Genomic DNA, 57,671 nt, shown 5'->3' on the forward strand with positions numbered 1-57,671 from the left:
GCCTGGCGTCTGGCGGCGTCACCCGGCTCTTCGGGCACGACGTATGGACGATCACGCGGGCGGCCGAGGACGACTGGACCGTGCACGCCCTCACCGACGAGGACGACTCCAACTGCCCTACGGAGCAAGGGCTGCGCCCCGTCACCGTGCGGGCCCGCGCGATCCTCCTCGCCACCGGCTCGTACGAACGTCACCTCCCCTTCCCCGGCTGGACCCTGCCCGGCGTGGTGGGCGCGGGCGGCGCCCAGGCCATGCTCAAGTCGGGTCTCGTGCTGCCCGGAAGGCGTGTGGTCGTCGCGGGCAGCGGCCCTCTGCTGCTCGCCGTGGCCGCCTCCCTGACCTCGGCCGGGGCTGAGGTACCCGAACTGATCGAGGCTTCTGGCTATCTCGGTTACGCCCGCCGACCGGACGTACTCGCGGCGCAGCCACGGAAGTTGACGGAGGCTGTCCGGCACGGAGCGACCCTGCTCCGCCACCGGGTACGGCTGCGCACCCGGCACGCGGTGACCGAGGCGCACGGCACGGACCGGGTGGAGGCGGTGACGGTGACACGTCTCGACCGTGACTGGCGGCCGGTGCCGGGCACGGGCCGCCGCATCGCCTGCGACGCGCTCGCCGTCGGCCACGGCCTGATCCCGCAGATCGACCTGGCGACGGGCCTCGGCTGCGCGACCCGGCGCACCGCCGACGGCACCCACGCGCTGAAGCTCGGCCCGCTACAGGAGACGTCACTGCGCGGGATGTGGTCGGCGGGCGAGACGTCGGGGGTCGGAGGGGCGCAACTGGCCGTCGCGGAGGGCACATTGGCGGGACTCGCCATCGCCGCCCGGCTGACGGGGCGCCGCCCCGCGACGGCCTCGTACTCACGCGTCCGGCCTGATGTGCGCGCCTTGCGTGCCCTGCGCCGGAGCCGCGACCGCATGCGTGCCTTCGCCGACGTCATGGCCGCGGCGCACGCTCCGGGTCCCGGCTGGCCGGGGTGGCTCTCCGACGACACGGACGTCTGCCGCTGCGAGGAGGTCTCCGCGGGGCGCGTGCGCGAGGCCGTCAGGGAGTACGGAGCTCGTGACGCCCGCACGGTGAAGCTCCTGACCCGGGCGGGCATGGGCTGGTGCCAGGGACGGATGTGCGGGTCGGCCGTGGCGTGCCTCGTCGCATCCGCGACCTCACGGACCGGGGCGTTCCCCTCTACTCCGTCCTCCGACCGCGCACTGCCCGCCGAAGCGGGAGCGGAAGCCGAAGCCGAGGCCGAGGCCGAGGCCGACAACACGCTCGCGCCCGCGCCGCCCCCGGACCGCCGCCTCCTGGCCACACCCGTCCCGCTGGCCACCCTCGCCGCCCTGCCCGAGCCCCCGGGTGCCGCACCCCACGAAGCGCCGTACACAGCGCCGCACGACACCGCCACCCCCGCCTCATCCATCACTACCGCCCCACCCCTCACTGCCGACCCACCCATCAGGCCCGCCTCGCCGCCCCACCCGACAGAAGGGCAGCCGTCATGACCTCCGCCACCTGGACCCCCGACCGCCCCTGGCGCGGCCTCATGGTCGCCACCGCGCTCCCCCTGCGCACGGACCTCTCCGTCGACTACGACGCCTACGCCGCGCACGTCCGCCACCTCATCGACAACGGCTGCGACGGTGTCGTCCCCAACGGCTCCCTCGGCGAGTACCAGACGCTCACCGACGACGAGCGCGCCCGCGTCGTCCGTACCGCCGTCGAGGCCGCGGGCGACGGAGCCCGCGTCATGCCCGGAGCCTCCGCCTACGGCAGCGCCGAGTCGCGCCGCTGGGCCGAGCAGGCAGCGGAGGCGGGCTGCGGCTCGGTGCTCCTGCTGCCGCCCAACACCTACCGCGCCGACGCACGGGCCGTACGCGACCACTACGCCGAGGCCGCCAAGGCCGGCCTTCCCGTGGTCGCCTACAACAACCCCCTGGACACCAGGGTCGACCTGACCCCCGACCTGCTGGCCGACCTGCACGGGGACGGCACCGTCGTCGCCGTGAAGGAGTTCAGCGGTGACGTCCGCAGGGCGTACGAGATCGCCGAACTCGCCCCGGACCTCGACCTGTTGATCGGCGCGGACGACGTGCTGCTCGAACTCGCCGTCGCGGGCGCGGTCGGCTGGATCGCCGGCTACCCGAACGCGTTCCCCGCCACCTGCGCCGAGCTCTACGCCGCCGCCTGCGCCCGCGACCTGGACACGGCACTCCCTCTCTACCGTTCGCTCCACCCGCTCCTGCGCCAGGACTCCAAGACGGAGTTCGTGCAGGCCATCAAGCTCTCGATGGACATCGTGGGCCGGGTCGGCGGCCCCACCAGGCCGCCGCGCTCACCGCTGTCCGGCGCCACGGAGGCCCTGGTCCGTTCGGCCACCGAGAAGGCGATGGCGGCCGGCCACCACTGAGTCCCACCTCAACACCGCCCGGCAGCAGCGAACCGGAAGGGATCCATGCGCACCCGTCACGTCTTCCACGCCGTCGACTCGCACACCGAGGGCATGCCCACGCGTGTGATCACCGGCGGCGTCGGGGTGATCCCCGGCGCCACCATGGCCGAGCGCAGACTCCACTTCATCGAGCACCTGGACCAGCTGCGCACCCTGCTGATGTACGAGCCGCGCGGCCACTCCGCGATGAGTGGCGCGATCCTGCAGCCCCCGACCCGCCCGGACGCCGACTACGGAGTGCTCTACGTCGAGGTGTCCGGGCTCCTGCCCATGTGCGGCCACGGCACCCTCGGCGTGGCCACCGTCCTCGTCGAGACCGGCATGGTGCGGGTGACCGAGCCGGTGACCACGGTCCGCCTGGACACCCCGGCCGGCCTGGTCTCCGTCGATGTGCGGGTGACCGACGGCGCGGCCATCTCGGCGACCCTCACCAACGTCCCCGCGTTCTGTGTCGCCCTGGACCGCAAGGTCGAGGTGCCGGGCCACGGCACGGTCACGTACGACATGGCGTACGGCGGCAACTTCTACGCCTTCGTACAACTCGACGCGCTGGGGTTGCCGTTCGACCGGGCGCGCAAGGACGATCTGCTCGCCGCGGGCCTCGCCGTCATGGACGCCATCAACGCCTCACCGGACCGGCCGACCCACCCCGAACAGCCGGACATCACCGGGGTCAAGCACGTGTACCTGGCCGCGCCGGGCTCCGACGCCCACCGCTCGCGGCACGCCATGGCGATCCACCCCGGCTGGTTCGACCGCTCACCGTGCGGCACGGGCACCTCGGCGCGGATGGCGCAGCTGCACGCCCGCGGCGAACTCCCGCTGGACCGCGACTTCGTCAACGAGTCCTTCATCGGCACAGAGTTCACCGGCCGCCTGGTGGCGCGCACGGAGGTGGCGGGCCTGGAGGCGGTCATCCCCCGCATCACCGGCCGCGCCTGGATCACGGGCACGGCCCAGTACTTCCTCGACCCCACCGACCCGTTCCCGGCGGGCTTCCTCCTCTGACCGATCGGTTCCCGGCCCGGTCCCCAACTGGCAACGTGACATTGTACTTTGGTGATCCGCGCGGGCGCGGGGACCACCGGAGGGGACACCATGGGCCACCTGAAGCAGAAGAATCTCATCACCACCAGGGAGCGACTGCGCGACCAGGTCGGCCACGCCCTGCGGGCCGCCCTGATCTCCGGCGAGCTGCGCCCCGGCGAGATCTACTCCGCGCCCGGCCTAGCCGAGGACTTCGGCATCTCCGCGACACCGGTCCGCGAGGCGATGCTCGACCTGGCCAGGGAGGGCCTGGTCGAGCCCGTCCGCAACAAGGGCTTTCGCGTCACCGAGGTCGACGAGCGCGATCTCGACCAGTACACGGAGATCCGCAGCCTGATCGAGGTCCCCATGATCGGCCGGATCACCCGCACCGCGGCCCGCGCGGACCTGGAGGTCCTGCGCCCGGTGGCCGAGGAGATCGTACGGGCGGCCCGCGATCACGACCTCATCGGCTACCTGGAGGCCGACCGCCGCTTCCACCTCTCGCTCCTCGCCCTCTCGGGCAACGACCGCCTGGTCGAGACGGTCGGCGACCTCCGCAAGCGCTCCCGCCTCTACGGCCTGACGGCCCTGGACGAGCGCGACCAGCTGACCCCGTCGGCGGAGGAGCACATCGAACTCCTCGACCTGATGCTGGCCGGCGACGCGAAGGGCGCGGAGCGCTGCATGGCCCGGCACCTGGGGCACGTCCGGTCCCTCTGGGCCGAGAGCGACAGCACGGCCCCGGCTCCCGGCCGGTAGCGCCGCGCCCGCAACGCAAAAGAACCCCAGGTGAACTGGGGTTCTTGCTGGTGTCCGAGGGGGGACTTGAACCCCCACGCCCGATAAAGGGCACTAGCACCTCAAGCTAGCGCGTCTGCCATTCCGCCACCCGGACAAGGTGTCTGCCGCGCGAGGTGTTCCCCGCGGCGACATGGACAACAATACCAAGGTTTCGGAGCGCCTTTCACCTGCGTATCCGTCCGTCGATCACCGGTTGCGCGGCGGCTCGGGACGGCCGCTCTAGAGTCTGACCATGAGTGACGGGTTGATTACCGAGACGGCTGAGGCGCTCGGCGGGATGACGGCGCGGCGGCCCCGGATGCTGTCGCCGCTGCGCGAGCACCTGCGGGACACCATGTGGTTCGCGCCGACGGCCGGGCTCGTGGGAGCCATGCTGCTGTGGTGGGTCTCGGCGGAGCTGGACACGCAGATCGTCTCGTCCCTGCGCGACGACGGCGACCAGGACGCGATCAAGGACCTGATGGGCATCGCCGACGACGCCAAGGCGGTGATCAGCACCATCGGCAGCGCGATGATGACCTTCATCGGTGTCGTCTTCAGCATCTCGCTCGTGGCCGTGCAGATGGCGAGCGGGCAGTTCAGCCCGCGGGTGGTCCGGCTCTACGTCCGGTCCCGGATCACCAAGATCACACTCACCGTGTTCATGGCCACGTTCCTCTTCTCCCTGATGACGCTCACGTCGTTCGACAGCGAGGAGGACCCCCGGCTCCTGACGAGCGTGCCGCTGATCGAGTCGGTGCTGTCGATGCTGATGGTGCTGCTGAGCCTGCTGCTGTTCGTGGCGTACGTGAACGGGACGGTGCGGATGATGCGGATCGGTTTCGTGATCGACCGGATCGCGCGCGAATCGTTCCGGGTCGCCGTGAAGCAGCCCACGGAGCTCCCGGTGGACACGGCACAGCTCGGCCCGGAGACCGCCCAGGTCACCCATCAGGGCAGGGCCGGGGTGCTGCGGGACGTGAACATCGCGCGCGCCGTGCGGGCGGCCCGGCGCCAGGGGGTCGTGCTGCGGCTGATCCCGCGGATCGGCGACTTCGTGGTGCCGGGCACCCCGGTGTTCACGGTGCACGGCGGGGCGGCGCCCGCGCGCCGGTCGCTGGCGTACACGGTGTCCGTGGGGGTGGAGCGCACCTTCCACCAGGACCTCGGATTCGGGTTGCGGCAACTGTCCGACATCGCACTGCGGGCGCTCTCCCCCGCGGTGAACGATCCGACCACCGCGGTGCAGGCCCTGGACCGCATCGTGCAGTTCCTGGCGTCGATCGTCCCGTATCCGCTGGGCGCCCTCGGCCACCGCGACCGGCGCGGGGCGCTGCGGCTCGTGCAGTCCGTGCCGGACTGGACCGCTCTGGTCGATCTGGGGTTCGCCGAGATCAGGGGGTGCGCGGTCGGCAACCCCCAGGTGACCCGGCGCATGCTGGCCGGCCTCGACGACCTGCTGTCACTGGCCCCCGAGGAGCGCCGCGAGCCGCTCCTGCGGCACCGGGAGCTCCTCGTGCAGGCCGTGGAGCGCTCGGTGCCGGAGGCGGCGGACCGCGTCTTCGCCCTGCTGCCGGACCGGCAGGGCATCGGCTGACCCCGGCCCGCGGCCTCGGGGGTCGCGCGTTGCTGCCCATCCCCCCGAGGGTCGCGTGACATGGGTCGCTCAACACGGGTCGCCCAACGCGGGGCGCCCCTCGCGTCACACCATGCGGTGGTCGCTCGGGAAGTTGCCCGGTGGGTGCTCCCCGGCCGGCCCGCGCGTGACGGCGCGCACCAGCAGCTCGCCGCCCACGAACGCGCCGCGCCAGGACCCGCCGAACCCGCCGAAGTGCTCGTCGCGGTCGCCGCGGGACCGTGGTTTGCCCCGGCCGGTCTTGAAGGCCCGGATCTGCGGCGCGAGGCGCTCGTACGTCGCCGGGTCGTCGGTGGAGAGCGTGGCGACGAGCGCGCCGTTCGACGCGTTCATGGCGGCCAGCAGCTCCGCCTCGGTGTCGACGAGGACGATCGTGTCGACGGGCCCGAACGGTTCCGCGTGGTGCAGGGGTGAGGAGGGCGGCGGGTTGAGGAGGGTGACGGGGTGCAGATACGCGCTCATGTCCTGGCTGCGCAGGAAGCGTCCGGCGTCCGGCGTGCCGCGGTGGAGGGGGACGGCGCCCCGGTCGACGGCCTCGGTGATCTGGTCGTCGAGCTCCTTGGCCTTGGCCGCGTTGATGAGCGGCCCGAAGTCGAGGTCGGGGAAGGGGTCTTCGGGCTGCCTGACGGCAAGCGGGTGTCCTACGCGTACGGTCCGAACCGCCGGCAGGTAGGCGGCCAGGAACGCGTCGAACAGGGCGCGCTGGACGACGAAGCGCGGGTACGCCGTGCAGCGCTGCTTGCCGTAGTCGAAGAGCTTGGGGATGTGCGCGGCCAGCGCGTCCCAGTCGCTGTAGTTCCAGATGCCCCAGGTGTTCAGTCCTTCCTGTTCGAGGATGTGTGGCTTGCCGAGGTCGGCCACCGCCGTGGCGACCGCGGCGCCGGTGTCCCGGCCGCCGACGAAGGAGACGCAGCCGATCTCGGGCGCCCGCACGAGCGATGCGGAGAGCTCACCCCCGCTACCGCTGACGAGGGTGACGGGCAGCCCCTCGCGGACGGCGAGCGCGCAGGCCAGGGTGAGGCAGGCGACGCCGCCGTCGGTCGGGGTCTTGGCGATGACCGCGTTCCCTGCCAGTGTCTGGACCAGCATGGTGTGAACGAGCACGCTCATCGGGTAGTTCCAGCTCGCGATGTTGGAAACGGGACCGTCCAGCGGAACCCTGCCGTCGACCATCGGTTCGATCCCGTCGACGTACCAACGCACGCCGTCGATGGCCCGGTCGACATCGGCCTGTGCCAGCCGCCAGGGCTTGCCGATCTCCCAGACCAGGAGCAGCGCGAGCAGTTCGCGGTGGCGGGCGAGGGAATCGAGCGTCGCGGCGACGCGGGCGCTCCGCTCGGCGAGGGGGATGTGCCGCCAGGCGCGGTGCTGGTCGAGCGCGGCGCGCACGGCCTGCCGGGCGGTGGTGGCGTCGAGCCGGGGCGGTCCGGTGATGGGCCTGCCGTCGACGGGGCTCGTCGCGGGCAGGGTCCGGCCGTCGGCCTGCCAGGCGCCGTTCCACAGATTGAGGACGTGATCTTCGCGGAAGGCCTCGGGGGCAACGGCGAGGCAGCGCTGCCAGGCGTCGGTCCACTCGGCGCCGGCCTTGAGGACGAGTGTGTCGCGGACGTGTTCTTCGCGGACGTGTTCTTCGCGTTCACGTTCTTCGCGGACGAGGCCGTCGCGGGAGGTGCTCGGGGCTGTCATCTGGTGTCTCCGCTCACGGTGCACGGTCGGGGCGGGGAGGAACATCGGGAACGTGCGGCCGGGACGGGTCGCCTGGCCGGCAAAGGCACGGCGAGGGCGGGCCGCCCGGCCGGTCTGGAAAGCGCGGCCAGGACGCGTTGCCCGGCCGGCCAGGAACGCACGGCCGAGGCGCACGACCAAGGCCGTCAAAGGAGGTCGAGCACCAGCCGGGCCGTCTCGGTGGGCGTGCTGCCCACCCGTACGCCGACCGCCTCCAGCGCCGCCTTCTTCGCCTGCGCGGTGCCCGAGGAACCGGAGACGATCGCGCCGGCGTGCCCCATCGTCTTGCCCTCGGGCGCCGTGAATCCGGCGATGTAGGCCACGACGGGTTTGCTGACGGACGCCTCGATGTAGGCGGCGGCGCGCTCCTCGGCGTCGCCGCCGATCTCACCGATCAGGACGATGAGTTCGGTGTCGGGGTCGGCCTCGAAGGCGGCCAGACAGTCGATGTGGGTGGTGCCGACGACGGGGTCTCCCCCGATGCCCACACAGGTGGAGAAGCCGACGTCGCGGAGCTCGTACATGAGCTGGTAGGTGAGTGTGCCGGACTTCGAGACCAGGCCGATGCGGCCGGACTTGGTGATGTCGGCGGGGATGATGCCCGCGTTGGACTGCCCGGGGGTGATCAGGCCGGGGCAGTTGGGCCCGATGACGCGGGTGCCGCGCTCCTTCGCGTACGAGAGGAAGGCGACGGAGTCGTGGACGGGGACGCCCTCGGTGATGACGACGGCGAGTGCGATGCCGGCGTCCGCGGCGTCCAGGACGGCGGCCTTGGTGAAGGCGGGCGGCACGAAGACGACGGTGGTGTCGGCGCCCGTGGCCGCCATGCCGTCGGCCACGGAGCCGAAGACCGGCACGGCGCGGTCGTCGAAGTCGACGGTCCGGCCCGCCTTGCGGGGGTTGACGCCGCCGACGATGTCCGTGCCCGCGGCGAGCATGCGCCGGGTGTGCTGCATCCCGACGGCACCCGTCATGCCCTGGACGAGGACCTTGCTCTCCTTGGTGAGATGGATCGCCATGTCCCGGCTCCTTAGCGCGCGTTGGCGAGGTCTGCGGCGCGGCGGGCCGCGCCGTCCATGGTGGTGGCCTGCTGGACCAGCGGGTGGGCGCGGCCGTCGAGGATGGCACGGCCGCGGGCGGCGTTGTTGCCGTCGAGCCGGACCACCAGGGGTTTGGTCAGCGTGACGGACTCCAGGGCGCTGACGATGCCGTCGGCCACGGCGTCGCAGGCGGTGATGCCGCCGAAGACGTTCACGAAGACGGACCTCACCGAGGGGTCGGAGAGGATGACGGTGAGGCCGTCGGCCATGACCTCGGCGGAGGCGCCGCCTCCGATGTCGAGGAAATTGGCGGGGCGTGCGCCGCAGCCGGCGACCACGTCGAGGGTCGACATGACGAGTCCGGCGCCGTTGCCGATGACGCCGACCTCGCCGTCCAGCTTCACGTAGTTGAGGCCCTTGGCCGCGGCAGCCGCCTCGAGTTCCTGTGTGTGGGCCTCTTGGTCGGCGCCCCACCGCTCCTGCCGGAAGCGGGCGTTGTCGTCGAGGGTGACCTTGCCGTCGAGGGCGAGGATCTCGTCCTGTGCGGTGCGCACGAGCGGGTTGACCTCGACGAGGAGTGCGTCCTCCCTGGTCAGCACGTGCCAGAGCCTGACCAGGGTGTCGGCCGTCTCGGCGGGGAGGCCGGCGGCGGCCGCGATGTCGAGTGCCGTGGCCCGGGTCACCCCTTGCTCGGGGGTGATGGGGATGCGCGCCACCGCTTCGGGGCGGCTCGCCGCGACCTCCTCGATGTCCATGCCGCCCTCGGCGGACGCGATCGCGAGGAAGCGCCCGGTCGCGCGGTCCAGTACGTAGGAGACGTAGAACTCGGCGTCGATGTCGACGGGTTGGGCCACCATCACCGCGCGCGTGGTGTGGCCCTTGATGTCCATGCCTAGGATCTGGCGGGCCGTGATCTCGGCCGCGGCGGGGTCGGCGGCGAGCTTCACGCCGCCCGCCTTGCCGCGTCCCCCTGTCTTGACCTGGGCCTTGATGACGACGCGGCCGCCCAGTCGCTCCGCGCACTTACGGGCCTCCTTGGCCGTGCGGGCGACCTCGGCGCGGGGCACCAAGATGCCGTGCTCTTCGAAGAGTTGCCTTGCCTGGTGCTCGAAAAGATCCATTTCGGCTCCTGACCGCTGTGTCTGATCGCCTGACCGCCGTGTCTGATCGGGTGTGCCGTTCGGGGTGAGATCCCCGGGCTCCCGAAAAGTGCCGCACGCCCCCTGGACACCACTCACCGGATGCGGGATAACAAGCTTCATACAGTATTCGTCGACTGTATGCAATCTACCGCGAGGGCGCCCCCAGAGCGTGCGAGCGCACTCCGACTCCCCTACGAAGGGACAGGACTTCGCCATGCCCGACGACAACAGCCAGCAGGACATATCCGGTGGACATCTGGTCGCCAAGGCGCTCAAAGCGGAGGGCGTCGAGGTCATCTACACCCTCTGCGGCGGCCACATCATCGACATCTATGACGGCTGCGTCGACGAGGGCATCGACGTCGTCGACGTACGCCACGAACAGGTCGCCGCCCACGCCGCCGACGGTTACGCACGCATCACCGGCAAGCCGGGCTGCGCGGTGGTGACCGCAGGCCCCGGCACGACGGACGCCGTCACCGGGGTCGCCAACGCCTTCCGCGCGGAGTCCCCCATGCTGCTGATCGGCGGCCAAGGGGCCCACAGCCAGCACAAGATGGGCTCGCTCCAGGACCTGCCGCACGTCGACATGATGACGCCGATCACCAAGTTCGCGGCGACCGTGCCCGACACCGCGCGCGCCGCCGACATGGTCTCCATGGCGTTCCGCGAGTGCTACCACGGCGCCCCTGGCCCGTCCTTCCTGGAGATACCGCGCGACGTGCTCGACGCCAAGGTGCCGGCCGCCGCGGCGCGCGTCCCCAAGGCCGGGCACTACCGGGCCTCGACGCGGTCGGCCGGTGACCCCGAGGCCGTCGAGAAACTCGCCGACCTTCTCGTGCACGCCGAGAAGCCCGCCATCCTGCTCGGCAGCCAGGTGTGGACGACCCGGGGCACCGAGGCGGCCATCGACCTCGTGCGCACCCTCAACGTGCCCGCCTACATGAACGGCGCGGGCCGCGGCACCCTGCCGCCCGGCGACCCGCACCACTTCCAGCTCTCGCGGCGCTACGCGTTCTCCAATGCCGACCTCATCGTCATCGTGGGCACCCCCTTCGACTTCCGCATGGGGTACGGAAAGCGGCTCTCGCCGCAGGCCACCGTCGTCCAGATCGACCTCGACTACCGCACTGTGGGCAAGAACCGCGACATCGACCTGGGCATCGTCGGAGACGCGGGCCTCATCCTCAAGTCGGTCACCGAGGCCGCTTCAGGCCGGCTCAACGGCGGCGCGTCCCGTCGCAAGGAGTGGCTCGACGAGCTGCGCGCCGCCGAGCAGACCGCCGTGGAGAAGCGTCTGCCGCACCTTCGGTCCGACGCGTCCCCGATCCACCCGTACCGCCTGGTGAGCGAGATCAACGACTTCCTCACCGAGGACTCCGTCTACATCGGCGACGGCGGCGACATCGTCACCTTCTCCGGCCAGGTCGTCCAGCCCAGGTCGCCCGGCCACTGGATGGACCCGGGGCCGCTCGGCACGCTCGGCGTCGGCATCCCCTTCGTCCTCGCCGCCAAGCAGGCCCGGCCCGACAAGGAGGTGGTGGCCCTCTTCGGAGACGGCGCCTTCAGCCTCACCGGCTGGGACTTCGAGACCCTCGTCCGCTACGACCTCCCCTTCGTCGGAATCGTCGGCAACAACTCGTCGATGAACCAGATCCGTTACGGCCAGAAGGCCAAGTACGGGCAGGAGCGCGAACGCGTCGGCAACACCCTGGGCGACGTCCCCTACGACAAGTTCGCCCAGATGCTCGGCGGCCACGGCGAAGAGGTCCGCGACCCGGCCGACATCGGCCCCGCCCTGCGCCGCGCGCGCGAGTCCGGCAAGCCCTCGTTGATCAACGTCTGGGTCGACCCGGACGCGTACGCCCCCGGAACCATGAACCAGACCATGTACAAGTGAGGAGCCCGACGGCCATGACCAAGGCTCTTGAAGGCATTCGCGTCCTCGACATGACGCACGTCCAGTCCGGCCCCTCGGCGACCCAGCTGCTCGCCTGGCTCGGCGCGGACGTGGTGAAGCTGGAGGCGCCCACCGGAGACATCACCCGCACACAGCTGCGCGACCTCCCCGACGTCGACTCGCTGTACTTCACGATGCTCAACTGCAACAAGCGGAGCATCACCCTCAACACCAAGACCGAGCGCGGCAAGGAGCTCCTCACGGAGCTGATCCGGCGATCCGACGTGATGGTGGAGAACTTCGGTCCGGGCGCCGTGGACCGGATGGGCTTCACCTGGGACCGCATCCGGGAGATCAACCCGCGCATCGTCTACGCCTCGATCAAGGGCTTCGGAGAGGGCCCCTACACCAACTTCAAGGCGTACGAAGTGGTGGCCCAGGCCATGGGCGGCTCCATGTCCACCACCGGCTTCGAGGACGGCCCGCCGCTCGCCACGGGCGCCCAGATCGGCGACTCCGGAACGGGCATCCACGCCGTCGCCGGCATCCTGGCCGCCCTCTTCCAGCGGGAGAGCACCGGCCGGGGCCAGCGCGTGAACGTGGCGATGCAGCACGCCGTGCTGAACCTGTGCCGCGTCAAACTCCGCGACCAGCAGCGGCTCGCCCACGGGCCGCTGGCGGAGTACCCCAACGAGGACTTCGGGGACGAGGTCCCCCGCTCCGGGAACGCGTCCGGCGGCGGGCAGCCCGGGTGGGCCGTCAAGTGCGCGCCAGGCGGACCGAACGACTACGTGTACGTCATCGTGCAGCCCGTCGGCTGGCGGCCGATCACCGAGCTCATCGGGCGCCCGGAGCTGGCCGACGACCCCGACTGGGCGACTCCGCAGGCGCGGCTGCCCAAGCTGGGCAAGATGTTCCAGCTGATCGAGGAGTGGTCCTCGACGCTGCCCAAGTGGGACGTCCTGGAGCGGCTCAACGCCCACAACATTCCCTGCGGCCCGATCCTCTCCACCCGGGAGATCATCGAGGACGCCTCCCTGGTCGCCAACGAGATGGTCGTCGAGGTCCCACATCCCGAGCGCGGCAGCTTCACCACGGTCGGCTCCCCGCTGAAGCTCTCCGACTCGCCCGTGGAGATGGTCAGTTCGCCGCTGCTCGGCGAGCACAACGAAGAGGTGTTCGTCGGCGAGCTCGGCCTCGGCGACGAGGAACTGCGCCTGCTCAAGTCGAACGGGGTGATCTGAGTGGACACCGATGACCGCCGGCGGACGGTGCGCGCGCTCCTGGACGCGGTGCGCGCCCAGGACCGTACGTCGCTGACCGCCCCCGAGGGCAAGGTCGTCGCGGACGCCTACGGCATCGCCGTACCCGGCGAGGCACTGGCCACCGACGTCGACGAGGCCGTGGCGCACGCCGCCCGCCTCGGCGGACCCGTCGTCCTGAAGATCGTGTCGCCGGACATCCTGCACAAGACCGACGCGGGCGGCGTGGTGGTCGGTGTGGAGGGCGCCGCGGACGTCCGGGCCGCCTTCCACCGGATCGTGGAGAACGCCCGCGCATACGCCCCTCAGGCCCGTGTCGAGGGCGTCCAGGTGCAGGAGCTGGTGCCGGGCGGTCCTTCGGTCCAGGAGGTCATCGTGGGGGCGGTCACGGACCCCACGTTCGGGAAGGTCGTCGCCTTCGGCCTCGGCGGGGTGCTCGTGGAGGTCCTCAAGGACGTCACCTTCCGGCTGGCGCCCGTGGACACCGACGAGGCCGCCTCCATGCTCGACTCCATCAGGGCGGCGGAGATCCTGCACGGGGTGCGCGGCGCGCAGCCGGTGGACCGGCGGGCCCTCGCGGAGCAGATCCGCCTGATCTCCGAACTGGTCACCGACTTCCCGGAGATCGCCGAGGTGGACCTCAACCCGGTCGTCGCCACACCGCAGGGCGCGGTCGCGGCCGACATCCGGATCATCCTCTCCGAAGGGACCCCCAAGCCGCGGCGCACCTACACGCGCGAGGAGATGCTCGCCTCGATGCGCCGGCTCATGCGGCCCCGTTCGGTGGCCGTGATCGGCGCCTCGAACGAGGCGGGGAAGATCGGCAACTCGGTGATGCGCAACCTCGTCGACGGCGGCTTCTCCGGAGAGATCCATCCGGTGAACCCCAAGGCCGATGACATCGTCGGCCGCAAGGCGTACAAGAGTGTCACGGACGTTCCCGGCGAGGTGGATGTGGCGGTCTTCGCGATCCCCGCCGCGTTCGTGGCCGCGGCCCTGGAGGAGGTGGGCCGTAAGGGCATACCGAACGCGGTACTGATCCCCTCCGGGTTCGCGGAAACCGGCGAACACGCCCTCCAGGACGAGATCGTCGCGATCGGCGAGCGGTACGGAGTGCGGATCCTCGGGCCCAACATCTACGGCTACTACTCGACCTGGCAGGACCTCTGCGCCACGTTCTGCACGCCGTACGACGTGAAGGGCCCCGTCGCCCTGACGAGCCAGTCGGGCGGCATCGGCATGGCCATCCTCGGCTTCGCCCGCACGACCAGGACGGGTGTGTCGGCGATCGTCGGGCTCGGCAACAAGTCGGACCTGGACGAGGACGACCTCCTGACGTGGTTCGGCGAGGATCCGCACACCCAGTGCATCGCCATGCACCTGGAGGACCTCAAGGACGGGCGGGCCTTCGTGGAGGCCGCGCGGGCGACGGTTCCCAAGAAGCCTGTCGTCGTCCTGAAGGCCGGGCGCACCGCGGCGGGCGCGAAGGCCGCCGGTTCGCACACGGGCGCGCTCGCGGGCGACGACGCCGTGTACGACGACATCCTGCGCCAGGCGGGCGTGATCCGGGCGCCCGGCCTCAACGAAATGCTGGAGTACGCGCGCGCGTTGCCGGTGCTGCCCACTCCGAAGGGCGACGACATCGTCATCATCACGGGCGCCGGCGGCTCGGGGGTGCTGCTCTCCGATGCCGTGACCGACAATGGTCTGCGGCTGATGGACATCCCCGAAGACCTCGACGCGTCCTTCAGGGCGTTCATTCCGCCCTTCGGGGCCGCGGGCAACCCGGTGGACATCACGGGTGGTGAACCGCCCGCCACGTACGAGGCGACCATCAGGCTCGGCCTGGAGGACCCCCGTATCCACGCGCTCGTCCTCGGCTACTGGCACACCATCGTCACGCCTCCCATGGTCTTCGCCGAACTCACGGCCCGCGTGGTGGCCGAGTTCCGCGCACGGGGCGTGGAGAAGCCCGTGGTGGCCTCGCTGGCGGGCGACGTCGAGGTGGAGGAGGCCTGCCAGTACCTCTTCGAGCGCGGCGTCGTGGCGTACCCGTACACGACCGAGAAGCCGGTCGCCGTGCTCGGCGCGAAGTACCGCTGGGCTCGGGCGGCCGGGCTGTTGGGGGGCGGTCGATGAGGTGACCGTTTCGGGGCCGGCCGGCGGTGCGCGCCGTCGGCCCCGGGTCCCGCGCGCACACGGAAGGGATGGGACAGGGGGCGCTGGCCAGGGTCTTTCCGACGCAAGGGGTGCTGTGCGACATGACGACAACTGACATACCGACGACCGTCCCCTACCGGGAGGTGAGGGACGCCAACGGCCGGGTGTACCGGGTCGGTGAGACCGACATCGACATCCTGGGCCGCAAACGCAAGTGGATGGTCATCCTGCCGTGGGTGGGCATGATGGGCATCAGCTCGGCCGAATACGCTTTCGCCTCCGCCGAGGACACCCTGCACACCGCGCACCACTGGAGCAGCCTGCACATCTTCTGGATGCTGGGCGTCTGGGTGTTCTTCCAGGCAGCGGTCGCCTTCCCGGCGGGCAAGCTCCGGGAGACCGGCAGGCTGCCGGCGCGCCACGCGATGATGCTCGGCGCGCTCGGCACGCTCCTGGGCTATCTGTCCCTGGCGTTCGCGCCGCACGTGGTCGTGGCCTACATCGGTTTCGGCATGTTCAGCGGCATGGGCGCCGGCATGGTCTACGCGACCTGCGTGAACATGGTCGGCAAGTGGTATCCGGAGCGGAAGGGCGGCAAGACCGGCTTCGTCAACGGCGGTTTCGCCTACGGTTCGGTGCCGTTCGTCTTCCTCTTCACCGGCTACATGGACCTGACGAACTTCCGCTGGGTCCTGGTGGCCGCCGGGCTGCTGCTCGCGTCGATGGTCGCCGCGGCGGGCTACTTCTTCCGGGACCCGCCGAAGAACTGGTGGCCCGCGGACGTCGACCCGCTGCGCCCGCCGGACGACCCGCGGGCCCGCCGCGCCATGCGGATGAATCCGCCCGCCGTGCGCCAGTACACCCCCAAGGAGGCGTGGCAGACGGGCCGGGTGGCGCTGATGTGGTTCTGCCTGCTGTGCACCTCGGGCGTGAACATCTTCGGCATCGCCTTCCAGGTGGACATCGGTGAGGAGGCCGGGTTCGCCGGCGGCATCGTCGCCACGGCGATGTCCCTGAAGGCCATCGTCAACGGCACCGGCCGCGGCGTGATCGGCTGGCTGTCGGACCGCTACGGACGCAAGCGCTGCCTGATCTTCGTCTGCATCGTTCTGGGTCTCGCGCAGTACGGCATCCTCTGGTCGGCCAACCTCGGGAACCTTCCGCTGTTCCTGATCTTCTCCAGCATCTCCGGCTTCGGCGGCGGGGCCATCTTCCCGATGTTCGCGGCCCTGACGGCGGACTACTTCGGCGAGAACAACAACGCCTCCAACTACGGCCTGGTCTACAGCTCCAAGCTCGTGTCCGGGCTCCTCGGCTCCGGCATGGGATCCGTCGTGGTCAGCCACTGGGGCCACACCGGGGCGTTCACCCTGGCCGGTTCGATCTCCCTGTTCGCCGGATTCATCGCGCTCTTCCTGTCGCAGCCCGGCAGGCCCAACTCCAAGGACATAAGCCCCAATCCGCAGCCCCTCGGTGAGGAGATGGCTTGACATGACGGCGGAGCCCATCACCGGTCGCCACGCATCGGCCGACCGCGACGCAGACGCACCGGACAGAGAGCTTCCCTACAGAGAGCTCACCGACGCGCGTGGCCGCGTCTACCGCATCGGCGAGAGCGACCGGGAGATCCTCGGCAGACCTCGCTGGACGATGGTGGCGCTGCCCTGGGTGGCCATGCTCGCCATCAGCGTCTTCGAGTACGCCTACGGAGCGGCGGAGGACACCCTGTCCGCCGCGCACCACTGGACGTCGTCGAACACGTTCTGGGTGCTCAGCGTCTGGATCTTCTTCCAGGCCGGGGTCTCCTTCCCTGCGGGCAAGCTGCGCGAGAAGGGCATCCTGACGAGCAGGGCGGCGATGCTGACGGGCTCGGTCCTGTCGCTGCTCGGCTTCGTGAGCCTCAGCCACGCGCCGAACGTGGCGGTGGCGATGGTCGGCTTCGGTCTGCTCGGCGGCGTCGGGTCGGGACTGATCTACTCGACGTGCGTGAACATGGTCGGCAAGTGGTATCCGGAGCGGCGCGGCGGCAAGACCGGCTTCGTCAACGGCGGATTCGCCTACGGAGCGGTCCCGTTCATCTTCCTGTTCTCGTACGGCTTCGACACGTCCAACTACCGCTCCGTGCTCGACCTCGTCGGCTTCTACGTCCTGGCCGTCACTCTGGTGGCGGGTCTGTTCTTCAAGGATCCGCCGAAGAACTGGTGGCCGGCGTCGGTCGACCCGCTGCGGCTCGACGGCGACCCGCGGACGGCGGTGGCGCTCGCCAAGAACCCGCCCGCTGACCGTCAGTTCACCCCTGGCGAGGCGCTGCGGACCGGGGTGATCCCGCTGATGTGGGTGGGCATGCTGTGCTGCGCGGGGGTGTCGATCTTCGGGATCTCCTTCCAGGTGCCGTTCGCCAAGGAGATGGGGTTCGGCCCGCTCATCGCGGCGTCGTCGATGGGCGTCATGTCGGTGATCAACGGCACCGGGCGGGGCGTGGTGGGCTGGCTCTCGGACCGCATGGGCCGACAGCGGACCCTCACGTACGTGTGTCTGGCGCTCGCGGTTGCGCAGTTCGGGGTGTTGTGGGCGGGCGAGATCCGCAACCAGCCGCTGTTCCTCGTCTTCGCCTTCGTGTCCGGCTTCGCGGGCGGCGCCTTCTACCCGCTGTTCGCGGCGCTGGTACCGGACTACTTCGGAGAGAACAACAACGCCTCCAACTACGGCATGGTGTACAGCGCGAAGCTGGTGTCCGGACTGTTCGGCGGCGGTATGGGCGCCATAGTCGTGGACTCCTGGGGTTACGTCGGCGCCTACACGACGGCCGGGGTGGTGTCGCTGGTCGCGGCGGGCCTCTCCCTGCTGCTGCGCCGGCCGGGGGCGCCACGCGCGCGTGCGGCCCTGGCCTAGCGGACGTCCGGCTCACCTGCGGATGGGGCCCTCCCGCCGGTCGGCGGAAGGGCCCCATCCGTGCTGTCGTACGGTCAGTCGCCGCAGCGGCCGGACCGCAGCGAGTGCAGATGCTCGCTGGACTTGCGGGCGAACGCGTAGGACTCGGACGGGTTGTCGTGCTCGGTCTGCCAGTGGTGGTAGCGCCGGCCCTGGTGGGTACGGGCGGTCACCTTGGTCAGGAATTTCTTGTAGTCGATGTCGCCGTCGCCGACATCCGTCATGCGGTAGCCGTCGTGGGCGGTCTCGTCGCGGATGCCGTCCTTGACGTGGAACAGCGGGTAGCGGTGCGGCTGCTTGAGCACGTAGTCGAGGGGTTCGAAGGGGGCGGGGGTGCCGTCGGCCCGCCTGCCGAAGCGGAACTGGGCGCTGAACGCCCAGTAGATGTCCATCTCCAGGTACACGGAGTCCGGATCGGTCTCGGCGAGCAGCACGTCGTAGAGCCGGACCTTCGGCTTGTCGGTGGCGAAGGAGAACTCCTCGGCGTGGTTGTGCTGGTAGAACTTCATGCCACGCTTGCGCGCCGCTTCGCCGTACGTGTTGAAGTCCTCCGCCGCCCGTTTCCAGGCGTCGACGGTGTTGCCGTAGCGGAAGGGACCCGAGGCGGTGCCTATGTGCTTGAGGCCGAGGGCCTCGGCGTCGTCGAGGACCTTGGTGAGGTTCTGCGCGAACGTGTACGCGCTCGGGTTGCTGTCGTCGTAGTAGCCGACGTGCGAGCCGATGGGGTGCAGTCCGTGATCGCGGGCGAGCGCCTTGAGCTGGGCGAGGGTGATGGGCCCTGCCGAGCCCTGGGTGTACCCGGCGAACTCGATCTCGTCGTATCCGTACTTCTCCAACTCGGCGAACACCGGGGCGAATCCGACGGTGGAGACCTTGTCACGGAGGCTGTAGAGCTGTATGCCGAGGCGGCCCGGGGGCAGGACGGGGTGGCCGTGGCCGTGCTTTGGGCCGGTGGCGGGTGCGGCCGCGGCGGTGGGGGCGGCGGCCCCCACGAGGGCCGCGGCGGTGGCCCCGGCCGCCACGCCGAGCATGCCGCGCCGGCTGAGTCTGCGGGCGATCTCGGGATCGGTGGAAGAGGGCTTCGGGCTCATGCGGTTCTCCTCGGCTGGATCGAATCAGGGGCGCATCAGGGATGGGTTCGAAAAACGGATCAGGGATCACTGAGGGCCGGACCCTGATGGCAGGGCCCGATCCCTCTGGTTCAGTGGAGATCAAGCAGATTCGGCGCCGCGGGCCGCGGCCGGCATCAGGTCAGGCCCGCGAGGTCGAGCAGAAGCGACTTCACATCGGTGGCCGCGACGCGGTCACGGACGACACGGGGGGTGGAGCACAGAATGAGCGGACTTTCGTCCTCACTCGTGGGGAGGCGGCCATGGCTGCCGCGAATAGGTGACGGGTCCAGCGGCACGACCGCCATGCGATAGCGCATGCCGAGCTTCTTCCTGGCCAGCGCGCCCGCGGCCTTGACGCGGACGTAGGGGTCCTGGGGGTCCATGAAGAGCTCGACGGGGTCGTAGCCGGGTTTGCGGTGGATCTCGACGAGCTGCGCGAAGTCGGGCGCGCGGTCGTCGTCGAGCCAGTAGTAGTACGTGAACCAGGCGTCCGGCTCCGCGACGGCGACGAGCTCACCGGCGCGCGGGTGGTCCAGGTGGTGGGCCTTCTTGCCCTCGTCGTCGAGGAGTTGCTCGATGCCGGGGACGTCCTTGAGGGCGGCGCGGGTGGCCGCGAGGTCCTCCGGGCGGCGGACGTAGACGTGGGCGATCTGGTGGTCGGCGACGGCGAAGGCGCGCGACGCCATCGGATCGAGGTACTCCATGCCGTCCTGGGTGTGTACCTCCAACAGGCCGGCGCGGCGCAGCACGCGGTTGATGTCGACGGACCGGTTCACCCGGGTGATGCCGTACTCGGAGAGCGCGACGACGGTCCGGCCCTCCGCCTTCGCGTCGGCGAGGAGCGGGGCGATGGTCGCGTCCAGGTCGGCGGCCGCGCGGAAGGAGCGCGGGTCGTCGGGGCCGAAGCGCTGCAGGTCGTAGTCGAGGTGAGGGAGGTAGCACAGGGCGAGGTCGGGGCGGCGGGTGTCGATGACGTGACGGGTGGCGTCGACGATCCAGCGGCTGGACACGAGATCGGCGCCGGGGCCCCAGAAGTGGAAGAGGGGGAAGGTGCCGAGCTTCTCGGTGAGTTCGTCGTGGAGCTCGGGGGGCCGGGTGTAGCAGTCGGGTTCTTTGCGGCCGTCGGCGTAGTAGACGGGGCGGGGGGTGATGGTGAAGTCGGTGTCGGCGCCCATGGCGTACCACCAGCAGATGTTGGCCACGGTGTAGCCGGGGTGGGCGCGGCGGGCCGCGTCCCACAGTTTGTCGCCGGAGACGAGGCCGTTGTGCTGGCGCCACAGCAGGACGTCGCCGAGCTCACGGAAGTACCAGCCGTTGCCGACGATGCCGTGCTCGGCGGGGGTGGTGCCGGTGAGGAAGGTGGACTGGGCGGCGCAGGTGACGGCGGGCAGAACGGTGCCGAGCGGCGCCCTGGAGCCGGACTGGCCGAGCGACTTGAGGTGCGGCATGTGGTCGAGGAGGCGCGGGGTGAGGCCGACGACGTCGAGGACCAGCAAGGGGGTGGGAGTCATGGCAGTTCCTTGAGGCCGAGGTCGGTGAGGAGGTCGCGGGCGAGGGCGAGTTCGGCGGCGATGCCCTCGGCGAGCTGGGTTCGACCGCGCGGGCGCAGTGCGGGTGGGAGGGCCTGCCAGGTGTAGGTCTCGACCTCGAGGTGGTGGGTGCGGGGCTCGGATCCGCCGACGAGCCGGCTCAGGACGTCCTTCAGCACGGGGAGCGTGGAGGTGAGGGGCGCGGCGGGGGCCGCGTGCAGGGGGACGTGGAAGTGGGCCCGCCAGGGCGCCGTGTCCGGCAGGGCGCCGGCGGTGAGCGCTTCGCCGAGGTCGTCGGTGCCCTGGAGGAGGCCGGCGCCGGTAAGGGTGCGGGTCTGGTGGAGGAAGCGGGGTTCGTCGAAGGCCGCGAGGACTTCGCGTACCTCGGGGAGGTGGGGGTGTTCGGCATGGAGGGCGGCGGACAGCTGCGATTTGACGACAGGGATGCCCGCGGCGGCGAGAGCGTCGAGGGCGGTCGCCGGGTCTTCGAAGGAGGTGGCGAGGTGGCAGGTGTCCACACAGAGGCCGATGCGGTCATGGCCGACGGCGGAGAGGGGGGCGATGGCGTCGGCGGTCGTCTCGACGGTGCAACCAGGTTCCGGTTCGAGGCCGACGCGGATGGAGCGGCCGGTGAGTTCGGTGAGGGCGTCCAGGCGCTGGGCGAGCACGGTGAGGGCCGAGCGGGCGGCCGCCGCGCGCGGGGCGTCGAAAGGGGTGCGCCAGGCGAGCGGCAGGGTGGAGATGGTGCCTTCGGTGACGTCGTCGGGGAGCAGGGCGGCGAGGAGCCGGGCCAGGTCGGTGGTGTGGCTCAGGCGGTCCGGGTCGGTCCAGTCCGGTTTGTACACGCGGTACTTGACCTGTTCGGCTCCGAAGCCCTCATAGGGGAAGCCGTTGAGGGTGACGACTTCGAGGCCACGCCGGTCGAGTTCGGTGCGCAGGCCGCGCAGCGCGGCGGGGTCGGTGACGAGGGCGTGAGCGGCGTCCTTGGCGAGCCAGAGGCCGATACCGAGGCGGTCCCTGCCGAGTCTCCTGCGCACAGGCTCGCAGTGGTCGCGGAGCTGGGCGAGGACGCCGTCGAGGGTCTCGGCCGGATGGACGTTGGTGCAGTATGCGAGGTGGACGGTCGACCCGTCGGGGTGACGGAAGCGCATGGTTCACGACCCTCCGCGCAGGATGGAGTTGCCCTCATGGGTGGCGGTGTCCGGTTCCCGCACGTCGAGCTGGAGCCGGCCGCTGAGCCCGTAGAACGCCACGGGGTTGCGCCACAGCACGAGGTCGACGTCGTCCTCGTCATACCCGACGGCGAGCATGGCGTCGGCGACCTTGCGGGTCTTGAGGGGGTCGCTCTTCCCCCAGTCAGCGGCGGAGTTGACGAGCACCCGGTCGGGCCCGACGTCGCGCAGGATGGCGATCATGCGGTCCTCGTCCATCTTGGTGTCGGGATAGACGGAGAAGCCCAGCCAGCAGCCGCTGTCCTTGGCCTCCTTGACGGTGGTCTCGTTGAGGTGGTCGATCAGGACGCGGTCCAGGGGCAGGGCGGACTCCCGGATGACGTCGACGGTGCGGCGCAGGCCCGCGAGTTTGTCGCGGTGCGGGGTGTGCACGAGGGCGGGCAGCTGGTGGTCGGCGGCGAGCTGCAGCTGGGTGGCGAGAGCGGTGTCCTCGGCCGGTGTCATGGAGTCGTAGCCGATCTCCCCGACGGCGACGACGTTGTCCTTGACGAGGTAGCGGGGCAGTTCGTCCAGGACGGGCGTGCAGCGGGGGTCGTTCGCCTCTTTGGGGTTGAGGGCGATCGTGCAGTGGTGGGCGATGCCGTACTGCGCGGCGCGGAAGGGTTCCCAGCCGAGGAGGGAATCGAAGTAGTCGACGAAGGAGGCGGGCGAGGTGCGGGGCTGCCCGAGCCAGAACGCGGGTTCCACGACCGCGCGGATCCCGGCGGCGTACATCGCCTGATAGTCGTCGGTGGTGCGGGAGGTCATGTGGATGTGGGGATCGAAGATGCGCATCAGGACTCCTGCTCCTCGCCGGTCGGGGGGCCCGCGGGGGCCGGGGGTGCCGCCGGGGACGGGGACGGACCGGGGGCGGTAAAAGACAGCACTCGGTGCAGGTCGCCCGGTACGGGGCGGCCGGCGGCGATCCGCTCGCTCGCGTAGTCGCCGAGCATCCGGGCGAGTTCGGCGTCGCCGTCGGCCCGCGTCGACAGCTCGGCGACGGCGTCCACGGGGACACCGGTGAACAGGCACTTGAGGACGGCGTGCCGCCAGTCGTGCGGGGCGAGGTGCCGCGCGGCGTACGGGCCGACGGCCGCGGCGACGAGCCGGATGTCGTTGGTGCGCAGGGCGTCCTCGACGAGGGGCACGGCCTCGGGGCCGGGCACCAGGTGCGGCAGGGCCTGCAGCACGGCACGCCGCTCGGCTGCGGCGCCCTGGGCGTAGATCCGGGCGAGGGTGGCCGGCGTGGCGTGCGCCGCGTGCAGAACCAGGAGGCGGGCGGCGTCGGCGTGGTCGGCTCCACAGCGGCGACCGGCCTCGGCGAACCGCAACTCCCAGAGAGGAAGGGGGCGTTGTGCCTCCCCCGCCGACCGCTCGCGCTGGGTGGTGGCCTGGGCGGCGGCGTCGGAGGCAGCCTCGGCGGTGGCCTGATCCAGCCAGGCCCGGGCGGCTCCGCCGAGCTCGGCTTCGAGCCGAGCACGGAGTGCGGCGACCTCGGAGGCGTCGTCGGTCATGGGGTGCCTCCTACGGCGGGAGGAGCGGACGGCACGGCGGCGGCCTCGGCTGCTCGGCTCAGGAAGTCGAGGGAGCGGGCGGCGAGATCGGGGCCGGCGTGGGAGTGGCGGGGCAGCTCGACGACGGTCAGCCCCCGGTAGCCGACGGCGGCCAGCGCGTCGAGGACGGGCGGGAAGTCGATCTCACCGTCTCCGAAGGGCAGGTGCTCGTGGACGCCGCGGCGCATGTCCTCGATCTGGACGTGGTGCAGCCAGGGGGCGGCGGCACGTACGCAGTCCACGGGAGGGAGTGGTTCCAGGCACTGACAGTGGCCGATGTCGAGGGTGAGGCCGAGGAGATCGGGTTCGGGGTCGCCGAGCTCGTGGCGCAGCCGGTGGAAGTCGGCGAGGCAGGAGAGGAGGTGCCCCGGCTCGGGCTCGACGGCCAAGGGGACGCCGGCGCCCGACGCTGCGTCGAGTACGGGGCCGAGTGCGTCGGCGAGCCGTTGCCAGGCGGTGTCGTCCGTGGTGTCCGGCGGGGTGATGCCGCTGAAGCAGTGCACGGCGTGGGCGCCGAGGTCGGCGGCGACCTGGACGGCGCGGATCAGCAGCCGGACGCGGGCGGCGCGGCGTTCGGGGTCAAGGTCGAGGAGGGAGGGGCCGTGCTTGCGGCGGAGGTCGAGGACGTAGCGGGCGCCTGTCTCGACAGTGGCGGTCAGACCGAGGTGCTCCAGCCTCCGGGCCACCGTGCGGGTGCGGGCGGCGAGGTCGGGGGCGAGGGGGTCCAGGTGCATGTGGTCGAGGGTCAGGCCGACGCCGGCGTATCCGAGGTCGGCGAGCAGGCCAAGAGCATCGTCGAGGCGGAGGTCGGTGAGGCCGTTGGTGCCGTAGCCGAAGCGGAGCGGGGAGGAGGCGGGGCGGGGGTCGTGCGTGCTGGTGTCGAGGGCGGCGCTCGGGAGTCCGCCGGCGCCGGGGTCGTATATCGGGGGCTTGTCGCCCCCGGGCCGGGGGGTGGTCCCGCTCATGTGACGCTCACCTTTCGTGCGAACTGGCGGGCGGCGGGGGCGAGGGCTGCGGTCAGCAGAGCGGTGCCGGCGGCGCCTGCGCGGGCGGTGAGTGCGGCCTGCAGCGGGATCATGGCGCGGATGCCACCGCTGACGGCGCGTTGGGTGAGGGGAGGTGAAGGGTTGAGGACGGCGTGGAAGAGGGGCTTGGCGGCAGTCCCGAAATAGGCGAGAGCGAGAGCGCCTCGGAGGGCCTGGCGGGCGGTACGGGGGGCGGCGCTGCTTGGCTGGGCGGAGCCGGTCGCTGGGGCACCCTGACCGAACCGGCTGCCCCAGCCGACCTGACCTTCCCGTCGGAGGGCCTGCCGGGCGGCAGGGAGGGCGCCGCTGCTTGGCTGGGCGGTGCTGGTGGTGGGGTCGGCGTGGCCGAACCCGTTGCCCCAGCCGACCTGACCTCCCCGTCGGAGGGCCTGACGGGCGGCAGGGAGGGCGGCGTTACTTGGCTGGGCGGAGCCGGTCGCAGGGTCGGCGTGGCCGAACTCGTCGCCCCGGCCGAGGTGACCGCCCCGTCGGGGGGACTGTCGAGGGGTACGGGGGGCGGCGTTACTTGGCTGGGCGGTGCCGGTCGAGGGGTCGCCGTGGCCGAACCCGTCGCCCCGGCTGACGTGGCCAACGTGGCCGCCCCGGTCGCCCCGGTCGCCCCGGTCGCCCCGGTGTCCCGCCCCCACCAGTCGCGTCAGGGCTGCCGTCACCGCCAGTGCGGCCAAGGGCGCGGTCGAGGAGCCGCCCTGCGCCTCGCGGCGGGAGACGACGGTGACGGCGAGGGTGTGGGCGGCCAGGGCTGCGGCGGACGGAAGGGCGATCTCGGCGGTGTGGGACGGGTCCCGGCCCGCCGTGGCGGTCGCGCCGAGGAGCAGGTCGAGGCCGCGTGCGGCGGCCATGGCTGCCGGTCCCGCGGGCGTGTGCTTCAGGCCGAGGTCGTACGCCCACACCGTGCCGGCCAGGGCACTCGCCGTCACCAGGGACGGGCGGCCCGCGCGGGCGGCGAGGGTGAGGCCCGCGGCCGTGAAGGCGGTGGCCGCGGCGAGGGCTGCGGGCGGGGTGATGCGGCCGGAGGGCAAGGGGCGTTCGGGGCGTTCGACGGCGTCGTCCGCGCGGTCGGCCCAGTCGTTGAGGGCCATACCGGCCTCGTACAGACAGAGGGAGGAGCCGATGGCGAGGAGGGTGCGGCGGTTGGGGCGCAGGCCGGTGGTCGCCGCGCCGGCGAACGCGTCGCCGGGGACGGTGAACAGGGCGGGGAGCCGGAGGAGTTCGGCCCAGGCACGTGGCGCGTTCATGCGGTCTCCCTCACCGTCACGGAACGGCCAGACCTCGCGGACCTCACGGACCCCACGGACCTCGCGGACCCCAAACCACAATCACAGCCACAGCCACAACCGCAACCACAGCCACAACCGACACCCACACCCACACCCACACCCACCACACTCACCCCCCTCACGCCCCCTCCCCCAACCGCCCCGCAAACCCCACCAGCTCCGCGAACTGATCGCCCAGTGCGGAGGGTGCTCCCGGGTCCGGGTCCTTGAAGTAGAAGGCGAGGGCGGGCAGCGCGCCGGTGAGGCCGTGTTCGTGGGCCCGGGCCATCAGGCGGGCGAGGTCGAGGATCAAAGGGGCGGCGAGGGCCGAGTCGCAGCCCTGCCACGTGGTCTGGAGGACCATGCGCGTGCCGAGGAAGCCGTCGAAGGCGATGTGGTCCCAGGCCGTCTTCCAGTCGCCGAGGGAGGGCACGTCGTCGATGTGGACCTCGCCCTCGGGGGCGGCGCCGAGCGTGTCGGCGAGGACGCGTTCCTTGCCGGCGTTCTTCGCGGCGGCGGCTGCCGGGTCGGCCAGGGCCGCGCCGTCGCCGCCGCCGAGCAGGTTGGTGCCCGACCAGGCGCGGACGGCGAGGGCGCGTTGGGCGAACATCGGGCCGAGCACCGAGCGCAGCAGGGTCTGGCCGGTCTTCCCGTCCCGGCCGGCGTGGGGCAGGCCGGAGGCGCGTGCCGCTTCGGTGAGGCGTGGGTGGTGCAGTCCTGTGGAGGGGGTGAAGTTGACGTAGGGGCAGCCGGCTCGCAGCGCGGCCGCCGCGTATAGGGAGCTCGCGGGGAGCCGGTCGTCGTCGGGGGCGGGGAGGGGCTCGGTGGAGGCGACGTTGACGACGACCGCGCGGGCCAGGCCGCGGCGTCGTACGAAGTCGCGCAGGTCGGCGGCGAAGGCGTCGATGAGTTCGTCGTCGCTGCGGGTGTCGCCGGGTTGGGGGCCGCCGGGGCGTATCTCGGCGTCGGCGGCGGCGAGTTCGGCGCGTACGGCGGAGGGGAGTCCGTGCGGCAGGACGCTGCCCGCGGCGAGTTCTTCGGCGCGTTTGGGCAGGGGGCAGCTGGTGGTGTCGTGGCCGCCGAAGACGAGCGTCGACAACGTTGGCAGGCCTCGGTCGAGGAACGGTTGTGTCTCGGTCACCATGCCGGTGGGTGGGTGGAGGCCGGCCGCGATCGCCGCGCAGCCCGCGACGGCGGTGGTCGCGACCGAGCCGCGTGCCCCGATCAGCCAGACGCCGGTGGGCGAGGTCCCGTGGGGGGAAGTTGAGGGCGCAGATGTTGAGGTCGCGGATGGGGACACGGCTGCCTCCTGCCAGAAACGGGAGAGCTCGGGGCACGGGGGGCGCGGGAGCTCGGGTACGTGAGGTGCGGTGTGAGACGGCGGGCGGAGGTCCGGCGTCCTCCGCCCGCCGCCGTCTAGCGACCCGCGTCCGAACCGGTCGGGGCGGGTGATTCAGATGGCACTACGGGTGATTCAGGTGACAGGGCGGGTGATTCAGCTGGCGCAAGTGGTGACACGGGCGGCACGGATGGTCCGGTTCCGCGGGCCGGCGGCAGTTCCTTCAGCCGGATGTCGCGGAAGGACACCTCGTCGCCGTCGCCGTGGTTCTGGATGCCGATGTGTCCTTGGCGCAGGCTGCGTGCCGGGTCGGTGTTGGTGTAGTCGTTGATCTGGACGCCGTTGAGGTAGACGCGCAGGCGTTCGCCTTCGACGCGGATCTCGTAGGTGTTCCACTGCCCCGGCGGGTTCAGTGCCTTGTCGCGTTTCTTCAGGTCGGCCGACCGGAAGCCGTAGACGGAGCCGGTGGTCTTCTCGGGGACGTCGGTGGCGTCGATCTGGATCTCGTATCCGTTGTCCACGGCCGACCAGGGGTCGTCGGAGGGCGGGAAGCCCACGAAGATCCCCGAGTTGTCGTCCCCGGACATTTTCCAGTCGACTTTGAGCGAGTACGAGCCGAGTTCGCGCCGGTCGTACCAGAGCATGCCCATGCCGCCGGTGGTGGTGAGGGTTCCGTCGTCCTCCTTGAGGGCGAAGGAGCCGGGGCCCGCCTGTTTCCAGTTCTCCAGGGAGGCCGCCGTACCGTCGAAGACGGGTGTGTAGCCCTGTTCGGGGCGGCAGTCGGCCTGGACCGCGCCGACGGCCCAACGGATGCCCCCCAACAGGTGCTGGCGGAAGGCGGGTTCGGCGAACGATTCCTTGGTGTGGCCGCCTCCGGTGTACAAGGAGCGGCCGCCCTGGAGGTTCTGGCACCAGGCGATGGGGTGGTCGCCGGACATGGTGCCGCCGGTGTACGACGATTCGTCGAGGGTGGCGAGGACGCGGGCCCGGTCGCGGGGGTTGGAGCGGTAGTTGTACCACTCGTCGGTGCGGTCCCAGCTGCCGGTGCCCAGGTGGGCGGTGGCCGGGTGCGCGTGGTCCTCGGCGTGGACCTTCGCGGGCTGGATGGCCGGGTGCGACTGGAAGTAGGCGCCGGCGAGCCTGCCGTAGAAGGGCCAGTCGTATTCGGTGTCGGCGGCGGCGTGGATGCCGACGTAGGCGCCGCCGCCGCGGATGTACTTCTCGAACGCCGTCTGCTGCCCGGCGTTCAGGACGTCACCCGTGGTGGAGAGCCAGATCACGGCGTCGTACCGGGCGAGGTTCTTGGCGGTGAAGGCCGCCGCGTCCTCGGTGGCGTCGACGGCGAAGCCGTTCTGCGCGCCCAGTTCCTTGACGGTGGCGATGCCCGTGGGGATCGAGTCGTGGCGGAACCCCGCGGTCTTGGAGAAGACGAGGACGCGCTCGCCTTCCCGGTCCGGCTTCGGCTTGGCGGCCGCCGGACCCGACGCGCAGCCGATGAGCAGGGCGGCCGCGGCCGTCGCGGTGATGATGCGTGCTCGTCCGCGCATCACGCTCACCCCTTCCGGCCTGCGGCGGCCTTGGTGGTGAACGTGAAGTCGTCCACGTCGTAGAGCGCGCCGGTGCCCGTGCCCTTGAAGACCAGGTAGAGCGTGGTGGTCTTGGTGGGCGGCTTGCTGATGGCGGTGCTGACGTCCTTGTACGTCTCCCATCCGCCGGTCGGCTCGACCTTCACGGAGCCGAGGAGCCGGCCGGTCACCGATCCGCTGCGTACTTCGAGGGTGCCACCGGAGCCGGCCGAGGCGACCCGGGCGTCCATCTTGGTGACGTTGCCGAGGATGTACGGCTTGAAGGAGACCCAGTCGCCGTTGTGGATGTCGCCGACGGTCTTGCCGCCGTGGGCGGGGGTGTGGTTGATCACGGAGACGCCCTTGGAGTCGCCGTAGTGCTCGCCCTGGCGGTGCTTGGGCTGGACGATGTTCTGGTCGTGGGTGGTCAGCGCGGGCTGGCCGTTCGCGCCCTTGTCCGTGTACTCGGCGTCGAAGACCCCGAAGATGTTGGCGTTGGGGTCGTGCTCGCCGTCCGCGGACGTCTGGAGGGTGCCTTCGCAGCCGTTGGCCGAGGTGACCGGGTGGCCGTGGCTGTCGTGGCCGAGGATGTGGGTGACCTTGACCTTGGTGCAGTCGATCGGGCCGTCCTCCTTGTCGGTCACCTTCACCTTGAAGGGCACCTTGTCGCCGAAGGTGAACAGCTGGCCGTCACCGGGGAGTTCGAGGGTGACCTTGGGCGCGGTGTTGCCGACGGTGACGTGCGCGCTGGCCGAGCCGGTGCGGCCGGTGGAGTCCTTGACGGTGACGGTGGCGGCGTAGACGCCGTTCTTCTTGTACGTGTACGTGGGGTTCTGCTGGGTCGACTTGCCGCCGTCGCCGAAGTCCCAGGCGTAGGTGAGCGTCCCGCCGTCGGCGTCGGTGGCCTTGGCGGTGAACTTGGTCTTCAGCGGCGCCTGGCCGCTGGTCACCGAGGCGCTCGCCTCGACGACCGGCGAGTGCCCGTCGGTGGCGTTCTCGATGCGGAAGAGGGCGGAGTTCTCGTCGCCGTTGAAGTAGCCGGTGCCGTAGTCGAGGACGTACAGCGCGCCGTCGGGGCCGAAGGCCATGTCCATGACCTGGGTGCCGGCCCACGGGAACGCGTTGATCTTGGAGACGGTGCCGTCGGTGCCCTGCTCGATGCGCTTGATCCAGCGGCGGCCGAACTCGCCGGCGAAGAAGTCGCCGTCGTAGGCCTCGGGGAACTTCACCGGGGAGTCGTTGGCCGCGTCGTAGCGGTAGACGGGGCCGCCCATCGGGGACTCGGAGCCGGAGCCGAACTCGGGCACGGAGCCGCCGTCGTAGGGAATCCAGGCCTCCTGCGCGGGCGGCAGGTCGGTCAGTCCGGTGTTGCGCGGCGAGTCGTTCTTCGGCGCCTTGCAGTCGAAGGCGGAGCCGGAGGTGCCGGTGGCGAAGTCGTAGTCGATGTACGGGTCGTTCTTGCCGGTGCAGTACGGCCAGCCGAAGTTGCCGGGCTTGGTGACGCGGGCGAACTCGACCTGCCCCGCGGGGCCGCGCTTGGGGTCGGCGGCGCCCGCGTCGGGCCCGTAATCACCCACGTACACGGTGCCGGTGGGCTTGTCGACGCTCAGCCGGAAGGGGTTGCGGAAGCCCATCGCGTAGATCTCCGGGCGGGTCTTCTCGGTGCCCTTGGCGAAGAGGTTGCCGTCCGGGACCGTGTAGGAGCCGTCGTCGGCGACCTTGATGCGCAGGATCTTGCCGCGCAGGTCATTGCTGTTGCCTGCGCTGCGCCGGGCGTCGAAGGCGGGGTTGCGGTTCTCCCGCTCGTCGATGGGGGTGAAGCCGTCGGAGGCGAAGGGGTTGGAGTCGTCGCCGGTCGAGAGGTAGAGGTTGCCGTCCTTGTCGAAGTCGATGTCGCCGCCGACGTGGCAGCAGATGCCGCGGTTGGCGGGGACGTCGAGGACCTTCTTCTCGCTGGCGGCGTCCAGGGTGCCGTCGGCCTTCAGGACGAAGCGGGAGAGGCGGTTGACGCCGTCGAACTTCTTGAAGTCCTCGGCGGTGCCGGTCTCCGGGGCGTCGCCCGCGGGGGTGTCCAGCGGGGGCGCGTAGTAGAGGTAGATCGCGCGGTTCTCGCTGAACTTCGGGTCGACGCCGACGCCTTGGAGGCCCTCTTCGTCGTGGGAGTAGACGGGTATCTTGCCCGCGACCTTGGTGTCGCCGACGGCGTCGGTGAGGCGCAGTGTGCCGTCGCGGGCGGTGTGCAGGACCGATCGGTCGGGGAGTACGGCGAGCGTCATGGGCTCGCCCATCTCGGGCTCGCCCTTGGCGAGGGTGACCTGCTGGAAGTCCTCGGCGGCGGGGGCGGCCTTCGCGGGCGGTTCCGCCGGGACGGCGCCGGCCTGCGGTACGGCGAGGGCGATCCCGGCGCCGGTGAGCACGGTGGACGTGAGGAGGGCGAGCGTCGTGCGGAGTCTCGGACGTTTCCTGTGCACGGGGGTTCCTCCGGATGGGGGGACGGTCGTACGGGGGCGAGTGCGCCGTGCGCCGGGGTGCGCCGTCACCCCGGAGAATTTCATGTCCTGTACACCTCAAGGACGGTAGCCACGTTTGTCCCGGGCGGAAAGCCCTTACGCAGCACGGAAGTTGAACTTTTTCCTGTCAATGGACAAACAGGGACGGGGGCCGCACTAGTCGGAGCCGCCGAACGCCGCGTCGAACGACGCCGTCGGGGCCTCGAAGTCGAACGCCTTCAGCCGCGCGAGTGCCTCGGGGGCGCCCTGCAGCCGGTCCATGCCCGCGTCCTCCCACTCCACCGAGATGGGGCCCTCGTACGCGATGGAGCGCAGCATCCGGAAGACGTCCTCCCACGGGACGTCGCCGTGCCCGGCGGAGACGAAGTCCCAGCCGCGGCGCGGGTCGCCCCACGGCAGATGGGAGCCGAGGCGGCCGTTGCGGCCGTCGAGGCGGCGCCGGGCCTCCTTGCAGTCGACGTGGTAGATGCGGTCGCGGAAGTCGTAGAGGAAGCCGACCGGGTCGAGGTCCTGCCACACGAAGTGCGACGGGTCGAAGTTGAGCCCGAAGGCGCTGCGGTGGCCGACGGCCTCCAGGGCCTTGTGCGTGGTCCAGTAGTCGTACGCGATCTCGGAGGGGTGCACCTCGTGGGCGAACCGCACGCCTTCGGCGTCGAAGACGTCCAGGATCGGGTTCCAGCGCTCGGCGAAGTCCTCGTACCCTCGCTCGATCATCGATGCGGGGGCGGGCGGGAACATCGCGACCAGGTGCCAGATGGACGAGCCGGTGAAGCCGACGACCGTGTCGACGCCGAAGGCCGCGGCCGCCCGCGCGGTGTCCTCGATCTCCGCCGCGGCCCGCTGCCGCACCCCTTCCGCCTCGCCGTCGCCCCAGATGCGGGAGGGCAGGATCGCCTGGTGCCGCTCGTCGATGATCGCGTCGCAGACGGCCTGGCCGACGAGGTGGTTGGAGATGGCCCAGCACCTGAGGCCGTACTTGTCGAGCAGCGCGTGCCGCCCGTCCAGATAGGTGGGGTCGGCGAGCGCCTTGTCGACCTCGAAGTGGTCGCCCCAGCAGGCGAGTTCGAGGCCGTCGTAGCCGAAGTCGCGGGCGAGCCGGCAGACCTCTTCGAGCGGCAGGTCGGCCCACTGGCCGGTGAAGAGCGTGAACTGGCGTGGCATGTCCAGGGCCCCCTCGGGCGAAATCGGCGGGATCAGGCGGGGATCGGCGTGTACACGGAGTTCTTCGCCGCGCTCTCCTCCACGGCGGCGAGCACGCGCTGCACGCAAAGCCCGTCGGCGAAGGAGGGCTCGGGCCGCGTCCCCTCGGCGATGGCGAGCAGCAGGTCGCGGGCCTGGTGCACGAAGGTGTGCTCGTAGCCGAGACCGTGTCCCGGCGGCCACCAGCCCTCCAGGTACGGGTGTTCCGGCTCGGTCACGAGGATGCGGCGGAAGCCGGAGGACGCGGCGGGCTCGGTGTGGTCGTGGAAGGAGAGCTCGTTGAGGCGCTCCAGGTCGAACGCCAACGAGCCGTCGGAGCCGTTGAGTTCGACCCGCAGGGCGTTCTTGCGGCCTGCGGCGAAGCGGGTGGCCTCGAAGGAGGCGAGGGCGCCGGAGGCGAAACGGCCGGTGAAGACGGCCGCGTCGTCGACCGTGACCGGGCCGACCCGGCTGCCGGCCTCGGCGGTGAGGCCACTGGACGCGCCCTCCAGGAGCGGGCGTTCACGGACGAACGTCTCGGTGAGCGCCGACACCCCGGCCACCGGCTCACCGACCAGGAACTGCGCGAGGTCCACGATGTGCGCGCCCAGGTCGCCGAGCGCCCCGGACCCCGCCCGGTCCTTCTGCATCCGCCAGGTGAGCGGGAACCCGGCGTCCACCAGCCAGTCCTGAAGGTACGTCAGGCGTACGTGGCGCAGTGCGCCGAGCCGGCCCTCGGCGACCATCCGTCTGGCGAGTGAGAGGGCCGGAACGCGGCGGTAGTTGAAGCCGACCATGGCCACCTGCCCCCGGGCGCGGGCCCGTTCGGCGGCCTCGGCCATCGCCTCGGCCTCCTCGACGGTGTTGGCGAGCGGCTTCTCGCAGAGCACGTGCTTGCCCGCCTCCAGGGCGGCGACGGCGATCTCCGCGTGGCTGTCGCCCGGCGTGCAGATGTCGACGAGGTCGACGTCCTCGCGGGCGATCAGGGCGCGCCAGTCGGTCTCGGCGGCGGCCCAGCCGAGCCGGTCGGCGGCGGCGCGCACGGCCCCGCCGTCGCGGCCGCAGACGGCCGAGAGCACCGGCCGCACCGGCAGGTCGAAGACGCGCCCCACGGTGCGCCAGCCCTGGGAGTGGGCGGCGCCCATGAAGGCGTAGCCGACCATGCCCACTCCCAGCGGCCGCTTGCCGGCCGGCCCGGAATCGGGCCCTGCCTCGGTTTCCGTCTCACGCATGCGTACTCCTCCTGGTAATCGCTCGGTGGGGGGTGCGGGCGTGCGCGTCACTTGAAGCCGGTGGACATGTACTGGCCGACGTTGTCCTTGTCGACGACGGCGGAGTAGCAGGTGACGAACGAGGGGATCTCGAACTCCGCCATCCCGCCGATCCCCTTGCCCTGGCCGAGGGCGCGGGCCAGGTCGATGGCGGAGGCGGCCATGGTGGGCGGGTAGAGGACGGTGGCCTTCAGGACGCTGTTGTCCTGCTCGATGGCCTGCATCGCGGAGAGCGCGCCCGCGCCGCCGACCATCAGGAAGTCGTCGCGGCCCGCCTGCTTGATGGCGCGCAGGGCGCCCACGCCCTGGTCGTCGTCGTGGTTCCACAGGGCGTCGAAGTTCTTCTGCGCCTGCAGGAGTTGCGACATCTTCGACTGCCCCGACTCGACGGTGAAGTCGGCGGCCTGGCGGGCGACCTTCTCGATGTTGGAGTAGTTCTTCAGGGCGTCGTCGAAGCCCTTGGAGCGCTGCTTGGTGAGCTCCAGGTTGTCGAGTCCCGCGAGCTCGACGACGCGTGCGTTCTTCTTGCCCTTGAGCTTCTCGCCGATGTAGTGGCCCGCGCTCAGGCCCATGCCGTAGTTGTCGCCGCCGATCCAGCAGCGGTAGGCCTGCGGGGTGGCGAAGACGCGGTCGAGGTTGACGACCGGGATGCCGGCCTTCATCGCCTTCAGGCCGACCTGGGTGAGGGCCTTGCCGTCGGCCGGCAGGATCACCAGGACGTCGACCTTCTTGTTGATGAGCGTCTCGACCTGGCCGATCTGGGCCGCGGTGTCGTTGGAGCCCTCGGTGGCCTCCAGCGTGACGTCCTGGTACTTCTCCGCCCGCTTCTTGGCGTTGTCGTTGATGGCGTTGAGCCAGCCGTGGTCGGCCTGGGGGCCCGCGAAGCCGATGGTGACCTTCTTGCCCGGCTTGTCGTCGGCGACCTGCTGCGACCTGTCGTCGGAGTCGTCGTCCTTCGACTCGTTGCTGGTGCACGCCGTCAGGAGCGCCCCGGAGGACAGCGCGGCGGCTCCGAAGAGGAGTCCTCTGCGGCTCGTGTTGGTTGGCATGGGTGAACCCCTCAGCTCAGGATGTGTGGGCCGTACGTCGTTGGACGAGCACCGCGGCGACGATGATCGCGCCCTTGGCGATCTGCTGGGTCGCGGTCTCCAGGTTGTTGAGCGCGAAGATGTTCTGGATCGTGGTGAAGATCAGCACGCCGAGCACCGAGCCGGTGATGGTGCCCCGGCCGCCGCTGAGCAGGGTGCCGCCGATGATCACCGCGGCGATGGCGTCGAGTTCGTACAGGTTGCCGTTGGTGTTCTGGCCCGAACCGGCCAGGACGATCAGCAAGAAGGCGGCGATGCCGCAGCACAGGCCGGAGAGCAGGTACAGGTAGAGCCGCTGCCTGCGGACGTCGATGCCGGCGAGCCGGGCGGCCTCCGCGTTGCCGCCGACCGCGACCGAGCGGCGCCCGAAGGTGGTGCGGTTGAGCAGCAGCCAGCCGACGACGGTGACGGCGGCGAAGACGATGACCAGCGGCGGGATGCCGAGGATGTAGGAGTCGCGCTCGCCGAGGCTGAGGGCGCCGTCGACGGTGACCATCTGGGTCTTTCCGTCGGTGATCTGCAGGGCGAGGCCGCGGCCGGAGGCCAGCATGGCGAGGGTGGCGATGAACGGCACGATCCCGCCGTACGCGATGAGCAGGCCGTTGACCAGCCCGCATCCCATGCCGACGAGTACGGCGGTGAAGAGGATGCCGGCGAAGCCGTACTCCTGGGTGGCGACCGTCGTCGCCCACACCGAGGCGAGCGCGACGATCGCGCCGACCGACAGGTCGATGCCGCCGGAGATGATCACGAAGGTCATGCCGACGGTGACGACGCCGATGACGGAGGCCTGGGTGAGGATCAGCTGGACGTTGTCGGTGTCCAGGAACGAGTCGGGCTGGGTGATGCCGCCGATCAGGATCAGCACGGCGAGCACACCGAGCAGGGACAGCGTCCGCACGTCGACGCGGGCCACGGTGGCGCGCCACGGGCGGCCGTTGTCGGCGGGTGCGGTCTTGCGGGTGGCGGCCTCGGCCGCCGGTGCCGGCTGGGTCATGCCGCCGGGCTCCCTTCTAGGACGAGGTCGAGTACGCGGTGTTCGTCGAGGTCACGGGCGGGTGCGGTGTGGACGACGCGGCCCTCGCGGAGCACCAGGACGCGGTCGGCGAGGCCGAGCACCTCGGGCACCTCGCTGGAGACGAGGAGGACGGCGAGGCCCTCGTCGGCGAGCCGGCGGATCACCGCGTACAGCTCGGCTCGGGCGCCGACGTCGACGCCGCGGGTGGGCTCGTCGAGGAGCAGGACGCGGCAGCCGCGCAGCAGCCAGCGGGCCAGGACGGCCTTCTGCTGGTTGCCGCCGGACAGGGTGCGCACGGGGACGGAGGGTTCGTCGGGGCGCAGGGACAGCTCGCGCGTCGCGGCGCGGGTGGCCACGCGTTCGGCGCCCCGGTCGAGCCAGCCGCCGTGGCTGAAGCGGGACATGGAGGAGACCGAGACGTTGCGGGTAACGGACTCCAGCATGAGGAGGGCCTGTGCCTTGCGTTCCTCGGGGGCGAGTCCGAGCCCGGCGCGGACGCCGGCCCGGACGCTGCCGGGCCGCAACACCCTGCCGTCGACGCTGACTTGACCGGAGCTGGGCTTGCGGGCGCCGTAAATGGTCTCCAGGATCTCGGAGCGCCCCGAGCCGACGAGTCCGGCGAGGCCGACGATCTCGCCGGGGCGCAGTTCGAGGTCGAGGGGCGCGAACTCGCCTTCCCGGCAGAGGCCGCGCGTGGTCAACACCGGGGGTGCGGTGGGTGGTTCGGCGGGCCGGTCGGGGAAGACGTACTCGACGTTGCGGCCCGTCATCAGTGCCACGACGTCCTTGGTGGGGGTGGACTTCGCGGGGAGCCCGCCGGCGACGGCGCGGCCGTCCTTGAGGACGGTGACCCGGTCGCCGATGCGGCGGATCTCCTCCAGGCGGTGGGAGATGTAGATGACGGCGACGCCGTCCGCGGTGAGGTCGCCGACGATGCGGAAGAGGTTGTCGACCTCGTCGGGGTCGAGGGCGGCGGACGGCTCGTCCATGACGATGAGGCGGACCTCGTGGGAGAGGGCGCGGGCCATCGAGACGATCTGCCGCTGGGCGGCGGAGAGGTCGCCGACGAGCCGGCCGGGGTCGATCTCACCGTGCCCGAGCCGCTTGAGCAGGGCGGCCGTCGACGCCCGCGCCGCCCGGCCGCGGACGACGAACCCGGCGGCGGTCGGCTCATGCCCGAGGTGGACGTTCTCGGCGACGGACAGCCCCTCCACCAGGTCGAGTTCCTGGTAGATGGTGGCGATGCCGAGCCGCATGGCGGCGATGGGCGACTTGAGCGTGGTGCGTGCGCCGCGCCAGGTGATCTCGCCGTCGTCGGGCTGGTGGGCGCCCGCGAGGACCTTGATGAGGGTGGACTTCCCGGCGCCGTTCTGGCCCAGGAGGCAGTGCACCTCCCCGGCCTGGACCCGCAGGTCGACGCCGTCGAGGGCGCGGACGCCGGGGAACGACTTGGTGATGCCGGACATGGTGAGCAGGGGTGGTTCGGGTGCCATGACGGTTCCCCTCGGCGGCGGCCGCAGCAGGGCAGGGCGGATTCAGGGCAGGGCGAAGAGAGAGGTGACGGTGATTGCGCTATTGAGCAGGGCATGACAGAGCGAGGCGCGATGTCGCCGCGTTCCGTACGTACCGGTGGTAGGTGTCGCCGGCCCGTCAGGCCGGTGAGAACAGGTGGTCGCTGATGAGCCGCGCGCCGCCGATGACTCCGGCGGTGGGGCCCAACTCGCCCAGGACGATGGGGAGATTGCCGGTCGCCAGGGGCAGCGACTGGCGGTAGACCTGGGTGCGGATCGCGGCGAGCAGCGTGTGGCCGAGGCCGGTCACGCCGCCGCCGATCACCACGAGGCCGGGGTTGAAGAAGCTGACGAGGCCCGCGATGACCTGGCCGGTGCGGTTGCCGCCGTCGCGGATGAGGTCGAGCGCGGTGGCGTCTCCCGCCGCCGCGGCCGCCGCGACATCGACGGCGCTGAGCCGCCCCGCCTCGTCGAGCCGGGTGGCGAGCTCCGCCGAACGCCCCTCCCTGGCCGCCTCCTCGGCGTCGCGGGCGAGCGCCGCGCCGCTGAAGTAGGCCTCCAGGCAGCCCTTGTTGCCGCAGGCGCAGGGGCGTCCGTCCGGTTCGGACTGGATGTGGCCGATGTCGCCCGCACTGCCCGTCGTGCCGCGGTGGACCTCACCGCCGACGACGATGCCGCAGCCGATGCCGGTGCCGATCTTGACGCAGAGGAAGTCGCCCACGGAGCGTGCCACGCCCGCGTGCTGCTCCCCCATCGCCATCAGGTTCACGTCGTTGTCGACCATGACGGGGCAGCCGAGGTCCTGGCTGAGCGCCTCCCGTACGGGGAAGCCGTCCCAGCCCGGCATGATCGGCGGCGCGACCGGCACGCCCTCCGGGAAGCGGACGGGGCCGGGGACGCCGATGCCGGCGCCGTCGAACCCTTCCGCGAGACCGGAGGCCTTGAGCTTGGCCGCCATGGCGAGGACCTGCTCGAAGACCGCGACCGGGCCCTCGCGCACGTCCATGGGCTGGTTGATGTGGCCGAGTACCTCCAGCTCGGCGTTGGTCACCGCGACGTCGATCGAGGTCGCGCCGATGTCCACGCCGAGGAAGCGGAGGGCCGGGGCCAGGCGGATGTTGTGGGACCTGCGGCCGCCGCGCGAGGCGGCGAGCCCGTCGGCGACCACGAGTCCGGTCTCCAGGAGCCGGTCGACCTCGACGGCCAGTTTGGACCGGGAGAGATCGACCTGATCGCCCAGCTGGGCGCGGGAGTTGGGTCCTCCGTCGCGCAGCAGCCGCAGCAAGCGCGCCTGGTGCGCATTGGCGGGTCGAGCCGTCATACGTCTCACGCGCCCCTCCCCGCCTCATCGGGCTTCCCATGCCGTTGCCGTCAGGCTTTCCGTGCCGTCGCCTTCGGGCTTCCTTCAAGCTTTCGAGGGGAACGTAGCAGCGCCTGTCGGGGCTGGGAAGAAGTTGCGCAGGAATTACCCATGACTTTCTCCAGTCACAGGACAAAGGGGAGCGGCACGCGCGCCGCGGGGCTCAGCCCGTCTCGCGCTGGTGGTAGGTGCGCCGGGTGTGCTCGGTGTGGGCCCGCATGATGTCCGTGGCGCGCCGCTCGTCGCGCTCGGCGATGGCCGCGATCAGCTCGCGGTGCTCCAGCCAGGACTGGCTGCCGCGCTGCCGGGCCACCGGCGTGTAGTACCAGCGGACCCTGCGGTCCACCTGCCCGGCGAGCTCGGCGAGGACCACGTTGCCCGCGAGCTCCATCACCTTGGCGTGGAAGGCCGCGTTGAGGGTGACCACTTGGTCCACGTCGCCGTCGGCCACCGCTTGTTCGCCGCGGGTGCACAGCTCGTCGAGGGCGGTGATGCCGGCGGTGCCGGTGTTCGCGGCGGCGAGGCGTGCGGCCTCGGCCTCCAACAGGGTGCGTACGGTGAGGAGTTGGTCCGCCTCCTGCTCGGTCGGCTCATGCACGAACGCGCCCTGGGCGGGCCGCAGGTCGACCCAGCCCTCGGTGTTGAGCCGTTGCAGCGCCTCGCGCACCGGCTGCCGGGAGACCCCCAGGTGGCCGGCGAGTTCGCTCTCGACCAGGTGCTGGCCGGGCTGCAGCGAGCGGGTGGTGATCAGTTCGAGCAGCGCCTCGTAGACCCGCTCCCGGAGCGGTCCCGGGCGTTCGAGTTTGGGCACCGCCCCTTGCGGCAGTCCAGTGGACAACATCGCGGTCCCCTCCTCGACGATTGCCTTTTGTCTACAGTCTACGAGCCGGAGGGGCCAGCACCAGGGCGAGTTGAGCCGATCACACCGCCGCACATGACTCATTCATGGGCATCACATGACCCGTTCTTGGGTATCGCGCGGGCCTGCGGGGCCGCGTCAGGGGCAGCGCACGACCTGTCCCGCGTACGAGAGGTTCCCGCCGAAGCCGAACAGCAGCACCGGGTCGCCGGAGCGGAGGTCACCGCGCTCGACGAGCTTCGACAGGGCCATGGGGATGCTCGCCGCCGAGGTGTTGCCGGAGTCGACGACGTCCCGCGCGACGACGGCGTTCACGGCGCCGATGCGCTCGGCGAGCGGCTCGATGATCCGCAGGTTGGCCTGGTGCAGGACGACTCCGGCGAGGTCGGCCGGGGTGAGCCCGGCGCGCTCGCAGGCCGCGCGGGCGAGTGGGGGCAGCTGGGTCGTCGCCCAGCGGTAGACGCTCTGGCCCTCCTGGGCGAAGCGCGGGGGCGTGCCCTCGATGCGGACGGCGTTGCCCATCTCGGGCACCGAGCCCCACAGCACCGGGCCGATGCCGGGCTCCTCGCCGGGTCCGCACACCTCGACGACGGCCGCGCCCGCGCCGTCGCCGGTCAGCACGCAGGTGGTGCGGTCCGTCCAGTCGGTGACCTCGGTCATCTTGTCCGCGCCGATGACCAGGGCACGGGTGGCGGCGCCGGCCCGCAGGGTGTGGTCGGCGGTGGCGAGGGCATGCGTGAAGCCCGCGCAGACGACGTTGACGTCCATCGCGCACGGCCCCGGGATGCCGAGCCGGGCGGAGACCCGGGCCGCCATGTTCGGGGAGCGGTCGATGGCGGTGGAGGTGGCGACCAGGACCAGGTCGATCGCCTCGGGCGGCAGGCCCGCGGCCGCGAGCGCCTTGCCGCCGGCGTGCGCGGCCAGCTCGTCGACCGGCTCCTCGGGGCCCGCGACGTGGCGGGTGCGGATGCCCACCCGGGACCGGATCCACTCGTCGCTGGTGTCGACCATGCCCGCGAGCTCCTCGTTCGTGAGGATCTTGGCGGGCTGGTAATGGCCGACAGCGGCGATGCGCGAGCCGTGCATGGACGGGTCCCCCTTGGTGCGGACGTGGTGCGGAAACCGCGTGCCGGAATCGGGTGCCGGAGGTGCGGGACCCTCCAGTCTGGTCAGCGACCGGTGAGTAACCGTGCACGTGATGCGACAGGAAAGGGGCGCGGGGTTTGGATGCTTCTCATGATCCGGTCACCCTCCGCAGAGGGGTGTGACCTTGTGTGCGAGTGCGTCATCCGCCGCCCGGCGGACGCGGTGCTGCGCTAACCCTTGCTGGCCCAACTTCCATACTGTAGACAATATTCCGTAGACGTTCTTCCTCGCGTCCTGCGGCACACGTTCGCCGCCCCTCACGTTCCTCGGATCCCTCAACCGAACGGAGCGCCCACCGTGAAAGTCGCAGTCCTCGGTGCCGGTGCGATCGGCGCCTATGTCGGAGCCGCGCTGCACCGCGCGGGCGCCGACGTCCATCTCGTCGCCCGTGGACCGCACCTCGCGGCCATGCGGCAGCACGGAGTCCGGGTGCTGAGCCCGCGCGGCGACTTCACCGCGCGGGCCCGCGCCACCGACGACCCGGCCGAGATCGGCCCCGTCGATTTCGTCTTCCTGGGCCTGAAGGCCCACTCGTACGCGGCGTGCGGGCCGCTGATCGCGCCGCTGCTGCACGAGCGCACCGCGGTCGTCGCCGCGCAGAACGGCATCCCCTGGTGGTACTTCCACCGGCACGGCGGCCCGCACGAGGGCCACCGCGTCGAGAGCGTCGACCCGGGCGGCGCGGTGAGCGCGGTCCTCGCGCCGGAACGCGCGATCGGCTGTGTCGTCTACGCGGCCACCGAGCTCGAAGGCCCGGGCGTCGTACGCCACTTGGAGGGCACCCGCTTCTCCGTCGGCGAGCCCGACCGGTCCCGCTCGGCGCGGTGCACGGCGTTCAGCGAGGCCATGGTGGCGGGCGGCCTCAAGTGCCCGGTCGAGCCCGAACTGCGCGGCGACATCTGGATCAAGCTGCTCGGCAACATCTCCTTCAACCCGATCAGCGCGCTGTCCCGCGCCACCATGGCCGAGATGTGCCGGCACGGCGGCACCCGGCGCGTCATCGAGATCATGATGAACGAGACGCTCGCCGTCGCCGCCGCCCTCGGCTGCAAGCCGGACATCTCGGTGGAGCGGCGCCTCGCCGGCGCCGAGCGGGTCGGCGACCACCGCACCTCCACCCTCCAGGACCTGGAGCGCGGCAAGCCGCTCGAACTCGACGTGCTGCTCGCGGCCGTCGTCGAGCTGGCGGACATCACCGGCGTGCCGGTGCCGACGCTGCGCACCGTGCACGCCATCTCGGACCTGCTCGCAGTGAGGACCGCCGCATGAGCCCACGTGACGACGCCCGCGGGACCGACGCCCGCAAGGCCAGGACCCGCACCCCCAAGACGTACACCCGCCTCACCCACCCGCTGGTCCGCGACGCCCGCGACGGACCGCTGCGCCGGGCCACCTGGGAGGAGGCGCTGACCCGCACGGCGGCCGGGTTCGAACGGGCCCGCGGCGCCTTCGGGATGCTCTCCTGCGCCCGCGCGACCAACGAGATGAACTACGTGGCACAGAAGTTCGCCCGCGTGGTGATGGGCACCAACAACGTCGACTCCTGCAACCGCACCTGCCACGCGCCCAGCGTCGCCGGTCTGTCGGCCGCGTTCGGCTCGGGCGGCGGCACCTCCTCGTACGAGGAGGTCGAGCACACCGACGTGATCGTGATGTGGGGCTCCAACGCCCGCTTCGCGCACCCGATCTTCTTCCAGCACGTCCTCAAGGGCATCCGCAACGGCGCCCGGATGTCCGCGGTCGACCCGCGCCGCACGAAGACCGCGGAGTGGGCGGAGAGCTGGCTGGGCCTCGACGTCGGCACGGACATCCCGATGGCGCACGCGATCGGCCGCGAGATCATCCACGCGGGCCTGGCCAACCACGCGTTCATCGAGCGGGCGACCACCGGCTTCGACGACTACGCGGCCCTCGTCGAGCCGTGGACGCTGTCGCTCGCCGAGCAGGTGACGGGCGTACCGGCGGCGGCCATCAGGGAGTTGGCGCACGCCTACGCACGCGCCGAACGGGCGCAGCTGTGCTGGACGCTCGGCATCACCGAGCACCACAACGGCACGGACAACGTGCGCGCGCTGATCAACCTGTCGCTCCTGACCGGCCACGTGGGCCGCTACGGCTCGGGGCTGCAGCCGCTGCGCGGCCAGAACAACGTGCAGGGCGGCGGCGACATGGGCGCCATCCCCAACCGCCTGCCGGGCTTCCAGGACCCGCGCGACCCGGACACCCGGCGGAAGTTCGAGTCGGCGTGGCACACGGTCATCCAGCCGCGGTACGGGCTGACGCTCACCGAGATGTTCGAGGCGATGGAGGAGGGCACCCTCAAGGCCGTCTACTGCATCGGCGAGAACCCCGCGCAGTCCGAGGCGGACAGCGAACAGGCGCTGCGGCGGCTGCGCGCCCTGGACTTCCTCGTCGTGCAGGACATCTTCCTGACGAAGACGGCCGAGCTGGCGGACGTGGTGCTGCCGGCGACCGCCGCGTGGGCGGAGACGGACGGCACGACGACCAACAGCGAGCGGCGCGTGCAGCGGGTCAGGGCGGCGGTGCGGCCGCCCGGCGAGGCGCGCGAGGACATCGACGTCCTGTGCGACCTCGCCAGGCGGCTCGGCCACGACTGGAAGTACGCCGACGCGCGGGCGGTCTGGGACGAGTTGCGGGCGCTCTCGCCGGATCACCACGGCATGACGTACGAGCGGCTCGACGCGCTGCGGGGCATTCAGTGGCCCTGCCCCGACGAGGACGGACTCGAACCGCCGTATCTGCACGGCAGGTTGTGGGACGCGGATCCGGTACGGCGCGGTCCGCTCGCGCCGTTCGGGCTCGTCGAGCACAATCCGCCGGTCGACGTCACCGACGAGGCGTACCCGATCCGGCTGACGACCGGGCGGCGCCTGGACTCCTACAACACCGGTGTGCAGAGCGGGGGTTACGCCTCGCCGCTGCGCCGCGGCGAGTACGTCGAGCTGTGCCCGCAGGACGCGGAGCGGTACGGCGTCGTGACGGGCGAGGAGGTGCAGGTCTCCTCGCGGCGCGGGACGGTGACGGCGCCGGTCTGGATCGACCCGGGCCTGCGTCCCGGCCTGGCCTTCATGACCATGCACTTTCCCGACGAGGTCGACACCAACCGGCTGACGATCGAGGCGAATTGCCCGATCGCGGGCACGGCCGAGTTCAAGGCCTCGGCGATACGCATCGACAAGCTGTCCGCACCGGTGAGGTGAGGTGACGTATGGATCTGCACTTCGGTGACAGCGAGCCGACGGACGAGGAGCGGGCGGCCGTCGACTCCGTGCTCGGCCCGCCCGGATCCGCTTTTGAGGAGCTCCCCGCCGGTCGGAGCGCGGACGGTGACGGCGCGGAGCTGCGCTGGGCGCGGGGCGGCCGGGCGGCCAGGGACCGGCGCGACCAGCTGTTGCCGGGGCTGCACGCGCTCAACGACCGGGTGGGGTGGATCAGCGAGGGTGGCCTCGACTACCTGTGCCGGCGGCTGACGGTGCCGCCGGCGGAGGGGTACGGGGTGGCCACGTTCTACTCCATGTTCTCGGTACGTCCGCGGCCGGCGACGGTGGTGCGGGTGTGCACGGATCTGGCGTGCGGGGGCGCGGCGCTGTGCGGGGAGGTGGCGGAGCGGTTGCGCTCCGCGCCGGGGGTGGCGGTGGAGGCGAGCCCCTGTCTGGGGGTGTGCGAGCGGGCTCCGGCGGCGATGGTGGTGCGGGCGGGGGCGCCCGCTTCAGCCGGTCCGGCGCGTGAGGACGAGCGCGCGGCGCGATCGAAGGTCCGGGGGCAGAGCCCCGTGGCGGCGGAGCCGCTGGATTCGGGTGGGGGCGGGAGCGGGGAGAGGGCCCACGCCACCGCGACCATCGCCCCGGCCACACCCGAGGCCCTCGCCGCCGCGGCGACCAACCCCGAACTCGCCCCCGCCGAACCCCCGGCCGCCCTGTCCGTCCCCCAGGCGGGCCACCCTGGCCACCCCGACCGCCCGGACCACCCCGACCACCCAGGGCGCGCGAGCCTGCTGCTCCTGCACCGGATCGGCACCGTCGATCCCGCCTCCCTCGACGACTACCGCGCCCACGGCGGCTACACCGCCCTGCGCCGCGCCTTCGCCATCGGTCCCGTCGAGGTCATCCGGGAGGTCACCGAGTCGGGGCTCGTCGGCCGGGGCGGCGCCGCCTTCCCCACGGGCCGCAAGTGGGCGGCGACCGCCGCCCGGCCGGACCACCCGCACCACCTCGTCTGCAACGCCGACGAGTCCGAGCCCGGCACCTTCAAGGACCGGGTGCTCATGGAGGGCGATCCGTACGCCCTGATCGAGGCGATGACGATCGCGGGGTACGCGACCGGCGCCCACCTGGGCTACCTCTACCTGCGCGGCGAGTACCCGCGCGCCCTGCGGCGGCTGCGGCACGCGATCGACCGGGCCCGCGCGCGGGGTCTGCTCGGCGACGACGTGCTCGGCCAGGGGTACGCCTTCGACATCGAGATCAGGCGGGGCGCGGGCGCCTACATCTGTGGCGAGGAGACCGCCCTCTTCAACTCCATCGAGGGGTACCGGGGCGAGCCGCGGTCCAAGCCGCCCTTCCCGGTCGAGAAGGGCCTGTTCGGCAAGCCCACCGCCGAGAACAACGTGGAGACCCTCGTCAACGTCCTGCCGATCCTGACGATGGGCGCCCAGGCGTACGCCGCCATCGGCACCGGGCAGTCGACCGGGCCCAAACTGTTCTGCGTCTCCGGCAGCGTGGCGCGGCCCGGCGTCTACGAACTGCCGTTCGGGGCCACGCTCGGCGAACTCCTCGGCCTCGCCGGGAAGCCGGACAACCTCCGCGCGGTCCTGCTCGGCGGCGCCGCGGGCGGCTTCGTGCGCCCCGACGAGCTGGACATCCCGCTGACGTTCGAGGGCACCCGCGCCGCCGGCGCCACCCTCGGCTCGGGCGTCGTGCTCGCCCTCGACGACACGGTGCCGCTCCCCCGCGTCCTGCTGCGCATCGCGGAGTTCTTCCGGGACGAGTCGTGCGGGCAGTGCGTGCCCTGCCGGGTCGGCACCGTACGCCAGGAGGAGGCCCTGCACCGGCTCCTGCGGCGGACCGGCGCCGAGGCGGCCGGCGACATCGCGCTCCTGCGCGACGTGGGGCGGGCCATGCGGGACGCCTCGATCTGCGGTCTCGGCCAGACCGCGTGGAACGCCGTGGAATCCGCCATCGACCGTCTGGGGGCGTATGCATGACCGCCGTACCTCTGCAACCGCCGCGCCGCCTCGTGGAGTTCACCCTGGACGGACAGGAGGCCAGGATGCCGGAAGGGGCGACGCTCCTGGACGCCTGCCGCGCCGCGGGAAAGGATGTCCCGACCCTCTGCGAGGGCGACACCCTGGCCCCCAAGAACGCCTGCCGGGTCTGTGTCGTCGAGGTGGAGGGCGCCCGCACCCTCGCCCCGGCCTGCTCGCGCCGGGCCGAGCCCGGCATGACCGTCCGCACCGACACCGAGCGCACCCGGCACAGCCGCCGCCTCGTCCTCGAACTGCTCGCCTCCTCCGTCGACTTGTCGACGACGCCGAAGGTGGCGGGATGGCTCAAGGAGTACGAGGCGAAGCCGGACCGCTTCGGCCCGGGCGCCGCGCGCCTGAACGAGGAGCCCCGGGTCGACAACGACCTGTACGTGCGTGACTACGACAAGTGCATCCTCTGCTACAAGTGCGTCGACGCGTGCGGCGACCAGTGGCAGAACACCTTCGCCATCGCGGTGGCGGGCCGCGGCTTCGACGCCCGTATCGCCGTCGAGCACGACGCGCCGCTGACCGATTCGGCGTGCGTGTACTGCGGGAACTGCATCGAGGTGTGCCCGACGGGCGCCCTCAGCTTCAAGTCGGAGTTCGACATGCGGACGGCGGGGACCTGGGACGAGGCGGCGCAGACGGAGACGACGACGGTCTGCGCCTACTGCGGAGTCGGCTGCAGCCTGACCCTGCACGTGCAGGACAATGACATCGTGAAGGTCACCTCGCCGCACGACAGCCCGGTGACCCACGGCAACCTCTGCATCAAGGGCCGCTTCGGCTACCAGCACGTACAGAACCGGGACTGATCGACACATGGGACGAGTCACTGAGCGACGCAAGGTGATCCGGGTCCGGGACGGGCACGTCTCGGAGCGGCCCGACACCCTGGTCGCCGAGGAACCCCTGGAGATCCGGCTCAACGGCAAGCCGCTGGCCATCACCATGCGCACGCCCGGTGACGACTTCGCGCTCGCGGCCGGGTTCCTGGTCAGCGAGGGCGTGCTCGGCGCCGCGGACGAGCTCCAGTCGATCGTGTACTGCGCCGGCGCGACCGCCGACGGCGTGAACACGTACAACGTGGTCGACGTGCGAACCGCCGAGGGCGTCGTCGTCCCCGACATCACGCTGGAGCGCAACGTCTACACCACGTCCTCGTGCGGCCTGTGCGGCAAGGCGAGCCTGGACGCGGTCCGCACCACCGCGCGCTTCCCGATAACCGACGCTCCCCCGGTCCGGCTCGGCACCGAGCTGCTCGCGAGCCTCCCCGACCGGCTGCGCGCGCGGCAGCAAGTCTTCGACCGGACCGGGGGGCTGCACGCCGCGGCGCTCTTCGACGAGGAGGGCGAACTCCTCGACCTGCGCGAGGACGTGGGGCGGCACAACGCCGTCGACAAACTCGTCGGCCGCGCCCTCCAGGAGGGCCGGCTTCCGCTCTCCCGCGCGGTCCTGCTCGTCTCCGGCCGCGCCTCCTTCGAGCTCGCCCAGAAGGCCGTGATGGCGGGGATCCCGATGCTGGCCGCGGTCTCCGCGCCGTCCTCGCTCGCGGTGGACCTGGCCGTCGAGACGGGACTGACGCTGGTCGGTTTCCTGCGCGGCTCCTCCATGAACGTGTACGCGGGCGAGCACCGCGTCGCCCTGCGGGCCGCGGCCTCCCAGGGCTGACCCGGGCCGCCCGCCACACGGCGGCGGCGCCCCGGCCGGCGGGGAGCGCCCCCTGCGCCGGCCGGGCCCCCTGCCCCCGCCTCAGTCTTGCGCCTCGACCCCCGAGACCCGGACCAGCAGGGCGAGGAACTGTTCGCGTTCCGCCGCCGAGAGGGGCGCGAGGAGTTCGGCGTTGGCCTGCTCGGCCGCCTCGGCGCACCGCCGCACGGTCCGCCTGCCGCGCGCGGTGATGGTGATCGCGTTCTTGCGGCGGTCCGCGGGGTCGGGTGCGCGTTCGATCAGCCCGTCGGCCTGCAGGTCGTTCAGGACGCCGACCATGTCCTTCGGGTCGAGCGAGACGCTCCGGCCGAGCTCCGCCTGGGCGAGCGGGCCGAGGTCGGCGACGGCGCACAGCACCACGTGGTGCCACATCTTCAGCCCCTCGCGCGCCAGCGCCTCGGCGACCAGGCCGCGGCCTCGGGCGGCCGCGCGGCCGAGCAGCCAGCTGGGGAGGGTGCGGATCGTGCTGGGGGCGGGCGGTGTCGTGGCCATGGGAGCAGCCTAGCCAAGGATCGCGTAATCGTTGGACTTCCCCACGGTTTCCGGTCTACAGTGCGGAGTCGTTGGGAGTCCCAACGGTTTCTGGCGTCTGGAGGTGGTCGGATGCGTCGCGTCCGGTACGAGCGCAGCGGTGGACCCGAGGTCCTGTTCCTGGAGGAGGTCCCCGTCCCCGAACCGGGGCCCGGCGAGCTCCTGGTGCGGGTCGAGGCGGTCGGCGTCACCCTGCCCGTGGTCCGCAAGGTCCGCGGGGAGGGCCCGCCGATCCCGCTCGGCGGAGAGGTCGCCGGTGCGGTCGTCGCGCTCGGCGAGGGCGTCACCGCCTACGCGCCGGGCGACCGGGTGACCGGTCTGGTCTTCGGGCACGGGTACGCCGACCACGCCCTGCTGCACACCACGACGGCCTCCCCCGTGCCCAAGGGCGCGAGCGCCGTCGACGCGGTCGCGCTGGTCCGCTCCGGCCTCGTCGCCCGCGGCGCCCTCGAAGCGGCCCGCCCCGCGCCCGGCGAGTCCGCGCTCGTCACCGCGGCGGCGAGCGGCGTCGGGCACCTCGCCGTGCAGCTGGCCCGGGCGAAGGGCGCGGGCCGGGTCGTGGCCGCCGTGTCGGACGCCGCCAAGGCGGACTTCGTGCGCGGACTCGGCGCCGACGAAGTCGTCACGTACGACCGGGCGGAGTGGGGCGAGCCCGTGGACTACGTCCTGGACGCGGTCGGCGGCGAGCTGCTCACACCCGCCGTCCGCTCCCTCGCCCCGCACGGTCGGCTCGTGGCGTACAGCTCGGGCGGCGGCACGGTGGCCGCGTACGACCTGCTCGTCGGCGCGAAGTCCGTCATCGGGTTCCAGATGGCGCTGATCGCGCGCGGCCGGCCGCGGGTGTACGAGGCGTGGCGGCGCGAGCTGTGGGAACTGCACGCGGCGGGCACGCTGCGGCCCGTGGTGCACGGGGAGTTCGCCCTGGAGGACGCGACAGAGGCGCACGCGGTGATCGAGGCGCGGGCCAACCGGGGCAAGGTCGTCCTGATCCCGTGACGCCTGCTCCTTGTGGGTGGCCGAGAGCCCCACGTAGCGTCTGTGCCACGCACATGGGACGTGGGATGTCAGGATGTCCGCATACGCGATGTCCACATAACCGTACGACCTGACTGACCGTCATCCCGGGTCCGGGACCGGGGCGCCTCGCCCCGGCCCCTCTTCGCCATGAGTCGCCGTCGCCCGAAAGGCGGACCGCACCATGCCATCGAGCCTCCGTGCACGTCTGAGACCGCTCCGCGCCGCCACGGCCCTGCTGACCGCCGTCGCCGTCGGCGCCCTGCTGCCCGCGCCCTCGGCGCGGGCGGCACGGGCGGCGGCCGTGCCGGCACCCGCCTTCGAGCAGCAGGTGCTGTTCAAGGCCTCACAGGATCCCGGCTACGCCTGCTACCGCATCCCCGCCGTGGTGCGGACGGCCAAGGGCACGCTCCTCGCCTTCGCCGAGGGACGGGTGAACAACTGCGGCGACGCGGGCGACATAGACATCGTGGTCAAGCGGTCCCACGACGGCGGCCGGACCTGGGGCCCGCTCCAGGTGGTCACCGAGGGCGCGGGCGACACCCACGGCAACCCCGCCCCCGTCGTGGACCGCAGGACCGGTCGCATCCTCCTCGCCGAGACGCACAACACCGGCCGCACGGACGCGCAGAACTGCACCATCCCCTGCGACCGCACCCCCCACCTGCAGTACAGCGACGACGACGGCCGCAGCTGGTCGGCGCCGCGCGACCTGAGCGACCAGATCCTGCCGAAGGACTGGAACTCGTGGTACGCGACCGGCCCCGTGCACGGGCTGCAGCTCACCCGCGGCCGCCACGCGGGCCGGCTCGTCCTCACCGCCAACACCGAGACGTGGGACGGCAGTCGGGTCACCGCCAACCACGCGGCGCTGGTCGTCAGCGACGACGGCGGCGACCACTGGAGGATCGGTGCCAGGGACTCCTACCCGATACCGGCCGACGGCACCTTCCGGCAGAAGCCGTCCGAGATGACGATCACCGAGCGGCCCGACGGGACGCTCTACGTCAGCGGCCGCGAGCAGGACGGCACGGACCTGGGCCACCGCACGCACACCGTCAGCCACGACGGCGGGAGCTCCTTCGCCGCGCCGTTCCGGGCGATCCCCGATCTGTACACGCCTCAAGTGCAGGGCTCCACACTGCAGTTCGGCAAGCGGATGCTGCTCGCCTGCCCCGCCGACCCCGACCGGCGCCGCACGATGCAGATCCGCTCCTCCTACGACGGCGGCCGCACCTGGGACAGCGTCGACCGCGGCACGACGGTGACCACCGACTGGTCGGGCTACTCCGACCTGGTGCGGGCCGACGGCGCGCACGGGGGGCTGCTGTACGAGGGCGGCGCCGTCGACGCGCGCGACGAGATCCGCTTCGCCCGCTTCACCGAGGAGTGGCTCGCGCCGCGCCGCGGCCCGGACCCGACCACCCCCGACCGGGCGCCGGGCGCCCGTCCCGCGGCGGTGCTGGGCGGGGCGCGCACGACCGAGGGACGGTTCGGCGGAGCGCTCGCCCTGGACGGGACCGACGACGCGGTACGGCTGCCATTTCGGCGCCAACTGCCGCTCGGCACAAGCGACTTCACCGCCTCGCTGTGGTTCCGCTACTCCGCCACGACCGGCGAACAGCCGCTGCTCTGGATGGGCGGCATTGGCACCAACCAGCCGCAGGTGTGGCTGCGCGGCGAGCCCGCAAGCAACCGGGTCACCGGCCTGATCACCACGCGCGAGGGCGCCGCGCCCCCGAGGTCGGCGTCCGTGCGCACCACCGGCGCGTACAACGACGGCCAGTGGCACCATGTCGCCCTGCGCCGCGGCGACGGACGCCTGACGCTCTTCCTGGACGGGGAGCGGGTGGAGGCCCCGGACGTGCCGGGCTCGGTCAGCCGCAACTCCCCCTTCGGCGTGCACATCGGCCAACGCATGGACAGCCGGGCCTACTTCACCGGAACCATCGACGAAGTCCGCGTGTACGACGAGGCGTTGGACGACGACCGGATGGAAGCCCTGCGTACGGAAGGGGCCGCTGTGACACGGGACACCGTGCTCCGGCTCCCCATGGACCACGTGCGCGGCAGCAACTAACGTCCCGGGCGTGTCCGCCCGCGAACGTTCCGCCCCGGGGCCGCGCAGGATCTGGCCGGTCCTGCTGCTGGTTTTGGCCTGCGCGGCCGTGCTGCTCATCGCCCTCCCGGACGACGACCGGGAGGGCGACGCGGCGTGCCGCCCCCGTACGGTGGCCTCCTGGAGCGCCGACGACGCGGCCACCGCGGAGTTCGCACGGTACGGCGACGACACGGCGCGCACCGACGACTGGACCGGCGGCGACGGCACCCACTCGGTGCGGCTGCCGGACGGGCGGGTGCTGTGGCTGTTCTCCGACACCTTCCTCGGCCAGGTCCACGCGCCCCCCAACCCGGTGGGCCAGCCGCACACCTGGCGCGACGCGAACACGCCGATGGTCCGCAACTCCGCGGTGGTGATGTCCCGTTCGGGCACCCTGCAGCGCACCCTCGCCGCGCCGCTCTTCCCCGATCCGGCGCCGCAGCAGTGGCGCTGGCCGGTGGCGGCCCGCGTGGAGCCCCGCTCCCCCGGCGCCGACGAGCGGGTCGTGCGGGTGCTGCTGTGGACCCGGCAGGCGAGCCAGGGCCCGTGGATCTACGGCGTCCCGCTCGCCACGGAGGTCGCCACCCTCTCCCTGCCGGAGCTGCGCGTCGAGTCCGTCGTGAAGGTCTCCGACCAGCAGGCGGTGGCCGACCCGCAGAAGCGGGTCCTGTACGGCACGACGACGGTCGACGACGACGGCTGGACGTACGTCTTCGGCGGCACGGACGCCCAGGCGGCCGCCCGCCCCTCCTCCCACGCCCATGTGGCGCGCGTCCCGCACGGCAGGCTCGCCGACGCCTCGGCATGGGAGTACTGGGACGGCGAGGAGTGGGGGCACGGGGTGACGTCGCGGTCCGTGCTCGGGGACGGCGGGCGCAAGGGGGTGGGCAGCGCGTTCACTGTGGTGCGGGACGACGGCACGTACGTCCTGTTCACCATGGCCGCGGGCACCGAGGGCCTGACCACCGTCGCCTCGTACTGGTCGTGCTCCCCGACCGGCCCCTGGCACGGCCCCGCCAAGGCCTTCGAGGCGCCACTGCCCCGGGACGGCAACCCGCAGCAGGAGACCGCCGCGTACAACCCGCAGGCCCACCCGGCGCTCGGCGGCGACGGCCGGATCGTCCTCAGCTACGACGTCAACTGGCTCAACGCGACGCCCACGACCGCACAGGCCAACGTCACCCGGAACGTGTCGCTGTACCGACCGCGGTTCGTGTCCCTGCGTCTCGCGGCGACTCGCTGACGCACTCCTGGGGATCGCGCGAGCGGCGTTTGGCGATGACCGCGCAGACCATCAGCTGCATCTGGTGGAAGAGCATCAGCGGCAGCACCGCGAGGGAGGCGTCCGCTCCGAACAGGACGCTCGCCATGGGCAGTCCGGCGGCCAGGGACTTCTTCGACCCGGCGAACTGGATCGCGATCCGGTCGGCCCGTCCGAAGCCGAGCCGCTTCGCGCCGTACCAGGTCAGCGTCAGCATCACCGCGAGCAGCACCGCCTCGACGCCGAGCAGCGCGAGCAGCCGCACCGGGTGCACCTGGTGCCAGATGCCCTGCACCATGCCCTCGCTGAACGCGGTGTAGACGACCAGGAGGATCGAGCCGCGGTCGACGTACCCGAGGATCTTCTTGTGGCGCGTGATGAAGCCGCCCACCCAGCGGCGCAGGAACTGCCCGGCGAGGAACGGCACGAGCAACTGCAGCACGATCTTGACGAGCGAGTCGCCCGAGAACCCGCCGCCGCTCTCGCCGAGCAGCGCCGCCGCGAGGAGCGGGGTGAGCAGGATGCCGGCGAGCGAGGAGAAGGAGCCCGCGCAGATCGCGGCAGGGACGTTGCCGCGGGCCATCGAGGTGAAGGCGATGGACGACTGGATCGTCGAGGGCACCAGGGTGAGGAAGAGGAAGCCGCTGAAGAGCGCGGGCGTCAGGACGTACGGGACGAGCCCCTTCGCCGCGAGTCCGAGCAGCGGGAAGACGACGAACGTACAGGCGAGGACCGTGACGTGGAGCCGCCAGTGCTTCAGCCCGTCGAGCGCCTCGCGGGTGGAGAGGCGGGCGCCGTAGAGGAAGAAGAGCAGGGAGACGGCCGCGGTGGAGGCGCCGGAGGCCACATCGGCGGCGGTGTCGCGGGCGGGCAGCAGGGCCGCGAGCCCCACGGTCGCGAGCAACGCCACGATGTAGGGGTCGACCGGCATCCAGGACGGCCACTTCAGGCGTTTCACGGTGCTCCATGTGCTCGGTGCGGGGTGGTACGGGTGGTGCGTGCGGTACGGGTGGTTCGGGTGGCGCTTGGCCGTGCGGGTCGTCGGGGTGCGCCGGGCCCCGTCGGGCGGGCCCTGGGATGCGCCTCGGACGTGCCCCTCCCATGATCCACCCGTCCCGGGTGATCGGGAATCCCGTACACCGCACTGACTGTCATCGCGATGTGTGATGACGGGGTTAGCCTGGTCCGTGTGTACGACCCCTCGCAGCTCCGCACCTTCCTCGCGGTCGCGCAGACGCTGAGCTTCACGCGCGCGGCCCGGCGGCTGAACCTGCGGCAGTCGACCGTCAGCCAGCACGTGCGCCGCCTGGAGGAGGCCGCCGGGCGGCAGCTGTTCACCCGCGACACCCACAGCGTGGAGCTCACCGAGGACGGCGAGGCGATGCTCGGCTTCGCCCGCCGGATCCTGGCCGCGCACGAGCAGGCGGCGGCGTTCTTCACCGGCAGGCGGCTCGGCGGGCGGCTGCGGTTCGGGGCGTCGGAGGACTTCGTCCTGACCCGGCTCACCGACATCCTGGAGTCGTTCCGCCACGACCACCCCGACGTCGACCTGGAGCTGACCGTCGAGCTGTCCGGCACGCTGCACAAGGAACTGGACGCGGGCAGGCTCGACCTGGTGCTGGCCAAGCGGCGTCCGGAGGACTCGCGCGGCGAGCTGGTCTGGCAGGACGACCTGGTCTGGATCGGCTCCGAACGGCTGCGGCTCGACCCCGAGCGCCCGGTGCCGCTGATCGTCTATCCCCCGCCGGGCATCACCCGCGCCCTCGCCTTCGAGGCCCTTGAGCGGCGGGGCCGCGCGTGGCGGGTGGCCTGTACGAGCGGCAGCCTCAACGGCCTGGTGGCGGCGGCCCGCGCCGGCCTCGGCGTGATGGCGCACTCCCGGGGCCTTATCCCGCCGGGCCTCGTCCGCGTCCCGGACCGGGCGGGGCTGCCGGAGCTGGGCTCGGTCGACTTCGTGCTGCTGCACGGCGAGCGGCGGGCCTCCGCGCAGGAGGCCGCGGACGCGCTGGCGGCGGCGATCCTCGCGGGCGGCGACCGGCTGCACCGGGGCGGCCGCTAGCGAGCAGCGCAGCGCGTCGGGCGCCGCGGGACCCGTCGCCGCACCAGGCCCACCCCAGAGCTCTAGCGCAGGGGTCGCGGGTAGGTGAGCTCCTTGAAGCGGCGCAGATACGGCGCCGACTCGACGTGCCGTACGCCGTCGAGCGTCCCGAGGCCTCCGCTCAGATAGGCGTAGAGCTCCGCGGTGTCGCGGGTCAGGACGCTCGCCATCAGGTTGGCGGTGCCGGTGATCGCGGAGACGTGGGCGGTCTCGGGGTGTTCGGCCATCGCCCGGCCCACCGCGTCCAGGGCGCCGGGCGCGACCGTGATCCACAGCATGGTGGCCGTGGTGAACCCGAACCGCGCGGTGTCGTACTCGACGTCGATGTAGAGGGCGCCCGAACCGAGCAGCGCGGCGATGCGGCGCTTCACCGCGGACTCGGAGCGGCCCGTGCTGCGCTGCAGTTCGGGGTAGGAGGCGCGGCCGTCCGCCTTCAGAGCCGCGACCAAGGGCTCGTCGTCGGGTGCGATGCGGACCGGGCCCGTCGTCTCCGGGGGCACGAAGGCACGCAGCGCGGCGACCTGGTCCGCGGCGAGCGGCCGGTGCTTGCCGATCCAGCCGGTGCGGCCGCCGTAGAAGCGGTGCAGCAGCTGGTGGGCGGTGACCTCGATGAGCTTGCGGCTGCGCAGGAGTTTGCCGAAGAGCAGGTCGTCGTAGTCGCCCGCGGTGCGCGGCAGCGTCAGACAGACCACTTCGGTGCCGGCCGATGTGAGGTGGACCCACGCGGTGTCGGGCCTGCGGGCCAGCGCCGCCGCGACGGCCTCCGCGCCGTCGGGCGCGCAGCGCAGCCGCAGCATCCACTCGTCGCGGCCGAGCCGCCGGGTGTCGCGTACGCCGATGACGCGCAGCCCCGCCTCGGCGCGCAGCCGGCGGTAGCGCCGGGCCACCGTCTGGTCGGAGACGCCGAGGACATCGGCGATACGGCTGAAGGGGGCCCGCCCGTCGACCTCAAGGGCGTGCAACAGCTTCCGGTCCAGCTCGTCGAAGGCGTCGGATTCCACCGGCGAACTCCCTCCCCATGTCGAATCCGCCCGCCCGCCCGTGCACTGGCACCGGGATCGTCCGGCGGCTGCCTCATCGTACGACGAGGGCCACCGGGACCCGGATCGGCCGCGAGACGGAGGAGACGAGAGATGCGTACATGGGGGCCGCTGACCGCGGTGTCGCTGGGAACGTTCATGCTGCTGCTGGACGTGTCGATCGTGATCGTGGCGCTGCCCGACATGGCGCGGGCCCTGGACGCCTCGCTGAGCGATCTGCAGTGGGTCATCGACGGTTACGCGCTGGCGCTGGCCGCGCTGCTGCTCGGGGTCGGCGCCGCCGCCGACGTGCTCGGCAGGCGGCGGCTGAACGTGCTCGGCACCGCGCTCTTCGCGGTGGCCTCGCTCGCGTGCGGGCTCGCCTCGGACGCCCAACTGCTCGTGGCGGCCCGCGCCGTGCAGGGCCTGGGCGCCGCCGCGATGCTCGCGACGACGCTGCCGCTGCTCGGCGCCGCCTACCAGGGGCGCGCCCGGTCGACCGCGCTCGGGGTGTGGGGCGCGGTGAGCGGGGCGTCGGCCGCGCTCGGCCCCGTCGTGGGCGGGCTGCTCACCCAGGGACCCGGCTGGCGCTGGATCTTCTTCGTGAACCTGCCGGTGAGCGTGGTGTCGATAGCGCTGACGCTGCGCGTGGTGCCGGAGTCGAAGGCGCCCGCGGGGCGGCGGGTCGACTGGGCGGGCACGGCGGCGTTCGCGTGCTTCGCGGGGGCGGGTACGTACGGGGTGCTGCGCGGCGGGGCGCAGGGCTGGGCGTCGGCGGCCACGGGTGCGTCCTTCGCGCTCTCCGCGCTCGCGCTGCTCTGCTTCGTCCTGGTCGAACGGCGCGTCGCGCAGCCGCTCCTCGACCTGCGGCTGCTGCGGAAGCCCGCCTTCGCCGGGGTGCTGATCGGCGCCGTCGGCTACAACGGGGCGGCCTTCGGTGTCGTGCCGTATCTGTCCCTCTGGCTGCAGACCGTGCTCGGCATGAGTCCGGTGCGCGGCAGTCTGGTGCTGCTTCCGCTCGCCGTGACGTCGTTCGTGGTGGCCCTGCTCGCCGGGCGGCTGCTGCACGGGGCCCCGCCGCGTCTGGTCATCGGGGTCGGGCTGCTGCTGATCGGTGCGGGCGGGCTGGCCATGGCGGTGCTCGACGCCGGGTCGTCCTGGGCGGCGCTCGCACCGGGGCTCACGGTCACGGGGGTCGGCGCGGGGCTGGTCGCGCCGGGGCTCGCCGGGGCCGCGCTCGCCGCGGTGCCGCCCTCGAACGCCGGGATGGCGGGCGGCGCGGTCAACACCTTCCGCCAGCTCGGCTACGCGGTCGGGGTGGCCCTGTTCGGCACGGTGCTCACCTCTCGTATGGAGGACTCGCTCGGCCGCTCGGCGGCGCACACCGCAGCGGGTGGCGGCGCATCGGCCCTACACGGCACGGTGTCCGAGCACGCGGTGCGCGCGGCCTTCGCATCGGGCCTCAACGGCGCGTCGCTGGCGGCGGGGGCGGCGGGTTTGGTCGCGGGCGCCCTGGTGCTCGTACTGGTACGGACGCCGCGGCGCCCGGAAGGCACGGGTTCGGCCCGACCGTCGGACCGCCCCGCGGCCGATGCCGTCTCGTCGCCGCCCATCGACGCGGCCCGTACCGCATCTTGACGGGCCGCACCGGTCCCCGCGCCGCGCGAGCCCGTGAGGGACGGGAGCGGGCTCGTGGGCTCTGAGTGCGGGGCTGCGTCATCCTCCGCGGAAAGCACGGGCGGAAAGCCCGCGGGAATTATCGGCCAAGGACCAGATCCCGCACGACTTCAGTTTCCGTTTCCAGCACAACGAGACGCCGAACGTCGGCCCGAACCCCGAGGACATCGTCGACCTGCCCACCCGGGTGTCACCGGAGACCGTCACCATCGACAACACCGAATACGCGGTGGTCATCACGGGATTCAAGCAGGGCGGCCAGATCGTCACGCGTTTCATCCGTCCCGAGAACGCCGCCAACAGCGCGGACCTCGTCGCCGTGCCGGCCCGCACCGGGCTGCCGGACGTCCACATCACCACCGTGCGGTTCAAGGGCGAGGTGAAGCG

The 57,671-nt window shown here is 71.9% G+C and carries 45 protein-coding genes and 1 tRNA gene (2 of these 46 running past the window's edge); 21 read left to right on the forward strand and 25 right to left on the reverse strand.

What is annotated here, in order from left to right; translation table 11 throughout:
• The 4 genes from ACFYO9_RS09265 to ACFYO9_RS09280 form a co-directional block, all read left to right on the forward strand.
• Positions 1–1,502, forward strand: the 3' portion of a protein-coding gene (locus ACFYO9_RS09265) for an FAD-dependent oxidoreductase (protein ID WP_358776611.1). The gene continues 271 nt to the left of window position 1, outside the view; only the last 1,502 of its 1,773 coding nucleotides appear in the window; its start codon lies beyond the left edge, outside the window; it ends in the stop codon at positions 1,500–1,502.
• Positions 1,499–2,407: a dihydrodipicolinate synthase family protein gene (locus ACFYO9_RS09270; RefSeq protein ID WP_358776612.1), complete on the forward strand. Its 909-nt coding sequence runs from the start codon at positions 1,499–1,501 to the stop codon at positions 2,405–2,407. Before ACFYO9_RS09265 ends, ACFYO9_RS09270 begins: the two co-directional genes overlap by 4 nt.
• A gap of 45 nt (positions 2,408–2,452) precedes the next feature.
• Positions 2,453–3,457, forward strand: coding sequence for a proline racemase family protein (locus ACFYO9_RS09275; RefSeq protein ID WP_358776613.1), 1,005 nt, complete (start codon positions 2,453–2,455; stop codon positions 3,455–3,457).
• Between the two features lie 90 nt (positions 3,458–3,547).
• Positions 3,548–4,237 (forward strand): GntR family transcriptional regulator, encoded by a 690-nt coding sequence (locus tag ACFYO9_RS09280; protein ID WP_355817041.1) that lies wholly within the window; start codon positions 3,548–3,550, stop codon positions 4,235–4,237.
• A gap of 48 nt (positions 4,238–4,285) precedes the next feature.
• Here the strand turns inward: ACFYO9_RS09280 and ACFYO9_RS09285 are convergent.
• Positions 4,286–4,373, reverse strand: a tRNA-Leu gene (locus tag ACFYO9_RS09285).
• A 138-nt stretch (positions 4,374–4,511) separates the two neighbouring features.
• On the opposite strand from ACFYO9_RS09285, the gene ACFYO9_RS09290 reads away from it, so the two are divergent.
• A complete protein-coding gene (locus ACFYO9_RS09290) occupies positions 4,512–5,855 on the forward strand; it encodes a DUF2254 domain-containing protein (RefSeq protein WP_358776614.1) in 1,344 nt (447 codons plus the stop codon).
• Between the two features lie 105 nt (positions 5,856–5,960).
• Here ACFYO9_RS09290 and ACFYO9_RS09295 read toward each other — a convergent pair whose 3' ends face one another.
• The 3 genes from ACFYO9_RS09295 to sucC form a co-directional block, all read right to left on the reverse strand.
• Positions 5,961–7,580: an aldehyde dehydrogenase family protein gene (locus ACFYO9_RS09295; RefSeq protein WP_358776615.1), complete on the reverse strand. Its 1,620-nt coding sequence runs from the start codon at positions 7,578–7,580 to the stop codon at positions 5,961–5,963.
• Positions 7,581–7,765: 185 nt separating this feature from the next.
• Positions 7,766–8,638 (reverse strand): succinate--CoA ligase subunit alpha, encoded by an 873-nt coding sequence (gene sucD, locus ACFYO9_RS09300; protein WP_358776616.1) that lies wholly within the window; start codon positions 8,636–8,638, stop codon positions 7,766–7,768.
• Between the two features lie 11 nt (positions 8,639–8,649).
• Complete coding sequence (gene sucC, locus ACFYO9_RS09305) at positions 8,650–9,780, reverse strand: ADP-forming succinate--CoA ligase subunit beta (RefSeq protein WP_358776617.1); 1,131 nt, start codon at positions 9,778–9,780, stop codon at positions 8,650–8,652.
• Positions 9,781–10,015: 235 nt separating this feature from the next.
• Between sucC and ACFYO9_RS09310 the strand changes: the two genes are divergently transcribed.
• The 5 genes from ACFYO9_RS09310 to ACFYO9_RS09330 all read left to right on the forward strand — a co-directional run bounded on the left by ACFYO9_RS09310 (position 10,016) and on the right by ACFYO9_RS09330 (position 18,015).
• Positions 10,016–11,701, forward strand: a complete 1,686-nt coding sequence (locus ACFYO9_RS09310; protein WP_358776618.1) for a thiamine pyrophosphate-binding protein — start codon at positions 10,016–10,018, stop codon at positions 11,699–11,701.
• A 14-nt stretch (positions 11,702–11,715) separates the two neighbouring features.
• On the forward strand, positions 11,716–12,945 hold the full coding sequence (gene frc, locus ACFYO9_RS09315; protein ID WP_358776619.1) for a formyl-CoA transferase: 1,230 nt from the start codon (positions 11,716–11,718) through the stop codon (positions 12,943–12,945).
• Entirely contained in the window at positions 12,946–15,102 is a 2,157-nt protein-coding gene (locus tag ACFYO9_RS09320; protein ID WP_358776620.1) for an acetate--CoA ligase family protein, read from the forward strand.
• 122 nt (positions 15,103–15,224) lie between these two features.
• Positions 15,225–16,613: an OFA family MFS transporter gene (locus tag ACFYO9_RS09325; RefSeq protein ID WP_358776621.1), complete on the forward strand. Its 1,389-nt coding sequence runs from the start codon at positions 15,225–15,227 to the stop codon at positions 16,611–16,613.
• A gap of 1 nt (position 16,614) precedes the next feature.
• Positions 16,615–18,015: an OFA family MFS transporter gene (locus ACFYO9_RS09330; RefSeq protein ID WP_358776622.1), complete on the forward strand. Its 1,401-nt coding sequence runs from the start codon at positions 16,615–16,617 to the stop codon at positions 18,013–18,015.
• 74 nt (positions 18,016–18,089) lie between these two features.
• Here ACFYO9_RS09330 and ACFYO9_RS09335 read toward each other — a convergent pair whose 3' ends face one another.
• The 18 genes from ACFYO9_RS09335 to ACFYO9_RS09420 all read right to left on the reverse strand — a co-directional run bounded on the left by ACFYO9_RS09335 (position 18,090) and on the right by ACFYO9_RS09420 (position 40,547).
• Positions 18,090–19,145 (reverse strand): sugar phosphate isomerase/epimerase, encoded by a 1,056-nt coding sequence (locus tag ACFYO9_RS09335; RefSeq protein WP_358776623.1) that lies wholly within the window; start codon positions 19,143–19,145, stop codon positions 18,090–18,092.
• Positions 19,146–19,300: 155 nt separating this feature from the next.
• Positions 19,301–20,677: a nucleotide pyrophosphatase/phosphodiesterase family protein gene (locus ACFYO9_RS09340; RefSeq protein ID WP_358776624.1), complete on the reverse strand. Its 1,377-nt coding sequence runs from the start codon at positions 20,675–20,677 to the stop codon at positions 19,301–19,303.
• A complete protein-coding gene (eboE, locus tag ACFYO9_RS09345; RefSeq protein WP_358776625.1) occupies positions 20,674–21,846 on the reverse strand; it encodes a metabolite traffic protein EboE in 1,173 nt (390 codons plus the stop codon). The genes ACFYO9_RS09340 and eboE overlap by 4 nt, the downstream gene beginning before the upstream one ends.
• 3 nt (positions 21,847–21,849) lie before the next feature.
• Positions 21,850–22,701: a TatD family hydrolase gene (locus ACFYO9_RS09350; RefSeq protein ID WP_355817073.1), complete on the reverse strand. Its 852-nt coding sequence runs from the start codon at positions 22,699–22,701 to the stop codon at positions 21,850–21,852.
• A complete protein-coding gene (locus ACFYO9_RS09355) occupies positions 22,701–23,420 on the reverse strand; it encodes an EboA domain-containing protein (protein ID WP_355817075.1) in 720 nt (239 codons plus the stop codon). The genes ACFYO9_RS09350 and ACFYO9_RS09355 overlap by 1 nt, the downstream gene beginning before the upstream one ends.
• Positions 23,417–24,424, reverse strand: a complete 1,008-nt coding sequence (locus ACFYO9_RS09360) for a sugar phosphate isomerase/epimerase family protein (protein WP_358776626.1) — start codon at positions 24,422–24,424, stop codon at positions 23,417–23,419. The genes ACFYO9_RS09355 and ACFYO9_RS09360 overlap by 4 nt, the downstream gene beginning before the upstream one ends.
• The gene (locus ACFYO9_RS09365) at positions 24,421–25,740 is read right to left on the reverse strand and encodes an SCO3242 family prenyltransferase (protein WP_358776627.1); all 1,320 of its coding nucleotides are present in this window, start codon (positions 25,738–25,740) and stop codon (positions 24,421–24,423) included. Before ACFYO9_RS09365 ends, ACFYO9_RS09360 begins: the two co-directional genes overlap by 4 nt.
• Positions 25,741–25,900: 160 nt before the next feature.
• Entirely contained in the window at positions 25,901–27,061 is a 1,161-nt protein-coding gene (locus ACFYO9_RS09370) for an inositol-3-phosphate synthase (protein ID WP_358776628.1), read from the reverse strand.
• A gap of 116 nt (positions 27,062–27,177) precedes the next feature.
• Positions 27,178–28,647 carry a ThuA domain-containing protein gene (locus ACFYO9_RS09375; RefSeq protein ID WP_358776629.1) on the reverse strand — a complete coding sequence of 490 codons (1,470 nt, stop codon included), beginning with the start codon at positions 28,645–28,647 and terminating at the stop codon, positions 27,178–27,180.
• 5 nt (positions 28,648–28,652) lie between these two features.
• Positions 28,653–31,136, reverse strand: a complete 2,484-nt coding sequence (locus ACFYO9_RS09380) for a PQQ-dependent sugar dehydrogenase (RefSeq protein ID WP_355817090.1) — start codon at positions 31,134–31,136, stop codon at positions 28,653–28,655.
• 195 nt (positions 31,137–31,331) lie between these two features.
• On the reverse strand, positions 31,332–32,336 hold the full coding sequence (locus ACFYO9_RS09385; protein ID WP_355817093.1) for a sugar phosphate isomerase/epimerase family protein: 1,005 nt from the start codon (positions 32,334–32,336) through the stop codon (positions 31,332–31,334).
• 32 nt (positions 32,337–32,368) lie between these two features.
• The gene (locus ACFYO9_RS09390; protein WP_355817095.1) at positions 32,369–33,586 is read right to left on the reverse strand and encodes a Gfo/Idh/MocA family oxidoreductase; all 1,218 of its coding nucleotides are present in this window, start codon (positions 33,584–33,586) and stop codon (positions 32,369–32,371) included.
• Positions 33,587–33,633: 47 nt separating this feature from the next.
• On the reverse strand, positions 33,634–34,674 hold the full coding sequence (locus tag ACFYO9_RS09395) for a substrate-binding domain-containing protein (RefSeq protein WP_358776630.1): 1,041 nt from the start codon (positions 34,672–34,674) through the stop codon (positions 33,634–33,636).
• A 16-nt stretch (positions 34,675–34,690) separates the two neighbouring features.
• Complete coding sequence (locus tag ACFYO9_RS09400; protein ID WP_358776631.1) at positions 34,691–35,710, reverse strand: ABC transporter permease; 1,020 nt, start codon at positions 35,708–35,710, stop codon at positions 34,691–34,693.
• Entirely contained in the window at positions 35,707–37,224 is a 1,518-nt protein-coding gene (locus tag ACFYO9_RS09405; protein ID WP_358776632.1) for a sugar ABC transporter ATP-binding protein, read from the reverse strand. Before ACFYO9_RS09405 ends, ACFYO9_RS09400 begins: the two co-directional genes overlap by 4 nt.
• Positions 37,225–37,381: 157 nt before the next feature.
• Complete coding sequence (locus tag ACFYO9_RS09410) at positions 37,382–38,563, reverse strand: ROK family transcriptional regulator (protein WP_355817107.1); 1,182 nt, start codon at positions 38,561–38,563, stop codon at positions 37,382–37,384.
• A 202-nt stretch (positions 38,564–38,765) separates the two neighbouring features.
• A complete protein-coding gene (locus tag ACFYO9_RS09415) occupies positions 38,766–39,443 on the reverse strand; it encodes a GntR family transcriptional regulator (protein ID WP_355817110.1) in 678 nt (225 codons plus the stop codon).
• Positions 39,444–39,599: 156 nt separating this feature from the next.
• Positions 39,600–40,547 (reverse strand): beta-ketoacyl-ACP synthase III, encoded by a 948-nt coding sequence (locus ACFYO9_RS09420; RefSeq protein WP_358776633.1) that lies wholly within the window; start codon positions 40,545–40,547, stop codon positions 39,600–39,602.
• A gap of 357 nt (positions 40,548–40,904) precedes the next feature.
• Here ACFYO9_RS09420 and ACFYO9_RS09425 point away from each other — a divergent pair, with 357 nt between their 5' ends.
• Genes ACFYO9_RS09425 through fdhD form a run of 5 tightly spaced genes read left to right on the forward strand, consistent with a single transcriptional unit; the run spans position 40,905 to position 47,544 of the window.
• The gene (locus tag ACFYO9_RS09425) at positions 40,905–41,876 is read left to right on the forward strand and encodes a 2-dehydropantoate 2-reductase (RefSeq protein WP_358706901.1); all 972 of its coding nucleotides are present in this window, start codon (positions 40,905–40,907) and stop codon (positions 41,874–41,876) included.
• Positions 41,873–43,828 carry a molybdopterin-dependent oxidoreductase gene (locus tag ACFYO9_RS09430; protein WP_358776634.1) on the forward strand — a complete coding sequence of 652 codons (1,956 nt, stop codon included), beginning with the start codon at positions 41,873–41,875 and terminating at the stop codon, positions 43,826–43,828. The genes ACFYO9_RS09425 and ACFYO9_RS09430 overlap by 4 nt, the downstream gene beginning before the upstream one ends.
• Before the next feature lie 8 nt (positions 43,829–43,836).
• Positions 43,837–45,831, forward strand: coding sequence for an NADH-ubiquinone oxidoreductase-F iron-sulfur binding region domain-containing protein (locus ACFYO9_RS09435; protein WP_358776635.1), 1,995 nt, complete (start codon positions 43,837–43,839; stop codon positions 45,829–45,831).
• A complete protein-coding gene (locus tag ACFYO9_RS09440) occupies positions 45,828–46,688 on the forward strand; it encodes a 2Fe-2S iron-sulfur cluster-binding protein (protein WP_358776636.1) in 861 nt (286 codons plus the stop codon). Before ACFYO9_RS09435 ends, ACFYO9_RS09440 begins: the two co-directional genes overlap by 4 nt.
• Before the next feature lie 7 nt (positions 46,689–46,695).
• Positions 46,696–47,544: a formate dehydrogenase accessory sulfurtransferase FdhD gene (gene fdhD / locus ACFYO9_RS09445; protein WP_358776637.1), complete on the forward strand. Its 849-nt coding sequence runs from the start codon at positions 46,696–46,698 to the stop codon at positions 47,542–47,544.
• An 81-nt stretch (positions 47,545–47,625) separates the two neighbouring features.
• Here fdhD and ACFYO9_RS09450 read toward each other — a convergent pair whose 3' ends face one another.
• Positions 47,626–48,075, reverse strand: a complete 450-nt coding sequence (locus ACFYO9_RS09450) for a MarR family transcriptional regulator (protein WP_355817128.1) — start codon at positions 48,073–48,075, stop codon at positions 47,626–47,628.
• Between the two features lie 111 nt (positions 48,076–48,186).
• On the opposite strand from ACFYO9_RS09450, the gene ACFYO9_RS09455 reads away from it, so the two are divergent.
• The 3 genes from ACFYO9_RS09455 (at position 48,187) to ACFYO9_RS09465 (ending at position 52,472) form a co-directional block, all read left to right on the forward strand.
• On the forward strand, positions 48,187–49,110 hold the full coding sequence (locus ACFYO9_RS09455) for a zinc-binding dehydrogenase (RefSeq protein WP_358776638.1): 924 nt from the start codon (positions 48,187–48,189) through the stop codon (positions 49,108–49,110).
• A 202-nt stretch (positions 49,111–49,312) separates the two neighbouring features.
• Entirely contained in the window at positions 49,313–51,208 is a 1,896-nt protein-coding gene (locus ACFYO9_RS09460) for a sialidase family protein (RefSeq protein WP_358776639.1), read from the forward strand.
• 10 nt (positions 51,209–51,218) lie between these two features.
• Positions 51,219–52,472, forward strand: coding sequence for a DUF4185 domain-containing protein (locus ACFYO9_RS09465; protein ID WP_358776640.1), 1,254 nt, complete (start codon positions 51,219–51,221; stop codon positions 52,470–52,472).
• Here the strand turns inward: ACFYO9_RS09465 and ACFYO9_RS09470 are convergent.
• A complete protein-coding gene (locus tag ACFYO9_RS09470) occupies positions 52,408–53,421 on the reverse strand; it encodes a bile acid:sodium symporter family protein (protein ID WP_358776695.1) in 1,014 nt (337 codons plus the stop codon). The genes ACFYO9_RS09465 and ACFYO9_RS09470 overlap by 65 nt on opposite strands.
• A gap of 258 nt (positions 53,422–53,679) precedes the next feature.
• On the opposite strand from ACFYO9_RS09470, the gene ACFYO9_RS09475 reads away from it, so the two are divergent.
• Positions 53,680–54,549 carry a LysR substrate-binding domain-containing protein gene (locus tag ACFYO9_RS09475; protein WP_358776641.1) on the forward strand — a complete coding sequence of 290 codons (870 nt, stop codon included), beginning with the start codon at positions 53,680–53,682 and terminating at the stop codon, positions 54,547–54,549.
• Positions 54,550–54,611: 62 nt separating this feature from the next.
• On the opposite strand, the gene ACFYO9_RS09480 is transcribed toward ACFYO9_RS09475, so the two are convergent.
• Positions 54,612–55,589, reverse strand: a complete 978-nt coding sequence (locus tag ACFYO9_RS09480; RefSeq protein ID WP_358776642.1) for an AsnC family transcriptional regulator — start codon at positions 55,587–55,589, stop codon at positions 54,612–54,614.
• Positions 55,590–55,721: 132 nt separating this feature from the next.
• Between ACFYO9_RS09480 and ACFYO9_RS09485 the strand changes: the two genes are divergently transcribed.
• Positions 55,722–57,245 (forward strand): MFS transporter, encoded by a 1,524-nt coding sequence (locus tag ACFYO9_RS09485; RefSeq protein ID WP_358776643.1) that lies wholly within the window; start codon positions 55,722–55,724, stop codon positions 57,243–57,245.
• 136 nt (positions 57,246–57,381) lie between these two features.
• Positions 57,382–57,671, forward strand: the beginning of a protein-coding gene (locus tag ACFYO9_RS09490) for a lamin tail domain-containing protein (protein ID WP_358776696.1). Its footprint extends 301 nt past the window's final position; only the first 290 of its 591 coding nucleotides appear in the window; the start codon lies at positions 57,382–57,384; its stop codon lies off the right edge, out of view.

It is taken from the genome of Streptomyces sp. NPDC005863 (assembly GCF_042871345.1).
Classification (GTDB): Bacteria; Actinomycetota; Actinomycetes; order Streptomycetales; family Streptomycetaceae; genus Streptomyces.

Excerpts from the sequence above, each read along its gene's own strand:
- sucC (WP_358776617.1), bottom strand. The coding sequence starts at position 9,780 with ATGGATCTTTTCGAGCACCAGGCAAGGCAACTCTTCGAAGAGCACGGC.
- ACFYO9_RS09350 (WP_355817073.1), bottom strand. The coding sequence starts at position 22,701 with ATGCGCATCTTCGATCCCCACATCCACATGACCTCCCGCACCACCGAC.
- ACFYO9_RS09405 (WP_358776632.1), bottom strand. The coding sequence starts at position 37,224 with ATGGCACCCGAACCACCCCTGCTCACCATGTCCGGCATCACCAAGTCG.
- ACFYO9_RS09280 (WP_355817041.1), top strand. The coding sequence starts at position 3,548 with ATGGGCCACCTGAAGCAGAAGAATCTCATCACCACCAGGGAGCGACTG.
- ACFYO9_RS09310 (WP_358776618.1), top strand. The coding sequence starts at position 10,016 with ATGCCCGACGACAACAGCCAGCAGGACATATCCGGTGGACATCTGGTC.
- fdhD (WP_358776637.1), top strand. The coding sequence starts at position 46,696 with ATGGGACGAGTCACTGAGCGACGCAAGGTGATCCGGGTCCGGGACGGG.
- ACFYO9_RS09415 (WP_355817110.1), bottom strand. The coding sequence starts at position 39,443 with ATGTTGTCCACTGGACTGCCGCAAGGGGCGGTGCCCAAACTCGAACGC.
- ACFYO9_RS09290 (WP_358776614.1), top strand. The coding sequence starts at position 4,512 with ATGAGTGACGGGTTGATTACCGAGACGGCTGAGGCGCTCGGCGGGATG.
- ACFYO9_RS09390 (WP_355817095.1), bottom strand. The coding sequence starts at position 33,586 with ATGCGTGAGACGGAAACCGAGGCAGGGCCCGATTCCGGGCCGGCCGGC.
- ACFYO9_RS09430 (WP_358776634.1), top strand. The coding sequence starts at position 41,873 with ATGAGCCCACGTGACGACGCCCGCGGGACCGACGCCCGCAAGGCCAGG.
- ACFYO9_RS09330 (WP_358776622.1), top strand. The coding sequence starts at position 16,615 with ATGACGGCGGAGCCCATCACCGGTCGCCACGCATCGGCCGACCGCGAC.
- ACFYO9_RS09420 (WP_358776633.1), bottom strand. The coding sequence starts at position 40,547 with ATGCACGGCTCGCGCATCGCCGCTGTCGGCCATTACCAGCCCGCCAAG.
- frc (WP_358776619.1), top strand. The coding sequence starts at position 11,716 with ATGACCAAGGCTCTTGAAGGCATTCGCGTCCTCGACATGACGCACGTC.
- ACFYO9_RS09375 (WP_358776629.1), bottom strand. The coding sequence starts at position 28,647 with ATGCGCGGACGAGCACGCATCATCACCGCGACGGCCGCGGCCGCCCTG.
- ACFYO9_RS09335 (WP_358776623.1), bottom strand. The coding sequence starts at position 19,145 with ATGAGCCCGAAGCCCTCTTCCACCGATCCCGAGATCGCCCGCAGACTC.
- ACFYO9_RS09385 (WP_355817093.1), bottom strand. The coding sequence starts at position 32,336 with ATGCCACGCCAGTTCACGCTCTTCACCGGCCAGTGGGCCGACCTGCCG.
- ACFYO9_RS09450 (WP_355817128.1), bottom strand. The coding sequence starts at position 48,075 with ATGGCCACGACACCGCCCGCCCCCAGCACGATCCGCACCCTCCCCAGC.
- ACFYO9_RS09355 (WP_355817075.1), bottom strand. The coding sequence starts at position 23,420 with ATGACCGACGACGCCTCCGAGGTCGCCGCACTCCGTGCTCGGCTCGAA.
- ACFYO9_RS09470 (WP_358776695.1), bottom strand. The coding sequence starts at position 53,421 with ATGCCGGTCGACCCCTACATCGTGGCGTTGCTCGCGACCGTGGGGCTC.
- ACFYO9_RS09365 (WP_358776627.1), bottom strand. The coding sequence starts at position 25,740 with ATGAACGCGCCACGTGCCTGGGCCGAACTCCTCCGGCTCCCCGCCCTG.
- ACFYO9_RS09340 (WP_358776624.1), bottom strand. The coding sequence starts at position 20,677 with ATGACTCCCACCCCCTTGCTGGTCCTCGACGTCGTCGGCCTCACCCCG.
- ACFYO9_RS09395 (WP_358776630.1), bottom strand. The coding sequence starts at position 34,674 with ATGCCAACCAACACGAGCCGCAGAGGACTCCTCTTCGGAGCCGCCGCG.
- ACFYO9_RS09360 (WP_358776626.1), bottom strand. The coding sequence starts at position 24,424 with ATGAGCGGGACCACCCCCCGGCCCGGGGGCGACAAGCCCCCGATATAC.
- sucD (WP_358776616.1), bottom strand. The coding sequence starts at position 8,638 with ATGGCGATCCATCTCACCAAGGAGAGCAAGGTCCTCGTCCAGGGCATG.
- ACFYO9_RS09295 (WP_358776615.1), bottom strand. The coding sequence starts at position 7,580 with ATGACAGCCCCGAGCACCTCCCGCGACGGCCTCGTCCGCGAAGAACGT.
- ACFYO9_RS09400 (WP_358776631.1), bottom strand. The coding sequence starts at position 35,710 with ATGACCCAGCCGGCACCGGCGGCCGAGGCCGCCACCCGCAAGACCGCA.
- ACFYO9_RS09485 (WP_358776643.1), top strand. The coding sequence starts at position 55,722 with ATGCGTACATGGGGGCCGCTGACCGCGGTGTCGCTGGGAACGTTCATG.
- eboE (WP_358776625.1), bottom strand. The coding sequence starts at position 21,846 with ATGCGCTTCCGTCACCCCGACGGGTCGACCGTCCACCTCGCATACTGC.
- ACFYO9_RS09435 (WP_358776635.1), top strand. The coding sequence starts at position 43,837 with ATGGATCTGCACTTCGGTGACAGCGAGCCGACGGACGAGGAGCGGGCG.
- ACFYO9_RS09270 (WP_358776612.1), top strand. The coding sequence starts at position 1,499 with ATGACCTCCGCCACCTGGACCCCCGACCGCCCCTGGCGCGGCCTCATG.
- ACFYO9_RS09455 (WP_358776638.1), top strand. The coding sequence starts at position 48,187 with ATGCGTCGCGTCCGGTACGAGCGCAGCGGTGGACCCGAGGTCCTGTTC.
- ACFYO9_RS09440 (WP_358776636.1), top strand. The coding sequence starts at position 45,828 with ATGACCGCCGTACCTCTGCAACCGCCGCGCCGCCTCGTGGAGTTCACC.
- ACFYO9_RS09275 (WP_358776613.1), top strand. The coding sequence starts at position 2,453 with ATGCGCACCCGTCACGTCTTCCACGCCGTCGACTCGCACACCGAGGGC.
- ACFYO9_RS09410 (WP_355817107.1), bottom strand. The coding sequence starts at position 38,563 with ATGACGGCTCGACCCGCCAATGCGCACCAGGCGCGCTTGCTGCGGCTG.
- ACFYO9_RS09460 (WP_358776639.1), top strand. The coding sequence starts at position 49,313 with ATGCCATCGAGCCTCCGTGCACGTCTGAGACCGCTCCGCGCCGCCACG.
- ACFYO9_RS09325 (WP_358776621.1), top strand. The coding sequence starts at position 15,225 with ATGACGACAACTGACATACCGACGACCGTCCCCTACCGGGAGGTGAGG.